The sequence below is a fragment of the Enterobacter cloacae complex sp. I2 genome, assembly GCF_014896205.1.
Classification (GTDB): domain Bacteria; phylum Pseudomonadota; class Gammaproteobacteria; order Enterobacterales; family Enterobacteriaceae; genus Enterobacter; species Enterobacter quasihormaechei.
This window is the reverse complement of the sequence record NZ_JADBRA010000005.1, coordinates 1-56412: the sequence shown is the minus strand read 5'-3', so window position 1 is coordinate 56412 and position 56412 is coordinate 1. Positions and strand designations below refer to the sequence as shown.

General features: G+C 56.6%; 56 protein-coding genes and 1 pseudogene (1 of these 57 only partly in view). 26 read left to right on the top strand and 31 right to left on the bottom strand.

The features are described from left to right. Positions 1-69 carry the 5' end (the start) of a YdiY family protein gene (locus IM300_RS05635; protein ID WP_063448980.1) on the bottom strand. Its footprint begins 690 nt before the window's first position, so the window shows 69 of its 759 coding nt (coding positions 1-69); the start codon lies at positions 67-69; the stop codon falls past the left edge of the window. 296 nt (positions 70-365) lie between these two features. On the opposite strand from IM300_RS05635, the gene pfkB reads away from it, so the two are divergent. From pfkB to IM300_RS05620, 3 genes are all read left to right on the top strand, one after another. Continuing rightward, positions 366-1298, top strand: a complete 933-nt coding sequence (pfkB, locus tag IM300_RS05630; RefSeq protein ID WP_063866465.1) for a 6-phosphofructokinase II — start codon at positions 366-368, stop codon at positions 1296-1298. A gap of 90 nt (positions 1299-1388) precedes the next feature. Continuing rightward, positions 1389-1679, top strand: coding sequence for a type V toxin-antitoxin system endoribonuclease antitoxin GhoS (gene ghoS, locus IM300_RS05625; protein WP_003857822.1), 291 nt, complete (start codon positions 1389-1391; stop codon positions 1677-1679). A 105-nt stretch (positions 1680-1784) separates the two neighbouring features. After that, complete coding sequence (locus IM300_RS05620; RefSeq protein ID WP_063448983.1) at positions 1785-2645, top strand: fructosamine kinase family protein; 861 nt, start codon at positions 1785-1787, stop codon at positions 2643-2645. Positions 2646-2679: 34 nt separating this feature from the next. On the opposite strand, the gene IM300_RS05615 is transcribed toward IM300_RS05620, so the two are convergent. Continuing rightward, complete coding sequence (locus tag IM300_RS05615; RefSeq protein ID WP_063866463.1) at positions 2680-3216, bottom strand: YniB family protein; 537 nt, start codon at positions 3214-3216, stop codon at positions 2680-2682. A gap of 141 nt (positions 3217-3357) precedes the next feature. On the opposite strand from IM300_RS05615, the gene hxpB reads away from it, so the two are divergent. The 4 genes from hxpB to tcyP all read left to right on the top strand — a co-directional run bounded on the left by hxpB (position 3358) and on the right by tcyP (position 7125). Next, on the top strand, positions 3358-4029 hold the full coding sequence (gene hxpB, locus IM300_RS05610; RefSeq protein ID WP_107535171.1) for a hexitol phosphatase HxpB: 672 nt from the start codon (positions 3358-3360) through the stop codon (positions 4027-4029). 129 nt (positions 4030-4158) lie between these two features. Beyond that, positions 4159-4920 (top strand): 2-dehydro-3-deoxy-D-gluconate 5-dehydrogenase KduD, encoded by a 762-nt coding sequence (gene kduD / locus IM300_RS05605; protein WP_193035647.1) that lies wholly within the window; start codon positions 4159-4161, stop codon positions 4918-4920. A 95-nt stretch (positions 4921-5015) separates the two neighbouring features. Further along, a complete protein-coding gene (locus IM300_RS05600) occupies positions 5016-5606 on the top strand; it encodes a metal-dependent hydrolase (RefSeq protein ID WP_015570742.1) in 591 nt (196 codons plus the stop codon). Positions 5607-5733: 127 nt separating this feature from the next. Then, positions 5734-7125 carry a cystine/sulfocysteine:cation symporter gene (tcyP, locus tag IM300_RS05595; protein WP_063866461.1) on the top strand — a complete coding sequence of 464 codons (1392 nt, stop codon included), beginning with the start codon at positions 5734-5736 and terminating at the stop codon, positions 7123-7125. Positions 7126-7173: 48 nt separating this feature from the next. Here the strand turns inward: tcyP and cedA are convergent, their stop codons facing one another. Continuing rightward, on the bottom strand, positions 7174-7413 hold the full coding sequence (gene cedA, locus IM300_RS05590; protein ID WP_063448988.1) for a cell division activator CedA: 240 nt from the start codon (positions 7411-7413) through the stop codon (positions 7174-7176). 201 nt (positions 7414-7614) lie between these two features. On the opposite strand from cedA, the gene katE reads away from it, so the two are divergent. Then, complete coding sequence (gene katE, locus IM300_RS05585; RefSeq protein WP_063866458.1) at positions 7615-9864, top strand: catalase HPII; 2250 nt, start codon at positions 7615-7617, stop codon at positions 9862-9864. An 89-nt stretch (positions 9865-9953) separates the two neighbouring features. Here the strand turns inward: katE and chbG are convergent, their stop codons facing one another. The 7 genes and pseudogenes from chbG to osmE form a co-directional block, all read right to left on the bottom strand. Continuing rightward, entirely contained in the window at positions 9954-10694 is a 741-nt protein-coding gene (gene chbG, locus IM300_RS05580; protein ID WP_193035645.1) for a chitin disaccharide deacetylase, read from the bottom strand. An 11-nt stretch (positions 10695-10705) separates the two neighbouring features. Further along, positions 10706-12061 (bottom strand): 6-phospho-beta-glucosidase, encoded by a 1356-nt coding sequence (locus tag IM300_RS05575; RefSeq protein ID WP_193035643.1) that lies wholly within the window; start codon positions 12059-12061, stop codon positions 10706-10708. 109 nt (positions 12062-12170) lie between these two features. Next, positions 12171-13007: pseudogene (gene chbR / locus IM300_RS05570) on the bottom strand (transcriptional regulator ChbR); the annotation flags it as partial. An 11-nt stretch (positions 13008-13018) separates the two neighbouring features. Next, a complete protein-coding gene (gene chbA, locus IM300_RS05565) occupies positions 13019-13366 on the bottom strand; it encodes a PTS N,N'-diacetylchitobiose transporter subunit IIA (RefSeq protein ID WP_193035641.1) in 348 nt (115 codons plus the stop codon). A 46-nt stretch (positions 13367-13412) separates the two neighbouring features. Further along, complete coding sequence (gene chbC / locus IM300_RS05560) at positions 13413-14771, bottom strand: PTS N,N'-diacetylchitobiose transporter subunit IIC (RefSeq protein WP_017384664.1); 1359 nt, start codon at positions 14769-14771, stop codon at positions 13413-13415. Positions 14772-14851: 80 nt separating this feature from the next. Further along, complete coding sequence (gene chbB, locus IM300_RS05555) at positions 14852-15175, bottom strand: PTS N,N'-diacetylchitobiose transporter subunit IIB (protein ID WP_258004020.1); 324 nt, start codon at positions 15173-15175, stop codon at positions 14852-14854. A gap of 274 nt (positions 15176-15449) precedes the next feature. Continuing rightward, positions 15450-15794 carry an osmotically-inducible lipoprotein OsmE gene (gene osmE / locus IM300_RS05550; RefSeq protein ID WP_003857836.1) on the bottom strand — a complete coding sequence of 115 codons (345 nt, stop codon included), beginning with the start codon at positions 15792-15794 and terminating at the stop codon, positions 15450-15452. Between the two features lie 231 nt (positions 15795-16025). Here osmE and nadE point away from each other — a divergent pair, with 231 nt between their 5' ends. Together nadE and cho are read left to right on the top strand one after the other, a co-directional pair. Further along, on the top strand, positions 16026-16853 hold the full coding sequence (nadE, locus tag IM300_RS05545) for an ammonia-dependent NAD(+) synthetase (RefSeq protein ID WP_063448995.1): 828 nt from the start codon (positions 16026-16028) through the stop codon (positions 16851-16853). Positions 16854-17000: 147 nt separating this feature from the next. Then, positions 17001-17879: an excinuclease Cho gene (gene cho / locus IM300_RS05540; RefSeq protein ID WP_063866455.1), complete on the top strand. Its 879-nt coding sequence runs from the start codon at positions 17001-17003 to the stop codon at positions 17877-17879. Here cho and ves read toward each other — a convergent pair. The 7 genes from ves to IM300_RS05505 form a co-directional block, all read right to left on the bottom strand. Next, on the bottom strand, positions 17857-18414 hold the full coding sequence (gene ves / locus IM300_RS05535; protein ID WP_063866454.1) for an environmental stress-induced protein Ves: 558 nt from the start codon (positions 18412-18414) through the stop codon (positions 17857-17859). The two genes, cho and ves, sit on opposite strands and share 23 nt — an antisense overlap. Before the next feature lie 166 nt (positions 18415-18580). Then, the gene (gene spy / locus IM300_RS05530; RefSeq protein WP_022647814.1) at positions 18581-19075 is read right to left on the bottom strand and encodes an ATP-independent periplasmic protein-refolding chaperone Spy; all 495 of its coding nucleotides are present in this window, start codon (positions 19073-19075) and stop codon (positions 18581-18583) included. A 337-nt stretch (positions 19076-19412) separates the two neighbouring features. Continuing rightward, complete coding sequence (gene astE / locus IM300_RS05525) at positions 19413-20378, bottom strand: succinylglutamate desuccinylase (RefSeq protein ID WP_193035637.1); 966 nt, start codon at positions 20376-20378, stop codon at positions 19413-19415. Positions 20379-20387: 9 nt separating this feature from the next. Further along, on the bottom strand, positions 20388-21713 hold the full coding sequence (gene astB / locus IM300_RS05520; protein WP_193035635.1) for an N-succinylarginine dihydrolase: 1326 nt from the start codon (positions 21711-21713) through the stop codon (positions 20388-20390). Further along, positions 21700-23187: a succinylglutamate-semialdehyde dehydrogenase gene (astD, locus tag IM300_RS05515; RefSeq protein ID WP_193035633.1), complete on the bottom strand. Its 1488-nt coding sequence runs from the start codon at positions 23185-23187 to the stop codon at positions 21700-21702. Before astD ends, astB begins: the two co-directional genes overlap by 14 nt. Further along, positions 23184-24218, bottom strand: coding sequence for an arginine N-succinyltransferase (astA, locus tag IM300_RS05510; protein WP_063866449.1), 1035 nt, complete (start codon positions 24216-24218; stop codon positions 23184-23186). The genes astD and astA overlap by 4 nt, the downstream gene beginning before the upstream one ends. Next, a complete protein-coding gene (locus IM300_RS05505) occupies positions 24215-25435 on the bottom strand; it encodes an aspartate aminotransferase family protein (RefSeq protein WP_193035630.1) in 1221 nt (406 codons plus the stop codon). Before IM300_RS05505 ends, astA begins: the two co-directional genes overlap by 4 nt. 433 nt (positions 25436-25868) lie before the next feature. Here IM300_RS05505 and xthA point away from each other — a divergent pair, with 433 nt between their 5' ends. The 6 genes from xthA (at position 25869) to IM300_RS05475 (ending at position 32044) form a co-directional block, all read left to right on the top strand. Continuing rightward, entirely contained in the window at positions 25869-26675 is an 807-nt protein-coding gene (gene xthA / locus IM300_RS05500) for an exodeoxyribonuclease III (protein WP_193035628.1), read from the top strand. A gap of 6 nt (positions 26676-26681) precedes the next feature. Continuing rightward, positions 26682-27365, top strand: coding sequence for a TVP38/TMEM64 family protein (locus tag IM300_RS05495; protein WP_193035626.1), 684 nt, complete (start codon positions 26682-26684; stop codon positions 27363-27365). Positions 27366-27380: 15 nt separating this feature from the next. Further along, the gene (locus tag IM300_RS05490; protein ID WP_193035784.1) at positions 27381-28541 is read left to right on the top strand and encodes an ABC transporter substrate-binding protein; all 1161 of its coding nucleotides are present in this window, start codon (positions 27381-27383) and stop codon (positions 28539-28541) included. Continuing rightward, positions 28514-30043, top strand: a complete 1530-nt coding sequence (locus IM300_RS05485) for an ABC transporter permease subunit (RefSeq protein WP_193035624.1) — start codon at positions 28514-28516, stop codon at positions 30041-30043. The genes IM300_RS05490 and IM300_RS05485 overlap by 28 nt, the downstream gene beginning before the upstream one ends. Further along, complete coding sequence (locus IM300_RS05480) at positions 30043-30663, top strand: ATP-binding cassette domain-containing protein (protein ID WP_063866444.1); 621 nt, start codon at positions 30043-30045, stop codon at positions 30661-30663. The genes IM300_RS05485 and IM300_RS05480 overlap by 1 nt, the downstream gene beginning before the upstream one ends. A gap of 73 nt (positions 30664-30736) precedes the next feature. After that, positions 30737-32044, top strand: coding sequence for a rhodanese-like domain-containing protein (locus IM300_RS05475; protein ID WP_107535672.1), 1308 nt, complete (start codon positions 30737-30739; stop codon positions 32042-32044). Here IM300_RS05475 and IM300_RS05470 read toward each other — a convergent pair. Beyond that, entirely contained in the window at positions 32041-32658 is a 618-nt protein-coding gene (locus IM300_RS05470; protein WP_063866443.1) for a CDP-alcohol phosphatidyltransferase family protein, read from the bottom strand. The genes IM300_RS05475 and IM300_RS05470 overlap by 4 nt on opposite strands. Continuing rightward, positions 32648-33220, bottom strand: coding sequence for a carboxymuconolactone decarboxylase family protein (locus IM300_RS05465; protein ID WP_063866442.1), 573 nt, complete (start codon positions 33218-33220; stop codon positions 32648-32650). Before IM300_RS05465 ends, IM300_RS05470 begins: the two co-directional genes overlap by 11 nt. A gap of 75 nt (positions 33221-33295) precedes the next feature. Here IM300_RS05465 and IM300_RS05460 point away from each other — a divergent pair, with 75 nt between their 5' ends. Then, positions 33296-33712, top strand: coding sequence for a pyrimidine (deoxy)nucleoside triphosphate diphosphatase (locus tag IM300_RS05460; RefSeq protein ID WP_305047248.1), 417 nt, complete (start codon positions 33296-33298; stop codon positions 33710-33712). Here IM300_RS05460 and IM300_RS05455 read toward each other — a convergent pair. Continuing rightward, complete coding sequence (locus tag IM300_RS05455) at positions 33672-33944, bottom strand: YnjH family protein (protein WP_193035622.1); 273 nt, start codon at positions 33942-33944, stop codon at positions 33672-33674. The two genes, IM300_RS05460 and IM300_RS05455, sit on opposite strands and share 41 nt — an antisense overlap. A gap of 225 nt (positions 33945-34169) precedes the next feature. On the opposite strand from IM300_RS05455, the gene gdhA reads away from it, so the two are divergent. Next, on the top strand, positions 34170-35513 hold the full coding sequence (gene gdhA / locus IM300_RS05450; RefSeq protein WP_131636835.1) for an NADP-specific glutamate dehydrogenase: 1344 nt from the start codon (positions 34170-34172) through the stop codon (positions 35511-35513). Positions 35514-35629: 116 nt separating this feature from the next. Here gdhA and IM300_RS05445 read toward each other — a convergent pair whose 3' ends face one another. The 3 genes from IM300_RS05445 to IM300_RS05435 all read right to left on the bottom strand — a co-directional run bounded on the left by IM300_RS05445 (position 35630) and on the right by IM300_RS05435 (position 39268). Next, a complete protein-coding gene (locus IM300_RS05445) occupies positions 35630-37552 on the bottom strand; it encodes a DNA topoisomerase III (protein ID WP_193035620.1) in 1923 nt (640 codons plus the stop codon). A gap of 4 nt (positions 37553-37556) precedes the next feature. Further along, on the bottom strand, positions 37557-38600 hold the full coding sequence (selD, locus tag IM300_RS05440) for a selenide, water dikinase SelD (RefSeq protein WP_063866437.1): 1044 nt from the start codon (positions 38598-38600) through the stop codon (positions 37557-37559). A 116-nt stretch (positions 38601-38716) separates the two neighbouring features. Continuing rightward, on the bottom strand, positions 38717-39268 hold the full coding sequence (locus IM300_RS05435) for an NAD(P)H nitroreductase (protein ID WP_193035618.1): 552 nt from the start codon (positions 39266-39268) through the stop codon (positions 38717-38719). Positions 39269-39435: 167 nt separating this feature from the next. Between IM300_RS05435 and sppA the strand changes: the two genes are divergently transcribed. From sppA to IM300_RS05415, 4 genes are all read left to right on the top strand, one after another. Further along, entirely contained in the window at positions 39436-41292 is a 1857-nt protein-coding gene (gene sppA, locus IM300_RS05430) for a signal peptide peptidase SppA (protein WP_063866435.1), read from the top strand. 62 nt (positions 41293-41354) lie between these two features. Beyond that, positions 41355-42371, top strand: coding sequence for an asparaginase (gene ansA / locus IM300_RS05425; protein WP_193035616.1), 1017 nt, complete (start codon positions 41355-41357; stop codon positions 42369-42371). 9 nt (positions 42372-42380) lie between these two features. Then, complete coding sequence (pncA, locus tag IM300_RS05420; protein ID WP_107535154.1) at positions 42381-43022, top strand: bifunctional nicotinamidase/pyrazinamidase; 642 nt, start codon at positions 42381-42383, stop codon at positions 43020-43022. A 216-nt stretch (positions 43023-43238) separates the two neighbouring features. Next, on the top strand, positions 43239-44495 hold the full coding sequence (locus IM300_RS05415; RefSeq protein ID WP_112792863.1) for a glycoside hydrolase family 18 protein: 1257 nt from the start codon (positions 43239-43241) through the stop codon (positions 44493-44495). 48 nt (positions 44496-44543) lie between these two features. Here the strand turns inward: IM300_RS05415 and IM300_RS05410 are convergent, their stop codons facing one another. Together IM300_RS05410 and msrB are read right to left on the bottom strand one after the other, a co-directional pair. Continuing rightward, on the bottom strand, positions 44544-44807 hold the full coding sequence (locus IM300_RS05410) for a YeaC family protein (RefSeq protein ID WP_226842097.1): 264 nt from the start codon (positions 44805-44807) through the stop codon (positions 44544-44546). Positions 44808-44863: 56 nt separating this feature from the next. Next, complete coding sequence (gene msrB / locus IM300_RS05405) at positions 44864-45277, bottom strand: peptide-methionine (R)-S-oxide reductase MsrB (RefSeq protein WP_022647790.1); 414 nt, start codon at positions 45275-45277, stop codon at positions 44864-44866. 341 nt (positions 45278-45618) lie between these two features. Here msrB and gapA point away from each other — a divergent pair, with 341 nt between their 5' ends. Next, positions 45619-46614, top strand: a complete 996-nt coding sequence (gene gapA, locus IM300_RS05400) for a glyceraldehyde-3-phosphate dehydrogenase (RefSeq protein WP_006809136.1) — start codon at positions 45619-45621, stop codon at positions 46612-46614. Between the two features lie 75 nt (positions 46615-46689). After that, the gene (locus IM300_RS05395) at positions 46690-47580 is read left to right on the top strand and encodes a D-hexose-6-phosphate mutarotase (protein ID WP_107535151.1); all 891 of its coding nucleotides are present in this window, start codon (positions 46690-46692) and stop codon (positions 47578-47580) included. Positions 47581-47629: 49 nt separating this feature from the next. Here the strand turns inward: IM300_RS05395 and IM300_RS05390 are convergent, their stop codons facing one another. Then, positions 47630-48376, bottom strand: a complete 747-nt coding sequence (locus tag IM300_RS05390) for a MipA/OmpV family protein (RefSeq protein WP_063866429.1) — start codon at positions 48374-48376, stop codon at positions 47630-47632. A 432-nt stretch (positions 48377-48808) separates the two neighbouring features. On the opposite strand from IM300_RS05390, the gene yeaG reads away from it, so the two are divergent. Further along, positions 48809-50743, top strand: coding sequence for a protein kinase YeaG (yeaG, locus tag IM300_RS05385; protein ID WP_063449019.1), 1935 nt, complete (start codon positions 48809-48811; stop codon positions 50741-50743). Positions 50744-50811: 68 nt separating this feature from the next. Next, positions 50812-52095 (top strand): YeaH/YhbH family protein, encoded by a 1284-nt coding sequence (locus IM300_RS05380; protein WP_193035614.1) that lies wholly within the window; start codon positions 50812-50814, stop codon positions 52093-52095. Positions 52096-52353: 258 nt separating this feature from the next. Here IM300_RS05380 and IM300_RS05375 read toward each other — a convergent pair whose 3' ends face one another. The 5 genes from IM300_RS05375 to IM300_RS05355 all read right to left on the bottom strand — a co-directional run. Next, the gene (locus tag IM300_RS05375; RefSeq protein WP_023303504.1) at positions 52354-52674 is read right to left on the bottom strand and encodes a hypothetical protein; all 321 of its coding nucleotides are present in this window, start codon (positions 52672-52674) and stop codon (positions 52354-52356) included. Further along, positions 52674-52913, bottom strand: a complete 240-nt coding sequence (locus IM300_RS05370; protein ID WP_047737181.1) for a hypothetical protein — start codon at positions 52911-52913, stop codon at positions 52674-52676. Before IM300_RS05370 ends, IM300_RS05375 begins: the two co-directional genes overlap by 1 nt. Before the next feature lie 82 nt (positions 52914-52995). After that, complete coding sequence (locus IM300_RS05365; protein WP_193035612.1) at positions 52996-54351, bottom strand: phage tail protein; 1356 nt, start codon at positions 54349-54351, stop codon at positions 52996-52998. 59 nt (positions 54352-54410) lie between these two features. Continuing rightward, positions 54411-55376 carry a DUF6453 family protein gene (locus IM300_RS05360; protein ID WP_040117545.1) on the bottom strand — a complete coding sequence of 322 codons (966 nt, stop codon included), beginning with the start codon at positions 55374-55376 and terminating at the stop codon, positions 54411-54413. Between the two features lies 1 nt (position 55377). Beyond that, a partial coding sequence (locus IM300_RS05355; protein ID WP_193035610.1) for a DUF1983 domain-containing protein occupies positions 55378-56412 on the bottom strand: 1035 nt, incomplete at its 5' end.

The following is a 56412-nucleotide window of genomic DNA, read 5'->3' as shown; positions in this document are numbered from 1 at the left end:
TGCGTTCAGTGACGCAAATACGCCACCCGCCAGCATCAGTGCTGCGGGTACTGTCTTCAAAAGCTTCATTATATTTAAGGAGTCCGTACAACATAAAAAGAGACCGTCACGGTCTCGGAAACTTTCTTGCGGATCAATGACAAGGCGACCATAGAAAGGTAACAAATTATAAAAAGCCGCAAATAACATAGCAATAATTTCTTCTTTCATTTTTTGAATAAGAACGATCCCAAAACGCGTTTTATTTTATATGTCCTGCGAAGGTTATTTGTCAGCATTCATTTTTAAAATCATACTGTTATTTACGTTGCCTTCCTGCCAAACGGTGCCAGGCTTAAAAGAACCCATGCTAAAAGGAGGTCATGATGGCTTCGATTTACACGCTGACGCTCTCCCCTTCCCTCGACTCCGCGACCATGACGCCGCAAATTTACCCGGAAGGTAAGCTACGCTGTAGCGCGCCGGTGTTTGAACCCGGCGGCGGTGGTATTAACGTGGCGCGCGCCATTACCCACCTCGGCGGAAAAGCAACCGCCATCTTCCCTGCTGGCGGCGCCACGGGCGAACATCTGGTTGCGTTGCTGGCAGATGAACAGGTTGCGGTAGACACGGTAGACGCCAGAGACTGGACCCGGCAGAACCTGCACGTTCATGTTGAATCGAGCGGCGAACAGTATCGTTTTGTGATGCCGGGGGCAAAGCTGAGCGATGATGAGTTTCGTCAACTGGAAGAGAAAGTGCTGACCATTGAAAGCGGCTCATTGCTGGTCATCAGCGGTAGCCTGCCGCCGGGCATTGAAACAGAAAAGCTGACGGCGCTGGTTCAGGCGGTGCTCCAGCGCGGCATCCGCTGCATTGTTGATAGCTCAGGCGAAGCCCTGAAGGCAGCGTTAGAACCCGGGCAACTTGAACTCGTGAAACCTAACCAGAAAGAGCTGAGTGCGCTTGTCAATCGCGAGCTCAACCAGCCCGATGACGTGCGTACTGCCGCAGAAGAGCTGGTACGTACGGGCAAAGCGCATCGCGTGGTGGTCTCTCTCGGTCCTCAGGGTGCGCTGGCCGTCGACAAGACGGGCTGTGTGCAGGTCGTTCCACCACCGATGAAGAGCCAGAGCACCGTAGGTGCAGGTGACAGTATGGTTGGCGCGATGGTGCTGAAGCTGGCGCAGGGCGCTTCGCTTCTGGAGATGGCACGTTATGGCGTCGCGGCAGGGAGTGCGGCCACCATCAATCAGGGAACGCGGCTATGCTCGCTTGCGGATACCCAAAAAATTGTCGATTACCTGGCGAAAAGCTGAACGACTTCCCCCTCCTGTGGAGGGGGAAGTCGCTAAATGGCGCTTATCGACTATGCTAAGAAAACTTTCAGGATAACAACGAGGTGCATTATGAGCAGTGGTGATATCACCCGCTACGTCGTAACCGTCAATATTCATGAGGCGTCGCTGACCGAGCTGAATGAACTTAACAACGCTTTCACGCGGGCAAATTTTCTGCTCACGCTGACCGACGACGAAGGCAATATCCACGACCTCGGCTCGCTGGCTTTTGGCCTGATTAGCCCGCTAAGTCAGGAAGAGGTCAAGGCGCTGGCCAGCAGCCTGGTGGAAAGCGTGACTGACAAAGCGACAGAAATTGACGTGGATAGCTGGGAAAACTGGCACAAAAAAGAGCAATAAGTGCCCTGTATAAAATTAAACCGCTCAGTTGTGCGTTAGTTCCTGTTTTTTTATTGCCGTTTTGCGCTAACTTTATGATCTGGCAGACAACATGGGAGAGACATCATGTGGCAGGCTATCAGTCATCTTTTAAGTGAGCAGCTGGGTGAAGGTGAAATTGAACTGCGTAACGAACTGCCAGGCGGAGAGATCCATGCCGCATGGCATTTACGCTACGCCGGGCGCGATCTTTTCGTGAAATGTGATGAACGCGAATTGCTGCCCATTTTTACTGCCGAAGCCGATCAGCTTGAACTGTTATCGCGCAGTAAAACCGTCACCGTTCCGCAGGTTTTAGCCGTCGGCAGCGATCGCGACTACAGCTTTCTGGTGATGAACTATCTCCCCGCGCGCCCTCTGGATGCCCACAACGCCTTTATCCTTGGTCAACAGATTGCCCGCCTGCATCAGTGGAGCGATCAGCCTCAGTTCGGGCTCGATTTTGACAACGACCTCTCCACCACGCCGCAGCCAAACGCGTGGCAGCGTCGCTGGTCGACATTTTTCGCCGAGCAGCGAATCGGCTGGCAGCTGGAGCTGGCCGCTGAAAAGGGGCTGGCGTTCGGCAACATCGATGCGATTGTTGAACACGTCCAGCAGCGCCTGGCCTCGCATCAGCCTCAGGCTTCACTGTTGCACGGGGATTTATGGTCGGATAACTGTGCGCTTGGGCCTGATGGCCCTTATATATTTGATCCGGCCTGCTACTGGGGCGACAGAGAGTGCGACCTCGCGATGCTGCCGCTGCACCCTGAACAGCCGCCACAAATTTATGATGGCTACCAGTCGGTCTCGCCTCTGCCACCTGACTTTCTCGAACGCCAGCCGGTGTATCAGCTATACACCCTGCTCAACCGGGCCATCCTGTTTGGCGGAAACCATCTGGTTAATGCCCAGCGTGCGCTGGACCGCATTCTGGCGGCATAACGCAAGGGGGGGCGCAACACGCCCCCTTCAGCATTTACAGGAAGCCGAGCAGCGTAAAGAAGAAATACCCGGCCACAATGATAATGACCGGCAGAACGTAGAGCGGGAAAAACTGCACAAAGATGGTATGGCGCGGAACGACAATGCGCGATTCGATCTGCTCGCGGGTCATTCCCTCAGGACCTTTGGCCTTCTCAAGGATCATCTGGTCTTCAACCCCTTCACGTAAAAAGCGGGTCTGGCGACTCATGCGTGCGCCGGAGGCCTGCAACGCCATTGCGATAAAGATCAGCGCATAGATTATCCAGAAGCCAACGTTAAGCTGGTGGTGAAAATCCGGCGTGGGCGAGTTAAACCAGAACACGTTCAGGAACGGGGTATTAAACCGCATCATCTCAATCATTACGTGGGCAAAATCAAGCATGACGGCATTGATGCCCGGCTGTTTTTCGCTGTGATCGTACATAAATTTGAGTACGGAAATCAGCGTTGAAATCAGGGCGGGAATGAAAATAACCCAACCAGCAATACGTTTTAAGATCGCAATGCGTCCAGCTTGTTGATACGTCATCAGTTCCTCTTAATAAAGACGCGTTATTTGTGCCTAAGTCTACCTGCTGTCGGTCATTTTCGCCCGATCTTTGGATGCGATATGCTAAATTGCTTGTGCTTAGCACCGTTCGTCTTACCTCTAAGATAAGGAGAAGTTGTAATGTCGACACCGCGCCAGATACTTGCCGCTATTTTTGACATGGATGGATTGCTGATTGATTCCGAACCCCTGTGGGATCGGGCTGAACTGGACGTGATGGCCAGCCTCGGCGTCGATATCAGTCGTCGTAACGAACTCCCCGATACCCTGGGGCTGCGTATCGATATGGTGGTCGATCTTTGGTATGCCCACCAGCCATGGGTTGGACCGGATCGTGACGAAGTCACGGCGCGCATTATCAACCGCGCTATCTCCCTGGTTGAAGAATATAAGCCACTGTTACCGGGCGTCCATGACGCTATCGCCCTGTGCAAGGCGCAAGGACTGAAAGTGGGGCTGGCTTCCGCCTCACCTCTGCATATGCTGGAAAAAGTGCTGACGATGTTTGGGCTGCGCGACAGCTTCGACGCGCTGGCCTCGGCCGAAAAGCTGCCTTACAGCAAGCCGCACCCGCAGGTGTATATGGACTGCGCCGCGAAACTGGGGCTGGATCCGCTCACCTGCGTGGCGCTGGAAGATTCCGTTAACGGCATGATAGCGTCCAAAGCCGCGCGTATGCGCTCCATCGTTGTGCCTGCTGAAGAAGGCCGACACGATCCTCGTTTTGCCCTCGCGGATGTCAGGCTGACGTCTCTTGAAGAACTGACTGTCCGCCATCTGCGCGGAGAGTGACCCTCTTTTCAGGCAGCTTCGGCTGCCTGCATCACAAAATTAAAACATCGTTTTACTTTATTTGCTTTTCTCATTCCAGGCTCCTATCCTTACGTGCAGAATGACAATAACCTGACTTCTGAGGCGCGTATGATACTGGATGCTTTTACTCTGGCAGGAAAAGTGGCGATGGTGACCGGGTGCGATACCGGCCTGGGTCAGGGCATGGCCATTGCCCTCGCCGAGGCAGGTTGCGATATCGTGGGTGTTAACCGCAAGGTTCCTGACGAAACGGCAGCGCGCGTTACGGCGCTGGGACGACGCTTTATCGCAATCCGCGCCGATCTCGGCAAGCATGAGAACATTCAGAGCGTCGTGGATACCGCTGTTAAAGAGATGGAACGCATCGATATTCTGGTCAACAATGCCGGCACCATTCGTCGGTGCGATGCGCTGGAATTCAGCGAAAAAGACTGGGACGAAGTCATCGACCTGAACCTGAAATCGGTCTTTTTCCTCTCGCAGGCGGTGGCCAAACGGTTTATCGGTCAGGGTCAGGGCGGGAAGATCATTAACATTGCCTCCATGCTCTCCTTTCAGGGCGGCATTCGGGTGCCCTCCTATACGGCCTCGAAAAGCGGTGTCCTCGGGCTCACCCGCCTGCTGGCAAACGAATGGGCGCCGCTGGGCATTAACGTGAACGCTATCGCGCCGGGTTATATGGCGACAAATAACACCCAACAGCTACGCGATGATGAGCAACGCAGCCAGGCGATCCTCGAGCGTATTCCGGCGGGACGCTGGGGACTGCCGGAGGATTTACAGGGGCCGGTGGTGTTTCTGGCCTCAGGAGCCTCTGATTACGTCAACGGCCATACCCTCGCCGTAGACGGCGGCTGGCTGGCGCGCTAATCGCGCGTTTGTGACAAAGAGTTACACCGTCACCTCTTTCGCACACTGTATAAAAACCCTATACTGTATGAATTGACAGTTTACCGGGTTTTATCATGACGGCGGAAGGCCACCTGCTTTTTTCACTTGCCTGTGCAGTGTTTGCTAAAAACGCTGAACTGACCCCTGTGCTGGCACAGGGGGACTGGTGGCATATTGTCCCTTCTGCCGTACTGACCTGCCTGTTGCCGGACATCGACCATCCCAAATCCTTCCTCGGTCAACGGCTGAAGTGGATTTCAAAACCCATCGCCAGAGCCTTTGGTCATCGCGGGTTCACCCACAGCCTGCTGGCCGTGTTTGGCCTGTTAACCCTCTTTTATCTGAAGGTTCCTGAGAGCTGGATAGTCCCGGCGGATGCCATTCAGGGCATGGTGCTCGGTTACTTGAGCCATATCCTGGCGGATATGCTGACGCCTGCGGGCGTTCCGCTGCTCTGGCCCTGCCGCTGGCGTTTCCGCCTGCCGATCCTCGTGCCGCAAAAGGGCAACCAGCTGGAGCGCGTGCTGTGCATGGCGCTGTTTGCGTATGCCGTCTGGATGCCGCAGACGTTGCCCGAAAATGGTGCAGTGCGCTGGTCGTCGCAGATGATCAACTCGCTGCAATTTCAGTTCAATCGTTTTATTAATCACCAGATTGAACATTAAACCGACAATATAATCACTTTTGTCATAAACCATTCCATATGGATATAAGCGCCACATCACACTTCTGATAACCTTGCGCCAACAGGTTCGGTAAAAACCGACCGAATAATAAATCAGGAGAACGGGGATGAATTTTCCACTCATCGCGAACATTGTCGTGTTCGTCGTATTGCTATTGCTTCTCGCCCAGGCTCGCCACAAACAGTGGAGCCTGGCCAAAAAGGTGCTGGTCGGTCTGGTGATGGGCGTGGTGTTTGGCCTGGCCTTACACGCTATTTACGGCTCCGACAGCCCGGTACTGAAAGATTCTATTCAGTGGTTCAACATTGTCGGTAACGGCTATGTACAGTTGCTGCAAATGATCGTCATGCCGCTGGTATTCGCTTCTATCCTGAGCGCCGTGGCCCGTCTGCATAATGCGTCTCAGCTGGGTAAAATCAGTTTCCTGACCATTGGTACCCTGCTCTTCACCACGCTGATTGCGGCGCTGGTGGGTGTGCTGGTGACCAATCTGTTTGGCCTGACCGCTGAAGGTCTGGTGCAGGGCAGCGCTGAAACCGCGCGTCTGACGGCTATTCAGACCAACTACGTGGGTAAAGTGGCCGATCTGACCGTTCCGCAGATGGTGCTCTCCTTCATTCCGAAGAACCCGTTTGCTGACCTGACCGGTGCAAGCCCAACCTCCATTATCAGCGTGGTGATCTTCGCGGCGTTCCTGGGCGTGGCGGCGCTGAAGCTACTGAAGGACGATGCGCCGAAAGGCGAGCGCGTGCTGACTGCCATTGATACCCTGCAAAGCTGGGTGATGAAGCTGGTGCGTCTGGTCATGCAGCTGACGCCGTACGGTGTCCTGGCGCTGATGACCAAAGTCGTTGCAGGATCAAACCTGCAAGACATCATCAAGCTTGGCAGCTTTGTGATTGCCTCGTACCTCGGTCTGGGCATCATGTTTGTTGTGCACGGCATTCTGCTGGCGGTGAACGGCGTTGGCCCGCTGAAATACTTCCGTAAAGTCTGGCCGGTACTGACCTTCGCCTTTACCAGCCGTTCCAGCGCGGCATCTATTCCGCTGAACGTCGAAGCGCAGACCCGTCGTCTGGGCGTACCGGAGTCAATCGCCAGCTTCTCGGCCTCTTTTGGCGCCACCATCGGCCAGAACGGCTGTGCGGGCCTCTACCCGGCGATGCTGGCCGTGATGGTTGCCCCAACCGTCGGCATTAACCCGCTGGATCCGGTCTGGATTGCGACGCTGGTCGGTATCGTGACCATTAGCTCCGCCGGTGTTGCAGGCGTGGGCGGCGGCGCGACTTTCGCTGCGCTGATTGTTCTGCCTGCGCTGGGCCTGCCGGTGACGCTGGTCGCCCTGCTGATCTCTGTTGAACCGCTGATCGACATGGGTCGTACCGCGCTGAACGTGAGTGGCTCAATGACCGCTGGTACCCTGACCAGCCAGTGGCTGAAGCAGACCGACAAAACCATTCTCGACAGTGAAGAAGATGCCGAACTGGCCCATCGTTAATCACTGCCGAAATAAAAAAACCGCCTGAGGGCGGTTTTTTTATGGCTGTTATTCTTCAACCTCTTCATCCTGGCGCATCTGCATCGCCCATCGCTGCGCCGATTCCGGCACCGTAAACGCAGGGGAGCGACGGAAGTGCTCGCCAATCAGCACGAAGGCAACGTATTTACCCCGCAGCATCCAGACATCGCGAAAACCATCCACCTTCAGGGCATGGTCAGGCGGCGCGGGCTCAACGCGGGGTACATAGCTAATAACCTGGCGGTTTTGTTGACGAAGAGGTTTCATAAGCGACGGATTCACTAAAGCAAATTCTTAAAGCAGGAAATTTCTATCATAGCCGATTCTCCCCCCGCCCGTCGCGCCTGACGTAAGGCAGAGGGCTCCTTTCGCTAATCAATATCTGAAAACGCTTAGTTCGCCTGCTAATTCTTAACATTGTTCTATCCTTAATAGGGTTTTTAGGAATGAACAAAGGAGAAGCGTGCAATGTCGAACAATGATAAACCACATCAGTCACCCATTCATGGCACTGAAGAATCTCAACCGGGAATGGACTCACTTGCCCCCGCCGACGGCTCACACAAACCTTCACCGGGTCCTTCCGCACCGGGTGAACAGCCTACCGCCCCGGGCAGCATGAAAGCCCCGGAAACGGAAAACGAAAAGCTGAAATCGCTCGATCCTCACCGTAAGGGCGGTGAAGGCCATGCGCTGACCACGAACCAGGGCGTTCGCATTGCCGATGACCAGAACTCCCTGCGCGCCGGAACGCGCGGCCCGACGCTGCTGGAAGATTTCATCCTGCGCGAAAAAATCACCCATTTCGACCATGAGCGTATTCCTGAACGTATCGTCCACGCTCGCGGCTCCGCGGCGCACGGCTATTTCCAGCCGTACAAGAGCCTGACGGAGATCACGAAAGCGGATTTCCTTTCCGACCCGAACAAAATCACACCGGTATTTGTGCGCTTCTCTACCGTACAGGGCGGCGCTGGCTCGGCTGACACGGTGCGTGATATCCGCGGCTTCGCCACTAAATTCTATACCGAAGAGGGTATTTTCGACCTGGTCGGTAACAACACCCCGGTGTTCTTCATTCAGGATGCGCATAAGTTTCCTGACTTTGTCCATGCGGTAAAACCGGAGCCACACTGGGCCATACCGCAGGGACAAAGTGCGCACGATACCTTCTGGGACTACGTCTCCCTGCAACCGGAAACGCTGCACAACGTGATGTGGGCGATGTCTGACCGGGGGATCCCGCGCAGCTATCGCACCATGGAAGGGTTTGGTATTCACACCTTCCGTCTTATTAACGCCGAAGGCAAAGCAACGTTTGTGCGCTTCCACTGGAAACCGGTCGCGGGGAAAGCGTCGCTGGTGTGGGATGAAGCGCAGAAGCTCACCGGGCGCGATCCGGACTTCCACCGACGTGAACTGTGGGAATCCATTGAAGCCGGAGATTTCCCGGAATACGAGCTGGGGTTACAGCTGATCCCGGAAGAGGACGAGTTTAAATACGACTTCGACCTGCTCGACCCAACCAAGCTAATTCCTGAAGAGCTGGTGCCGGTACAGCTGGTGGGCAAAATGGTGCTTAACCGCAACCCGGATAACTTCTTCGCGGAGAATGAGCAGGCTGCGTTCCACCCGGGCCATATTGTGCCGGGGCTGGATTTCACCAACGATCCGCTGCTCCAGGGCCGTCTGTTCTCTTATACCGATACGCAGATCAGCCGTCTCGGCGGACCAAACTTCCACGAAATTCCGATCAACCGTCCTACCTGCCCTTACCATAACTTCCAGCGTGACGGGATGCATCGTCAGGATATCGACACCAACCCGGCGAACTACGAGCCGAACTCCATTAACGATAACTGGCCGCGCGAAACGCCGCCGGGACCAAAACGTGGCGGATTCGAGTCGTACCAGGAGCGTGTGGACGGAACAAAAATTCGCGAACGCAGCCCGTCCTTCGGCGAGTATTACGCCCACCCTCGCCTGTTCTGGAACAGCCAGACCCCGATCGAACAGCAGCACATTATCGGCGGCTTCAGCTTTGAGCTGAGTAAAGTGGTGCGCACCTACATTCGCGAGCGCGTTGTCGACCATCTGGCACATATCGATATCCAGCTTGCGCAGGGCGTGGCGAATAACCTCGGCATTACGCTCACCGACGAGCAATGCCATGCCGCGCCGCCAAAAGACGTGAACGGGCTGAAGAAAGATCCGTCCCTGAGCCTGTACGCAGTACCTGGCGGATCGATTAAAGGCCGCGTGGTGGCTATCCTGCTGAACGATAAACCGCGCGCCAGCGACGTGCTGGGGATCATGCGGGCGCTCAAAACCCAGGGCGTACATGCCAAACTGCTTTACTCGCGCATGGGTGAAGTGACGGCCGACGATGGCTCCGTCCTGCCGATTGCCGCGACCTTCGCCGGGGCACCGTCGCTGACGGTTGACGCGGTGATTATGCCGTGCGGCGACGTTGAGAGTCTGCTCGGCAACGGTGATGCCGCCTATTATCTGCTGGAAGCCTATAAGCACCTGAAGCCAATCGCCCTGGCAGGCGATGCGCGGAAGTTTAAATCTCTGCTGAAGGTACCGGATCAAGGGGAAGAAGGCATTGTCGAAGGTGATAACGTTGACGATGCGTTTATGACCCGGCTGTTTGACCTGCTCGCCGCGCACCGCGTGTGGTCGCGCAGCAGCAAGACCGACCAGATACCGGCGTAAAAAAAAGCCGGGTGGCGCTGCGCTTACCCGGCCTACATTTCGATTGCTTTTGTAGGCCCGGTAAGGCGAAGCCGCCACCGGGCTTTACCTCAAAGATCCCTGAACGTCCCCAGACGATATCCGCGCTCGGCAATCGCGTACTTCAGCGACGCCGACGTCAGCACGTCCAGCTCCGCCAGACGCGGCCAGCAGTAGGCGCTCTTACGCACGGTGTTATCGATAAAGGCAGGATGCGCCATGATCTCCAGCGACCGCACGGCGGAATCATCCAACACCTTAAGGAACAGCGCTTCGCTGATCTCGTCGCCGTAAAATGCGCTGCTGAACCCCTCAGTTGACGTCACCGCGACGTCCGGTAATCCGCGCACCTCCCGATCCAGGCGCATCGCCACGCCTTTACGTTGGGCGAACTCTGCCACAAGCGGGAAAATCGCCGGGATCATATGCACATGATGGTGACTATCAATATGGGTGGGTTCACGACCAAACACATCCACAAAGCGGTTAAACTGGCAATCCAGCTCGCGGGCAATCTCATCGAGCGGCAGAGCGCCCTGCTCCGCCATTTCCCAAATCCATTTACCCAGCTGCCCGTCGCGCGTCAGCCCCGGCATCGGTGAAAGGGGCTGCCCAAGCGTCAGCACAAAGTGCATGCCGACGCCCAGTTCGGGCACCTCACGGCTTAGCTGCGCCGCATGTTCCACCGCCTCACCGTTGATGAGCGCAGTAGTAGAGGTCACGACGCCCCGGCGACAGGCTTCGATAATGCCGTAGTTCTGCCCTTTTGACAGGCCAAAATCATCGGCATTGACGATCAGCAGGTTTTCCATCGCACCTCCTCTTAACGATGTGTGAGCTTCAGTTTCTCAACCGTTGCAGCAAAGTTTGGCAGCCATTTTTCATGCGCCAGGATCATCTCGCTCGCGAGTTTTTCAGCATCACGGTCAGAGTGCACCAGCGCGCTGAGGTTCAGCGCCAGCAGCACGTCATTCAGCTCGCCGCTCAGGGCCGCATTGCTCGCCGCGACTTCAAAGCCCTTGATGGTGTGAATAAGGCCCATCACTTTATCGTCGAAATGGGTAATGCGGGGATGCGGTTTTGCGCCGTCGCGTCCAAGGATGCAGGTCATCTCAACGGCCCAGTCTGCCGGGATGTTGTCGATGTGCCCATGATGCGGAACGTTCACATAGTGCTCGGCCTGCTTGTCATTGTAAATGGCGTTGATCACTTCACACGCGGCATCCGAATAGTATGCCCCGCCGCGCTGCTCCAGCTCTTTCGGCTTCACGTTCAGGTTCGGATCTTTGTACAAATCAAACAGCTGCTTCTCTACTTTCTGCACTACCTGGGCGCGCGCGCCGCCTTTGTAGTATTCGCCCATTTCAATCGCCAGCATCTCTTTCTGCTTGAAGTAGTAAAGCAGATACGAGCACGGCAGCAGGTTCAGGGAGCGGATCAGCCCTTCGCTGAACGGCAGGTCGAAGATGTTTTTCACCGAGGCCGCGGTCAGGCGGCCAGAGGCGACGCCATCGAGCAGTTCTGCAAAGCGCGATTGCCCGTTCACGATCACATCTTTGATAAAGACCATGTGGTTCAGGCCGAACAGGTCAATGGACAGTTCGTCGTTATCGTTCAGTGCCAGCACATCGCGGATGAACATTTTCATGCCAATCGGAATATTGCAGACGCCGATAAAGCGTTTGAAACCGGTGTGGCGATAAACCGCCTCGGTGACCATTCCAGCCGGGTTGGTAAAGTTAATCACCCACGCGTTCGGGCAGATCTCCTCCACGTCTTTGATGATGTCAAAAATAACCGGAATGGTACGCAGACCTTTAAACAAGCCGCCTGCCCCGTTAGTTTCCTGCCCCAGATAACCGTGGCTCAGCGGAATGCGCTCGTCCAGCTCACGCGCTTTCAGCTGGCCGACGCGCAGCTGCGTGGTTACGAAGTCAGCATCTTTCAGCGCCAGGCGGCGATCCAGCGTTTTGTGCACGGTTAAGGGCACGCCTGCCTTTTCAACCATGCGTTGGCACAGCTCAAAAATAATATTCAGCTTTTCCTGACCTTCTTCAACATCCACCAGCCATAATTCGCTGACCGGTAATTCATGATAACGTTTCAGGAAACCTTCAAGTAATTCCGGGGTATAGCTGCTGCCGCCACCAATGGTTACGACTTTTAATTTCTTTTGCATAATTTCTCCCTTAGCGTATCAGGTTAATCGCCTGCAAGGTATAGCGTACTCTTCCCGCTATTTGGGCAAGCCATTACGTCAATATTCCTGGCGGATAAACCGCCGAAAGTTAATTAATTACCGTTAAATTTTTGCGGTAACTGTTCGGGGTAAATGAAGTCAGTTTCTTAAAGGTTTTAATAAACAGGCTGGGGCTGCTGTAACCGGATTCGTAAGCGATATCGGTGACAGAGTAGTTCGTTATTTCCAGCTGCTTTTTGGCAAAATTAATGCGGATTTCATTAATAATTTGCACAGGCGTTTTACGGTAATAGCGCTGCGTGGCACGCGTTAAATATTCCTGCGATTTACCCGAAAGTGCCACCATGTTTTCCAGCGCGTTATCGCTGAACTGCCCTTTGTCGTGCATCAGCTCTACGGTACTGCGCAGCCACTGGGGAATATCATCCACCACCTGCTGTTCTTCACGGTGATGGCGAAGGCGATTCATCACGTAGAACGTCACGGTTTCAATAAATTCATCAAATTCATTGTCGCGGAAATTCAGCGAGGCAATAACCGTTTCAATCCAGGTCATAAACTCATTTTTGACGCGATACACCTGTGACGCCACAAAGCAGAACGGGACCAGCGGCAGATAGTGCTTCTCGAAGAAACGCCTGCTCACCCCTACGTTCAGAATGCGCGTCGCACCAAACTCATAAAAGCTCTGGTGATAGGATCCCATCGGCAAAAAGACGAAATCACCGCGCTCAAGCAGGACGCGCTTACCGTTGATCTCCTGATAATAGCGCCCGGTCAGAACAATCGTGAACTCGTAGTAGTCGTGCTGGTGCAGACCGCTGGCGCTCTCCGTCTTGTTGTATATCACCACGTGAAAATTCTTGCCGTTAAACAGCTGCTGCTCATGTGCGGTTTTGATTTCCATCGTTTTGACCTCCTGCTGCCTGAACTGACTTACTGCATCTTCTCGTGAAGCTCAATGAGCTCCGCTACCAGCTCGCGCGCCAGCATGGAGGTCATCAGGTGATCCTGCGCATGTACCAGCACCAGGCTCACCTTCATCTTCCCTTCACCCTGGTCGCTTTCGATGAGCTTTGTCTGCACCAGATGCGCTTCGTTTAACGCCGTGCGGGACTGCTCCATCATGGTTTTCGCGGCAACGAAATCGCCCTGCTTAGCCTGCTTAAGCGCCGCATACGCCAGGCTGCGCGCCTGCCCGGAGTTGATGATGAGACCCATCACCACCTCTTCCAGATCGTTCTCTGCGGTTTCATCTGCGACGATACTGTCTAAATCTAACATCTTCAGCTCCTTTACGCTGGCGCGGGTTGCCCCGCGCCGTGCAATTTTAGAATTTCAGTGCGAGGGCGATATCCTCTTCGCTCTCTTCTTCATCGATCACCGTTGCGGCTTTGTTCGCAATCGCCACGAACGGCATGTAGAGCAGGGTTGCAATCCCGAGGTTGAATATCGCCAGCAGGAAGGCGGCCACGCTACCGTTGGTGTTGAAGAACGCGCCCAGACCGGCCGGCATCGTCCACGGTGCAATGTTGGTCACCGGCGGGATAATGCCCAGGTAGTACGCCGTCAGCGTAATCGCGGCCAGCAGCGGCTGAACCAGGATGAAGGGAATGAACATCACCGGGTTCATGATAATCGGCAGACCAAACAGGATCGGCTCGTTAATCTGGAAGATGCCTGACGGCAGGGCCAGCTTCGCAACCTGACGATGGTCAGCGCGGCGAGAGACAATAAAGACCGCGATGATCAGACCCAGCGTCGCCCCGGTACCGCCCAGGAAGATATAGGAGTCCAGCATCGGCTTCGCCCACACATGGAATGTTTTACCGGCCGCCAGCGCCGCATCGACGGAGCCGTACTGCTGGTAAAGCGCGACGTTTTCCAGTGCCCACGGGGTCATAATACCGCTGTCCAGCGCCGCCAGTGCCAGTGAACCATGCACGCCGAAGAACCACAGCAGGGAGGTAAAGATGACGTACGCCCAACCGACCACGCTACCCATCGACGCCAGCGGCGTTGAGATAGAGTCCATAATGATCTGGTGGAAGTTAGTCCCCCAGTGAGAGAGCGCCCAGGCAATAATCCCCATGATGGAGAGAATAATAAAGCCCGGAATCAACGCGGAAAATGAACGAGAAACGGAGGCCGGAACGCTATCCGGCAAGCGGATAACCCAGTTGCGGCGAATAATAAAGGTGAACATTTCGGCCACCACCAGCCCGATAATAATACCGGAAATGATGTTTGCCCCACCCAGCCAGTTGGCGCCTACGGCGTAAGCGTCGCCCACGCTGTACGGCGTGACGGTCATAAACGCGGCTATAGACAGTAAGCCCGCCGCCAGCGGATCCACTTTACGCTCTTCCGCCAGCGCCATACCGATAAAGAAAGGCGCCATTAGCGACATAATACCCAACGTACCGTTGTATACGTTGCCGCCAATGGCTTTTAAACCATTAAGGGTTTCAATAGTGGAAGCATCTAACCTAATTCCTAATGAATAAAAAAAGGAACCTTCACCAAAGCTCAGAAAAACGTTGTTAATTAAAACGAACATTGCCCCGGCTAACGTCAACGGCATTAATTTAATAAAGCCGTTTTTAATGGCATTAACGTGAGGCTGCTTTCCTATTTTAACAGCAAAAGGAAGGAGTACCTTTTCAAGTGAAGCGATGACTTTACTCATAGGAAAATACCCTTAAATGCCGCAACAACCGTTACGGCGTATTGTGTGTGAAATAACTCTTTGACGGGAAAAATAAAAAATTAATTAGCAGCTTTTTTAATCGCTGCAACAGCAGCTTTTAATACACCTAAACCATCAATCTTGCCGTACAGACCGGAGTCGATCACTTCGACCGGCTTATTAGGAAGTAGACGTTGAATTTCGGGCAACATATAAGCGATTTGCGGCCCCAGTAAAATAACGTCTGCCGCCTGGCCCTTTTCGCCCGCCAGCGTTTCCGGAAACGCTTCAATCACCACAGGGACTTCATATTTTTCGGCCTGCGCGCGCATTTTGGAAACCAGCAGCGAAGTTGACATGCCCGCAGAGCAGAACAGGTAGATATGTTTCTTTTCCATGATAATTTCCCTCTTATTGGTCTGTCCGCCGTCGCGCTATCACTCGACTCGCTATCCTGGCTGACGGGCAGTGTGCTGAACATTGTTTGTTGTTGAAGTGAGTATACGCAATGGTACAGGGAGGGGATAATTCTGGACAGACTAAAATTGTCTCTCATTGACCTGGCTTGTTGACTACCTTCACATTTCAGGCAAATAATTCGCGACAAGAAATAAGATTTACGTATGCATAAAAAAACCGGCCTTCAGGCCGGTTTCAATCGCTCGCGGGCAAGTACGCTTACTGTGCCTTAGGTGCCTGCGGGTCGGTGTCGTATTCAGCACAGGTCTGGTAACCAGAATTGATCACGTGACCCGTATCATCCAGGGCGACAAAGTAGGTCTCTGCCTTACCATCGCGTTGACCCAGAATATAGGTCTGGCAGGTACCACGCGCGTGGATCATGGTGACCTCAGAAGAAGGTTTACCGGCAATGGCCGCAACCTGGGAACGCGTCATCCCTTTTTTGACGTCTTTAACCACTGGCTGTGTGAACTGATCTTTAGTGCGATCGTAAGCTGTACACCCTGCCAGCATAGTCAGTACCGCCGCTGCGCTTAAAATTCCTGCTACGTTCTTGTTCATATTCCGTCCTCTTGTTTATCAGCGTGTTAACTAAGCATGGGATAAAAATTACTATTGTTCAACTTTGCGAGTTACGCCAGACGAATTTCGGAAAATTCTAATAAAACAACGATAAGCTGCGAAATCGCTGTAAAACAGTACACTCAAAACTGTGATCCTTGTCGTTTTCCCGACAAAGGGTTAGTTTTAACAGATCGTACATTCTGTTTGGTTCTGCATAGGGAGGGCGTAATGGCTCTGCAACAAGAAATTATCCAGGCGCTGGGCGCGAAACCTGCGATTGATGCCAATGAAGAGATCCGTCGTAGCGTTGATTTTTTGAAAGCTTACCTGTCTGCACACCCTTTCCTGAAGACGCTGGTGCTGGGTATCAGCGGCGGTCAGGATTCTACGCTGGCCGGTAAGCTGAGCCAGATGGCCATCTCCGAGCTGCGTGACGAGACCGGTGACGCCGCGCTGCAATTTATTGCCGTACGTCTGCCGTATGGCGTGCAGGCCGACGAGCAGGATTGTCAGGATGCTATCGCCTTTATCCAGCCGGACCGCGTGCTTACCGTGAACATCAAAGGATCGGTGCTGGCAAGCGAGCAGGCCCTGCGTGAAGCCGGCATTGAACTGAGCGATTTTGTTCGCGGCAACGAGAAAGCCCGCGAGCGCATGAAGGCCCAGTACAGTATCGCAGGCATGACCAAAGGGGTGGTCGTCGGCACGGACCATGCCGCGGAAGCCATTACCGGCTTCTTCACCAAATACGGCGATGGCGGCACGGACATCAACCCGCTCTTCCGCCTGAATAAGCGTCAGGGCAAGCAGCTGCTGGCGGCGCTGGGCTGCCCGGAACACCTTTATAAGAAGGCACCAACGGCAGACCTCGAGGACGATCGTCCTTCCCTGCCGGATGAAGCGGCGCTGGGGGTGAGTTATGACAACATCGATGATTATCTCGAAGGCAAAACGCTCGACGAAGGGACTGCAAAAATTATCGAAGGCTGGTATCTGAAAACCGAGCACAAGCGCCGTCCACCAATCACGGTGTTTGACGACTTCTGGAAGAAATAGCCAACATATTTGCTCAGCGGCGCTTCGCTTGCTGGGCCTACGGTTCCGCGCTGTTGCAGGCCGGGTGAGGCGTAGCCGCCACCCGGCTCTTTTTTAACCACCAAACACCTGCTACACTGTATACCTGAACAGTATATGGAGCAGTATGTGAGCAGGCGTCAATCCGCCCCGCGTCTTGAGTTTGAAGCGGCGGCTATCTACGAATATCCCGAGCATCTTCGCCCCTGGCTTGAGGCATTGCCTAAACAGCCTGGCGTCTATTTCTTTCACGGCGACAGCGACACCATGCCGCTCTATATCGGCAAAAGCGTGAATATCCGCAGCCGGGTGATGTCGCACCTGCGTACGCCAGACGAGGCGTCGATGCTCAGGCAGTCCCGGCGGATCACCTGGATCGAGACGGCAGGCGAACTGGGCGCCCTTCTGCTCGAAGCCAGGCTCATCAAGGAACAGCAGCCGCTGTTTAACAAACGCCTGCGCCGCAACCGCCAGCTGTGTTCCTTGCAGGTCAACGCGGGAAAACCGCAGGTGGTGTATGCCCGTGAAGTGGATTTTTCACATGAACCGAATCTTTACGGCCTGTTTGCCAACAAACGTGCCGCACTGCAAACCCTGCAATCCCTGGCTGATGATTTACAGCTTTGCTACGGCCTGCTGGGGCTGGAAGCCACCACCCGCGGTCGCGCCTGTTTCCGTTCCGCGCTGAAACGCTGCGCCGGGGCGTGCTGTGGAAGAGAGAGCGTTGAAGACCATCACGCCCGGTTTATGGCGGGCCTGGCCTCGATCAGCGTCAACTGCTGGCCGTGGGAAGGCGCGGTGGCGTTGAAAGAAACCCGCGAGGATATGACGCATTATCACATCATTCGCAACTGGCTCTGGCTTGGCGCCGTCGATAGCCTGGATGACGCCACCGCTCTGCTACGCACCCCCGCCGGGTTCGATCAGGACGGTTACAAAATTCTCTGCAAGCCGCTGTTAACCGGAAAATATGAGATCATCGCGCTCACTGACCCGGCAGCCAGGTAATTTCACTGAACAGCAGCGACCCTTTCGTTTCCAGTAATCGGAGGGTATGGGTGCCCGCTTCCCAGCTGGCGCCCTGATCGGCGGTCAGTAATTTGTCGCCCAGTTGCCAGGCCCCGCTTAACACGAACGCCACCCCACCGCGTGACGCAAAGGTGGTGAACGTTCGGGTAGCAACGCGCACCTTTGCCTGGCAGTGCTCCCGTCGGGTCATGATGTTGAAATCCATCGACATCTGCCCTTCCGTGAGCACCGCTTTTACCGTCAGATCGCCCGCAAAGCCGTAAGGCTGATGGTGCTTCAGCGTATGGCAAAACGCCCTGCCCGCATCCAGCGTCACCTCGCCGCCTTCCAGCAGCGTTATCACCCGGTCAACGCCCGGAAAAGCGGAAAATTCGCCGTTACTGGCGATGGAGGCGATGCTGGCCCGCCAGGAAAAATCCCGCGTCGCGGGAGGGAAACAGCAAATCTCACGCGTCTCACCCGCGCCGTTACGCCAGAGACTGACGGGCATTTTACGGATATCAAAGAATTCCATTACCACTCCTGAAGGACGCACCGTGCGCCAGGGCATTTCACAGACGTATTATCGGCAGCGGTAAGGCCAGACCTTAGGCATGGGGCAAAAGAAAAACCGCCGGTCCTGTCCACAGCGTTTTCGCTTTTGTAGACAGGAGCCCGGCGGTCTTAAGAGAGTGAGCCGATTATTCGGCTGGTGCAGGCATTTTACCTTCCGGCGCTGCACGTTCTGTCAGACGCTTCTCAAAATTGGCATTAAACTGCTTTTTCTGTTCCGGCGTCAGAATGTTGTAAATCTTGTTCTGGGTTTCCATGTGGGCCAGCATGCGCGCTTTATGCTGCTCGGCCATTTTATCGATCTGCGCTTCTGCTTTTGCTTTATCGAAGCTGTCGCTGGCAATGATGTCATGCATCGCGCGGCGCTCTTCCAGCGGAGGACGCTTCATCTGGTCACGCTGGCTTTTTCTGATGTCGCGGATCTGCTGCTTCTGCGCGTCGGTCAGGTTCAGGTCTTTAAACATCATCATCTCATGATGCATACCCGGCTTGCCTTTATGATGCATCATCATTTTGCCTTCAGCCGGCGCGGCGGTAGTGGTCGCGGTATCTGCGGCGAACGCCATGCTGGTAGCGCCCAGAGCCAGGGTAGAGGCAACAAACAGTGCAGTTAATTTACGCATAATGTCTTTCCTTACTTTCAGTTATTCTTCGGCGCTATGCCGTGTTGACGAGATTAACTTTACGGGGTTTATCGTCAATTAGTCAGAGCAACGGTAAAACAATGAAAGTATAAAAAACACGTTTTCGCCAATTATGGAGAAATTAAGGAAAAAGCGTGGAGAGATGAAACAGAAATATTCAACAGGATGATTTTAAAGAGATTATGGAGAAGTATAACGAAGTGCCGTTTAATAATAAAGCAATACTCCAGGAAAATTCCGCAAACTATACAAGAGCGCTTTTATCGCTAAGAAATTTATTCTTCACGTCCCCTCCGGTCTACGCGAGGGGAAACGATCAGGACATTTTTTCCAGCATCAAGCCGGCCCGCAAACCAAATGCGACCGACGGATTAGGGAATAAAACATATTCCGTGGCGTGCTGTACCGCATAGCGGGTCTCACCATCTTCCGCGAGCAGGACTCCCTGTCGAAACGGCGTAAAGTTCAGCGTATGGGGCGCCATATGAAGATGGAAAGCCTCGCTGCGGCGCGTGATCTGCTGCACGACCCGATAGCGCACGACGGGTTCACGGGCGTGTTCCGGCGCAACCCCTGCGAGCAACGCCCGCAGCGCCTGATGCGTAGGAGCAAAACGGGTCAGGTCGTTTTGCCCGAACGGCAGCGCTTTTCCCAGCTCCAGGGTGCAGGAAAGCGCGCCAAAACGCTCGCAGGTGAAATGGGTAAACGTGCCGCCCGGCGTCTGGTGGAAAACCAGCGCCTCCAGCCCGGCATCGCCAAGCCAGTCCAGAAACGCTTCATCCCAGGGCTGGTTTCGCTGCGGTAAAACGCCAAAACGCACGTGATACGAGGCGCGAATGGCCGTATGCAGATCGAGGTGCCAGCGCGTTGCCCCCGCCCCGGCAAAAAACGTCGTCACCACCTCCTCCAGCCATTGCGCGCGGGTCGTTTCATCGCTCTCTGGAAATTGCGTCCAGCGTCCCCCAAACATGCGATTGAGGTCGCTCACGAGGTACCGTTTGTTTTGCGCCAGCGCAGGCGGATTTCCCAGCACCACCAGCAGACGGCAGTGCAGCGTGATCTCCTTGCGACAGAGCGCGCGCAGCAACAGATCGACAATCTCCACGGGCGCGGTTTCGTTTCCGTGAATGCCGGTGGAGAGCAGCAGCGACAGGTCATATTCCTCCAACGGCGTCAGCTCAAGCACGCCCGGTCCCAGCCATCGCCAGTGGAATGAGGGGCTTTCCCCCTCGTGCCGCTCCGGTGTCTTTCCAGCCAGCGTCAGCGCCAGTAAGTTTTCCATATCGTCTCCTTAGCGCTGGAACGGATAAACCGATCCCAGTTGCAGGATAGTCGACAGGGCATCCAGCGCCTCGCGGCCTTCGCGAAGCAGCTGCGGATCAACCAGATCGGCCTGAACCAGACGGTCGCGATAGTAGCGATCCACCCAGTCGTTGAGGGTATTGAACAGGGTGTCGTTCATCATCACCGCCGGATTCACCGCCTGCATCTCCTCCGGCGTGAGTACCACGCGAAGGCGCAGGCACGCCGGTCCCCCGCCGTTGGCCATACTTTCCCGCAGATCGAATACCCGGAGTTCATCAATCGGGTTATCCGCCTGCACCAGCTCGCTGAGATAGCGCCAGACGCCCTGATGATTGCGGGACTCCTGGGGCAGCACCAGCATCATGCTGCCGTCTTCCCGGCTCAACAGCTGGCTGTTGAAGAGGTAGGTTTCGACGGCATCCTGAACGCTTACCGCCTGCGTAGGCACCTGAATCGGCATAAATCCCGGCACGCGTTCACGCAGCGTGGTCAGCAGCTTTTCCTGATGGGCAAACGCCTGTTCGTGGCAAAACAGCACCTGGCGGTTCGAAACGGCAATCACGTCGTTATGAAACACGCCCTGGTCGATCACCTGCGGATTTTGCTGGGCGAAAATCACCTGAGAAGGATTGACCTGGTTCAGCCGCGCCACCGCCTGGCTCGCGGCCAAGGTTTGTCTCGCGGGATAACGAACCGGTGCGGCATGGCCGCCCTCTTCTCGTCCGTAGATAAACAGCTGCAAGCCCGGATCGCCATAGTCGCCGCCCAGACGGTTGTGGTTTGCCGCCCCTTCGTCGCCAAACATCGCAACCTGCGGCAGCGCCTGATGCACCTCGAAATGCGCCTCATGATTAAAAATGGCGCGCAGCACGCGTCCGGTGGTCTCCGCTTCGCTGGCGCGGTGGAATTTATTGTTCAGGTTAGCAACGGTCAGATGCACTTTGCCGTCCAGCGTATCCGCCGACGGCGCGACGGTGGCAGCATTCGCCACCCACATCGAAGAGGCTGAACTGGCCGCAGAAAGCAGATGTGGCGTTTGCGTACCGGCTTTTTCCACGACCTGCTCATCCGTGCCGCTGAAGCCCAGCTGGCGCAGCACGGCCACGTTTGGGCGCTCCTGCGGCGGGATCACCGCCTGCGGGAAACCGGCATCGGACAGCGCCTTCATTTTCAGCAGCCCCTGCTTCGCCGCCAGTTTCGGGTTCGAGACCTGGAAGCGGTGCTTCGTCGAGGCTTCATTGCCGAACGACAGCCCGGCATAGTGGTGCGTCAGCCCCACCAGCCCGTCAAAGTTAACCTCACGCGCTTTCATGGGTATCACCCTCTGTAAAATCCAGCCCAGGATTCAGCGACTCCGGCAGCGTCAGCACCGGGGTTTCCAGGCTTGCCATCGGCCATGCGCAGTAATCGGCGGCATACCAGGCGCTGGCGCGATGGTTGCCCGACGCCCCTACGCCACCGAACGGCGCGGTGCTCGCCGCGCCGGTCAGCGGTTTGTTCCAGTTCACGATCCCGGCGCGCGCTTCCAGCAGCAGCTGGTCGAATTTTTCGCGATGCGGCGATATCAGGCCGCTCGACAGGCCGTAGCGGGTGTTGTTGGCCATCGCGATCGCCGCATCAAAATCGTCATAGTGCCAGACGCACAGCAGCGGGCCAAAGACCTCTTCATCCGGCACAGGGTCAACACCGCTCATCTCAATAATGCCCGGCGTCAGTAACGAGGTGCCCGGCGCGACCTGTTTCGGCTCCAGCAGGGTTTTCGCCCCGCGCGTCACATGCTCCTGCCAGGCTTTCAGCACATTCTGCGCGGCCTGCTCGGAAATCAGCCCGCCGATAAACGGCTGCGGCTCGGCATCCCACTGCGCGGGGGTCAGACGCGCGCTCACGTCCACCAGGCGCTTCAGGAACGCGTCGCCCTGCGGGCCGCGTTTCACCAGCAGACGACGGGCGCAGGTGCAGCGCTGCCCGGCGGTAATGAATGCCGACTGAATGGTCAGGTGGACCGCGGCGTCAATATCATCCGGATCTTCCACAATCAGCGGGTTATTGCCGCCCATCTCCAGCGCCAGAATTTTTTCCGGCTGCCCCGCCAGCTGGCGATGCAGCTGATAGCCCGTTCCGGCACTGCCGGTGAACAGCAGGCCGTCAATGTCGCTCAGCGCGCTCAGCGCCTGACCGGTTTCACGCCCGCCCTGCACCAGATTCAGCACGCCCGGCGGCAGCCCGGCCTGCTCCCACAGCTTCACCACCGCCTCGCCGGTTAACGGCGTGAGCTCGCTCGGCTTGAAGATGACGGTATTCCCCGCCAGCAGCGCGGGTACGATATGCCCGTTCGGCAGATGACCGGGGAAGTTATACGGGCCGAACACCGCCAGCACGCCGTGCGGACGGTGGCGCAGCGTGGCGGCGCCGTCCGGCATATCGGTATGCTGCTCGCCGGTGCGGGCGTGGTACGCCTTCACCGATATACCGATTTTGTTGATCATCGCCGTGACTTCGGTTGCCGCCTCCCAGCGCGGTTTGCTGGTTTCGGACGCGATGATGCGCGTCAGTTCGGCCTTGTTCGCCTCCAGCAATCCGGCAAATTTCTCAACCAGCGCCTGACGCTCGGAGAATGGCCGTTTCGCCCACCCCGGAAACGCGCGGCGAGCAGCCTGGCAGGCCTGTTCAACTTGCCCGGGGCTGGCGTCGTTCCCCTTCCAGAGCACTTCCTGGCCCACCGGATTGGTTTTGATCCGCGCCTCACCTTCGCCCGTTACCCAGTCACCGTTAATCCATAGAGTCATGCTGTTTTCTCCTCAGGGCAGAGTCGCACCAGGCGAACCGTATCGCCGGCGTTACATTTCAGGGCATCCAGCTGCGCTGGCGTCAGCACCAGACGCTCGCATGCCGGGTTGGTTCGCACCAGCATGGCGCGGAAGCTGGTGTAATTCTCGTTCGAGACCAGGCAGGCCGGCCATTCGCCCGGCGCAGGCTGGCCTTCCGAAACCTCGACCAGACGGCTTTTACGGATGGCGCGCACGCGGTCAATGTCGCACTCCAGCGTCGGGCCGCCGTCGAAGATGTCGACGTAGTTACGGTAGCGAAATCCCTCTTTCTCCAGTACCGCGCGGGCCGGGGCGGTTTGCGGATGGACTTCACCAATTACCGCCTGCGCTTCCGGCGTTAAGAAATGGGTATAGATAGGATGCTTCGGCATCAGCTCGGCGATAAACGCCTTCTGACCGGTGCCGCACAGGTAATCCGCCCGGCTGAACTCCATGGAGAAGAAGCGTTCGCCCAGGCTCTCCCAGAACGGCGAGTAGCCCGTCTCATCAATCACGCCGCGCATCTCGGCGACCACTTTTTCGTTGAAGCGGTCGCGAAAGGCGGCCATAAACATAAAGCGCGATTTGGAGAGCAGATAGCCGTTGCCCTCCTTGCGCCAGTCCGGATCGAGGAAAAGCGTGCAGAGCTCGCTGGCGCCGGTATGGTCATTACAGAGAAAGAGCGTCGGCAACGCGTTGTAAACATTCAGCTCTTTCGAGGCGTGGACCATCGTGCCGACGCGGTAGTTGTACCAGGGATCGTTAAGCCCGACGGCCACTTCGATGGCGCAGATCCCCGCCACGGTTCCCGTGTCGGTCTCTTCCAGCACGAACACATAGCCCTGTTCGCTCTTTGGCAACGTCCCCTGCCAGGTTTGCAGGGCGCGCTCAATGCGCGCCGACAGCGTTTTTTCATCGGCAGGCAGCGAGGTCAGCCCGCCCCCTGTCTTACCGGCAAGCTGCATAAGCCCGGCGAGATCGCCGTGCGCAACGGGACGGATGACCATCATGATGACACCCCGGATTTCACCTGTTCGCAGGCCAGCGCAAAACGATCTAACCCGGTTCTGACCTCTTCCTCGCTGACGATCAGCGCAGGGGCAAACCGCACCACGTTGGCACCGGCAATCAGCACCATCACGCCCTGTTTTGCCGCTTCCTGTGAAATCAGCTTCGCTTTTCCGGCAAACTCAGGGGCAAGCTCACAGCCAATTAACAGCCCCAGACCGCGGATCTCTTTGAACAGCCCGGTCTGGTTATTGATGGCGGTCAGACGCTCAACAAACCACTGGTGACGCTGCTTCACGCCGTTAAGCACCTCAGGGGTATTGATGATATCCAGCACCTGCCCGGCAACAGCGGCTGCCAGCGGGTTACCGCCGTATGTGGTGCCATGGGTGCCCACGGTCATCACGCTGGCAAATGTATCGGTGGTCAGTATCGCCCCCACCGGGAAACCGCCGCCGAGCGCTTTGGCCGTCGACAGCACATCCGGCGTCACGCCATAGTGCATGTAGGCGTATAGCTCGCCCGTACGGCCCACGCCGGTCTGTACTTCGTCAAAAATAAGCACCGCGTTGTGACGATCGCACAGCTCGCGCAGCCCTTGCAGGAACGCTTTCTGAGCGGGCATGACGCCGCCTTCACCCTGCATAGGCTCCACGATCACCGCACAGGTGTTATCGTCAATCAGCTCGCTGGCAGCGTGTAAATCGTTAAACGCCGCGTGACGGATATCCGGCGGCAGCGGCGCAAAATCCTGAGAATACGAGGGCTGACCGCCCGCACTGACGGTAAACAGCGTGCGGCCATGGAAGGCATTTTTGAAGGCGACGATGCCGCTCTTGTGCGCGCCGAATTTATCGTGCGCATATTTTCGAGCCAGCTTCAGCGCCGCTTCGTTCGCTTCCGCGCCGGAGTTACAGAAAAAGACTTTTTCTGCGAAAGTGGCGTCGATCAGCTTCTTCGCCAGGCGCAGCGCCGGTTCGTTGGTGTACCCGTTGCCGGTATGCCAGAATTTCGCCGCCTGGTCGTTCAGCGCCTGCCGCAGCGCCGGGTTTGCGTGGCCCAGCGCATTCACCGCAATCCCGCCCGCAAAGTCGATGTACTCTTTGCCCTGCTGATCCCACAGGCGAGAGCCTTCCCCACGTACCGGAATAAAAGCCGCCGGAGCGTATACCGGCATCATCCATTCATCGAAATTTTCACGCGTAACTGACAGAGACATAGCGACCTCATCCGGTAAATAAAAGGTTGTTTAAATGTTAAATAATTGAGTGTTTGCACTGTGAATGTAGATTGCAGCGTTCGTGCCAGCCAGCGATAAAAATGCATAAACGGGATGAGCTAACAGAATATCAACGAGTTACAATATGGAATTATTCACTGTTGTTGCATAAATAGTGAATATTTTTACAGCAAGCGGCGCTTTGCCGCATGAAAACAAGAAAGAGTATGCAGAGACCAAATATAATTCTGGAATTGTGATCGCTCGCGAAATTTATCGGTTCTTTACGCCCTGTTTGAGGGCAACACGCGTCGAAATGGTGCAAAAATTGCACCGTTGGCATTATCTGTCGCAGTAATTGGGCGAAGCGGATAACAGACGACGTAAATTCTGCTACCATCCATGCACTATTCACCTTGCATTGGCAGCGACTATGAAATTTGTCTCTTTTAATATCAACGGCCTGCGTGCCCGCCCTCACCAGCTTGAAGCAATTGTTGAGCAACATCAGCCAGATGTGATCGGCTTGCAGGAGACAAAAGTTCACGACGATATGTTCCCGCTCGAAGACGTAGCGAAGCTGGGCTACAACGTCTTTTACCACGGTCAGAAAGGCCACTACGGCGTTGCGCTGCTGACCAAAGATACGCCGGTCTCGGTACGTCGTGGCTTCCCGGGGGACGATGAAGAGGCGCAACGCCGCATCATCATGGCGGAAATCCCTTCCGCAATCGGCAACGTTACCGTCATCAACGGCTATTTCCCGCAGGGTGAAAGCCACGATCATGAAACCAAATTCCCGGCTAAAGCGAAGTTTTATCAGGATCTGCAAAACTACCTGGCAACCGAACTCAAAAAAGAAAATCCGGTGCTGATCATGGGCGACATGAACATCAGCCCGACGGATCTGGATATCGGCATCGGCGAAGAGAACCGCAAGCGCTGGCTGCGCACCGGCAAATGCTCTTTCCTGCCGGAGGAGCGCGAGTGGATGGAGCGCCTGCTTGGCTGGGGGCTGGTGGATACCTTCCGTCATGCCAACCCACAGACGCAGGACCGCTTCTCGTGGTTTGACTACCGCTCGAAAGGCTTCGATGACAACCGTGGCCTGCGAATCGATCTGCTGCTGGCAAGCGCCCCGCTGGCCGAGCGCTGCATTGAAACCGGTATCGACTATGATATCCGCAGCATGGAAAAGCCGTCCGACCATGCGCCGGTATGGGCAACATTCAAGCTGTAAACCTCAGTGAACAGTAAAAAAATCATTCTCCTGTGCGCCCTTCTGGGCGCATTTGTTTTGATCGTTGTTTTGCTTCCTCCGGGCGTCCTCTCCCTCGACGCGTTAAAAATGCACCAGCAAACGTTGCTCAATCGTGTGGAGCAGGCGCCCCTTCAGAGCGCGCTGCTCTATTTTGCGGTTTACGTTCTGGTCTCCGCGCTGTCGATACCCGGGGCCGCGCTTCTGACGCTGCTCGGCGGGGCGCTTTTCAGCCTGTGGGAGGCGACGCTTTTGGTCTCATTTGCCTCGACGTTCGGCGCCACGCTTGCCATGCTCGTCAGCCGTTATCTGCTGCGGGACTGGGTGCAACGGCGCTTTGCTGCACAAATGAACACGATCGATGCGGGAATGGATCGCGACGGCGCGCGCTACCTTTTTGCCCTGCGCCTGATGCCGTTGTTTCCGTTCTTTCTGGTCAATCTGCTGATGGGCCTTACCCGACTTAAGGTGCGTCACTACTGGTGGGTGAGCCAGCTTGCCATGCTGCCTGCCACCGTCATCTACCTGAACGCCGGGCGCGAACTGGGGAAACTCACCTCGCTGCACGATATTCTGTCGCCGGGATTGCTGTTCGCCTTTACACTACTGGGGTTATTACCGCTGGCTACGCGCCGGCTGTTTTCCCGATACATCCCTTCGATTAAAAAGTGAGGCATTATGCGCCGGGTGCGTTTTTGCGCGTTTCTGACGGGTCTGCTGCTGGCAACGCCCGTCTTTGCAGCCCAGAGCTGGCAATCCATTCAACAGCAGGCCAGCGGGCAGACCGTCTGGTTTAACGCCTGGGGCGGCGATGAGGCCGTTAACCGCTACCTCAACTGGGTGAGCGGCGAAGTGAAAACGCACTACGCCATCAACCTGAAGATCGTTCACCTGGCCGATGCCGCCGACGCGGTGAAGCGGATCCAGACGGAACAGGCCGCAGGACGCAGCCGTAACGGGTCGGTGGATCTGCTCTGGGTAAACGGTGAAAACTTCCGCACGCTGAAAGAGGCGAACCTGCTGCTCACCGGCTGGGCGCAAACCCTGCCCAACTGGCGTTATGTCGATACCCGCAAGCCGGTGACGGAAGATTTTGCCCTTCCTACCGAGGGCGCAGAATCCCCCTGGGGCGGCGCGCAGCTAACCTTTATTGCCCGGAAATCGAGCATGCCGACGCCGCCGGCAGATCCCCGCGCGCTGCTGGTTTACGCTCAGCAACATCCCGGTAAGGTGAGCTATCCGCGCCCTCCTGATTTCACCGGCACCGCGTTTCTTGAGCAGCTACTACTGGCGTTGACCGCCCATCCGGAGGCGTTGAAAAAGGCGCCGGATAATACCTTTGTGCAGGTTACCGCGCCGCTGTGGCGCTATCTTGATACGCTGCATCCCCTGCTGTGGCGTGAAGGGAACGATTTTCCTCCGTCGCCTGCGCGCATGGATACGCTGCTGGCCAGCGGTAGCCTGAACCTGTCGCTGACGTTTAATCCGGCCCACGCGCAGCAAAAGGTGGCGAGCGGTGAACTGCCTGCCGACAGCTACAGCTTCGGCTTTAGCCGGGGCATGATTGGTAACGTGCATTTTGTCGCTATCCCGGCAAATGCGAGCGCGAGCGCGGGCGCAAAAGTGGTGGCGAATTTCCTGCTGTCACCCCAGGCGCAGATCCGCAAAGCCGATCCTGCCGTCTGGGGTGACCCGAGCGTGCTGGACGGCGAAAAACTGCCTGCGACAGCGGCAAAACAGCTTCGCGCCTTTACCCCTTCGGACACCCCAGATGTGCTTCCCGAACCGCACGCCGCCTGGGTGAACGCCCTGGAGCAGGAATGGCTTCGCCGCTACGGAACCCGCTAAGCGGGCTGGTGTGGGTAGCTATGGCGGTGATCTATCTGCCGCTGCTTCCCGCCAGCGGCATGCTGCTGGCTCCGGCGTTCTCTTTCGCCAACTGGGCGGCGCTGTTCGCCGACCCACAGCTGCCGCAGGCGCTGGCCGCCACGCTGGTGTCAGCGCTGATCGCGACGCTGGGTTCGCTGATTATCGCCCTGAGCCTCCTTGCGCTTCTCTGGCCCGGTGAAGGCTGGCAACGCCTGAGCGCTCGCCTGCCGTGGCTGTTAGCCGTGCCGCACGTCGCCTTCGCCACCAGTGCGCTGCTGCTGTTTGCCGAAGGCGGTCAGTTTTACCGGCTCTGTACATTCTGCTCGCCGCAGCTGGACCGCTACGGTATCGGGCTTGGCCTGACGCTGGCGGTCAAAGAGAGTGCGTTCGTTCTGTGGGCGATCTACGCCGCGCTGCCTGAAAAGCGCCTCGCCCAGCAGAAAATCGTGCTGCATACCTTCGGCTACGGGCGGATGCAGGCGCTCGGCTGGCTCATCCTTCCGGCCATCGCCCCGGCGCTGGGCGCCGTGATGCTGGCGGTGCTGGCCTGGTCGCTTTCCGCGGTGGATGTGGCCATTGTGCTCGGGCCGGGCAACCCGCCGACGCTGGCGGTACTGGCCTGGCAGTGGCTCACCCAGGGCGATGCGCAGCAGCACACCAAGGGAACGCTGCTGTGTCTGGTGTTACTCCTGCTGCTGGCCACGCTGGCGGCCGCAGGTTACGGTCTCTGGACGGCATGGCGGCGCGCCGGGCCGGACACCTCCGGGATCCGTCGTCCTTCTCATTTCGTGCTGCCCGCACGTACGCTGGGCGCGCTACTGCCGCTGTGCGGCGTGCTCTGCGCGCTTGTCCTGCTGTTGCTGGCACGCCGGGACGACGTCGGCCCCGTCAGCGACAGCCTTTCGCTGGGACTGCTGTCGAGCCTGATAGCGCTGGCAATCATCCTGCTCTGGCTTGAGTGGGGGCCGCCGCGCGGCGCGGTGTGGATCTGGCTGCCCCTTGCCCTCCCGGCGCTGCCGCTCGTGTCCGGGCAGTATGCCGTTGCGCTGTGGCTGGGCATTGACGGCGAGTACGCTGCGGTGCTCTGGAGCCATATGCTCTGGGTCATCCCGTGGATGCTTCTGGTCCTGCAACCGGCCTGGCGCAGGATCGATCCCCGTCTGATCCTGACCGCCAGAACGCTGGGCTGGCGACGGGCGAAAATTTTCTGGCGCGTAAAATGCCCATTGATGGTTCGCCCGGCGCTGCTGGCCTTTGCAGCCGGCTTTTCCGTGAGCATGGCCCAGTACATGCCTACCCTCTGGCTGGGGGCGGGCCGTCTCACCACCCTGACGACGGAGGCCGTCGCCCTCAGCAGCGGCGGCAGCGTGCCCGTCCTGGCTAACCGGGCACTGGGCCTGCTGCTGTTGACCAGCAGCGTCTTTGCCCTTGCCGCGCTGCTCTCCCGCCTCGTAGGCCGTTACAGACAAGGATTACGTTGATGCTGAACGTGAAAAATCTCACCATTTCGCCGCTCTTTCATGAGGTTAACTTCCGCGTCCCGGCGGGCGAAATCGTCACGCTAATGGGGCCATCCGGGAGCGGGAAATCGACCCTTTTCGCCTGGATGGTGGGCGCGTTATCCGCTGATTTTAAGGCGCACGGCGAGCTGTGGCTGAACGATCGTCGCTGCGATCTGCTTCCCGTGGAAACGCGCGGGATCGGCATTCTCTTTCAGGATGCCCTGCTGTTTGACGCCTTCAGCGTGGGGCAAAACCTGATGCTGGCGCTGCCGGCACACGTTGCCGGGCGCGCCCGGCGCGAGGCGGTCGAGCAGGCCCTGGACACTGCCGGGCTGGCAAACCACTACGCCAGCGATCCGGCTACCCTTTCCGGCGGCGAGCGCGCCCGGGTGAGCCTGTTGCGCGCCCTCCTCGCCCAGCCGCAGGCATTGCTGCTCGACGAGCCGTTCAGTCGTCTGGATAAAGCGCTGCGCGCCTCATTCCGCGCATGGGTATTTGAGATCGCTCGTCAGCGCAGGATCCCGGTGGTGCTGGTCACCCACGATGAGGAAGATATTCCGCCCGGCGGGGAGGTGATTGAGATTTCTCGCTGGCAATAATGTGCTAACGCAATGTTTTTGGCCTCAGGAGCGACGACAATGCCATCCTCTTTTAATGACGTCAGGTTTTTCGATGAAACGTGTTTCTCAACTGACCGCGCTGGCCCTGATCTGCGGCCTCGCTTCACTTTCCTCCACGGCGGCTGATATGCCCCACTCCCTCACCCTGGCCCAGCTACAGGCTAAGAACGGCGCGGTAATCGATACGCGTATCAGTGCGTTCTATAACGGCTGGCCGCAGACCCTGAGCGGAACGTCCGGGCACGAGCCCGCCGCGCTTAATCTCTCTGCCCGCTGGCTTGGGGCAATGAGCGATGAACAGCTCAGCGGCTGGGCAAAACAGCACCGGCTGACGCCAGACGTGCCGGTGGCGCTCTATGGCAACGATGACGACAACCAGACCGTCAAAACGCGGCTGGAAAAAGCAGGCTTTACCCGCGTTTCCATCCTGAGCGACGCCCTGCAACAGGCTGACCGGCTGCAACGGCTGGCGCATTTCGAACAGCTGGTTTATCCGCAGTGGATCCACCGGTTGCAGCAGGATAAACCGGTTACCGCCGCGCCGGCGGGCGACTGGCAGGTGATTGAGGCTGGCTGGGGTGCGCCGAAGCTTTATCTCCTGAGCCACATTCCCGGCGCGGGCTACATTGACACCAACGAAGTGGAAAGCGAGCCGCTGTGGAATAAGGTCTCTGACGAGAAGCTGAAAGCGATGCTGGCGAAGCACGGGATCCGTCACGATACCACCGTCATTCTGTACGGTCGCGACGTGTATGCCGCCGCGCGCGTGGCGCAGATCATGCTCTACGCGGGCGTGAAGGATGTGCGTATTCTGGACGGCGGCTGGAAGGCATGGTCAGACGCCAGCCTGCCCGTTGAGCGCGGAACGCCTGAGAACGTGAAGCCAGCCCCTGATTTTGGCGCGCCGATACCGGGTCAACCCCAGCTGATGGTGGATATGGAACAGGCCCGGGGAATGCTGCACCGTCAGGATGCATCCCTGGTAAGCATTCGTTCCTGGCCGGAGTTTATCGGTGAAACCAGCGGCTACAGCTATATCAAGCCAAAAGGTGACATTGCCGGCGCGCGCTGGGGCCATGCGGGCAGCGACGCGACCCACATGGAAGATTTCCACAATCCGGACGGCACCATGCGCAGCGCCGATGATATCGCCGCCATGTGGAAGACGTGGAATATCCTGCCGGAGCAGCACGTCGCGTTTTACTGCGGCACCGGCTGGCGCGCGTCTGAAGCCTTCATGTACGCCCGCGCCATGGGCTGGAAGCACGTGGCCGTCTACGACGGCGGGTGGTACGAATGGAGCAGTCATCCGCAGAACCCGGTCTCCACCGGCGCGCGCGGCCCGGAGCGTACACGCTAGCGGGGCAGTGACTTCAGCGTCACGTAACCGCTCCAGATGCGCGTTGTGGTGGTCAGCCAGCACAACGCGCCAAACGCCCAGGCAAACAGCGTGAAGTGTGCGGGAAACAGGCAGCACAGCACAAACAGCGCGATGGTCTCCGTTCCTTCCGTTAACCCTCCGAGGTAATAAAACGACTTGTGCGCGTAGCCGGGGTTATCGATATCATGTTTCCCCGCCAGCGCGGCAAAGGCCAGAAAGCTGCTGCCCGTACCGATAAACGCGAACAGCAGCCAGGCGGCGGCAATCGCATTTTCAGCCGGTGCGGCCAGCGCGAAGCCAAACGGCACCAGGGCGTAAAACAGGAAGTCGAGGGCGATATCAAGAAACCCTCCCGCATCCGTCAGGCCACGGCGACGCGCCAGCGCGCCGTCCAGCCCGTCCAGCAGCCGGTTCAGCACAATGGCGACCAGCGCCGCCGGATACCAGCCCAGCGCCAGAAACGGTAACGCCAGCACGCCGATGGCAAACCCGGCGAGCGTTAACCCGTCAGGCGTGATAAACGGTTTATCCAGCGCGGCAGCAAGCTGATTCAGCCCGGGCTTCAGCCGGGGGTGCAGATGTTTATCCAGCATGCGGTTTACCTTTAAACGTGGCGCACAGCCCCTGCGCCGGAATATCCAGTGCGGCATTAAAGCGGGCGGAAAGGTTCTGAAAAGCAATCAGGGCCGTCATTTCGGTGATGGTCTCTTCCGTAAAGTGGCGCTTTAGCTGGCTTTTGATATTTTCATCCACCCGAGGCGGCGTGGCGGTGACCGCCTCCGCAAAGGCCAGCGCCGCGCGCTCCTCTTCGCTGAACAGGGTGGAATGGTGCCAGTCGCTGACGGCCTGCACTTTATCCAGCGCCCCGCTCCGCTCGGCCAGACGCAGGCTGTTAGCATCGATACAAAAAGCGCAGTGGCAGATCTGCGAAACCCGCGTCATCAGCAGCGAACGTAGCACCGGCGTCAAACGCGCCCGGCGCCGCTCCAGATAGCCAACAAACAGCGCCACCAGCCAGAAAAGACGCGGCATGCGCCCCCACCAGCGGGTAGGGTTAAGCACCGCACCGAAGTGTTTTTTCTGCATCGCGGCAATAGGCTTGAGGCTGACGGGAAGGGATTCAATGGGGGCAACCCAGGCGGATGTCTCTTTCACCTGTTTCTCCTGATGACTGGACTCTTTGAAAGGGCACGATAATATGTCGTTTTTCGCTATTAATTATTGACGAACATGCTGAAAACACTCGATGTTGTTGCGGCCATCCTTGAAAAAGAGGGCAAGATTTTACTGGCACAGCGCCCTGCCCATGCGGATCAGCCAGGAATGTGGGAATTTGCGGGCGGCAAGGTTGAAGCCGGTGAGACCCAGCCCCAAGCGCTGATCCGCGAACTGCGTGAAGAGCTCGGCATTGAGGCCGTGCCCGCGCAGTATGTGGCAAGCCACCGGCGGGAAGTGTCGCAGCGGCTGATCCACCTCCACGCCTGGCACGTGCCGGAATATAGCGGCGAGCTAAAGGCGCACTACCACTCGGCGCTGGTGTGGTGCACGCCAGAAGACGCTTTCAGCTATGAGTTAGCGCCGGCGGATATTCCGCTGCTGGAAGCGTTTATTCTTTTACGCGACGCCAGACCAGCGGGTTCGTACTGAGGGTACGTTCATCGCGCTGACACTGCAACAGTACGCCATCCGCCCTGACCACCGCCCCTTCTGAATAGTTTTGATCCTGATAAATACAGCAATGACTGCACGGCTGCGCGCGCTGGCCGCTGGCGCTAAAGACCTCTGGCGGCACGTTCACCTCAACATCCGGTCGTAGGCGGTCAGCCTGCGCCCCGGCGGAAAACATCAAGCACAACGCGGCCATTGCGTAACGGTTCATAGACTTTCTTTCCTTTGCATCGTTTATATCTATAACGGTAGATCGCGACGGGATCTTTAATTTATCTCGTCATCGCTTTTGGTTATGACGCGCGCCTCGTCATTAATTTCCCTTTCGGCCTAAATTTCTGCTTGCCTCTCAAAGCGGTGCGGGTGGTATAGTCAAAAAAACAACACATAACATCTACGCCACGCGCATAAATTATTATAAGAGGTTCTTATATCTATGGATCAGACACGCTCTCTGGAAAGCTTCCTTGCCCACGTTCAGCAGCGCGACCCGCACCAAAGCGAGTTCGCCCAGGCTGTTCGTGAAGTGATGACCACCCTGTGGCCCTTCCTTGAAGAAAACCCGCGCTACCGCCAGATGGCGCTGCTTGAACGTCTGGTGGAGCCGGAGCGCGTGATCCAGTTCCGCGTGGCATGGGTGGACGATCGCAATCAGGTGCAGGTCAACCGCGCGTGGCGCGTGCAGTTTAACTCCGCCATTGGGCCGTTTAAGGGCGGGATGCGCTTCCATCCGTCGGTGAACCTGTCGATTCTGAAATTCCTCGGCTTCGAGCAGACCTTCAAAAATGCGCTCACTACCCTGCCGATGGGTGGCGGCAAAGGCGGGAGTGATTTTGATCCAAAAGGCAAAAGCGAAGGCGAAGTGATGCGCTTCTGTCAGGCGCTGGTCACTGAGCTCTATCGTCACCTTGGGCCAGATACCGACGTCCCTGCCGGTGATATTGGCGTGGGCGGACGTGAAGTGGGCTTTATGGCCGGGATGATGAAAAAACTCTCCAACAACAGCGCCTGCGTCTTTACCGGCAAAGGGCTGTCGTTTGGCGGCAGCCTGATTCGCCCCGAAGCGACGGGTTACGGTCTGGTCTATTTCACCGAAGCGATGCTTAAGCGTCACGGCCTGAGCTTCGAGGGGATGCGCGTGGCGGTCTCCGGCTCCGGCAACGTGGCGCAGTACGCTATCGAGAAAGCGATGGCGTTTGGCGCGCGCGTGGTGACCGCATCCGACTCCAGCGGTACGGTGGTGGATGAAGCCGGCTTTACGGCAGAAAAACTGGCGCGCCTGTGCGAAATCAAAGCCAGCCGCGACGGGCGCGTGGCGGACTATGCCCGCGAGTTTGACCTGACCTACCTGGAAGGCAAGCAGCCGTGGGGCGTGCCGGTGGATATCGCCCTGCCGTGCGCAACGCAAAACGAGCTGGACGTGGACGCCGCCCGTACGCTGATTAGCAACGGCGTGAAGGCGGTAGCGGAAGGGGCAAACATGCCCACCACCATTGAAGCGACCGATCTGTTCCTCGAAGCAGGCGTGCTGTTTGCTCCGGGCAAGGCGGCGAACGCGGGCGGCGTGGCAACGTCCGGCCTGGAAATGGCGCAAAACGCCGCGAGAATGGGCTGGAAGGCAGAGAAAGTGGATGCCCGTCTGCACCACATTATGCTGGATATTCACCATGCCTGCGTGGAGTACGGCGGCGAGGCGTCACAGACCAACTACGTGCGCGGCGCCAACATCGCCGGGTTCGTGAAGGTGGCAGATGCGATGATCGGGCAGGGTGTGATTTAACATTTCGCTGCGATCTCGCCCTGTAGGCCCGGTACGCGTCAGCGCCACCGGGCTTTTTTCAGGGCCGCAGAGCCGCTTTTCGCCGGGTGACGGCTGCGCCTTACCCGGCCTACGGTTTAAGCAGCTGTATCTTTGGCCGCGCTTTTTTTCTTTTTGAAGGGTTTCTTCGCACCAGCGCCGGGTGCAACCATCCCTCTGAAGCGCTTCACCGGCGTGCTGCGCGCCTGGTCAATCAGCTGATAAAGCGTGCCCACCAGCGGCTGCATAAAGTCCTGGTAACGACACTGCTTTTCGCTGATTTGCGTCAGCACCGACTCCCAGTGCGCCGTCATATCCGGCCTTGCGGCCAGCTCCGGCAGGGAGTGGATGAGCGCCCGGCCCGGCTCCGTTGAGTGAATATAGCGCCCTTTTTTCTCCAGAAAACCGCGCTTGAACAACAATTCGATGATCCCCGCTCGGGTTGCCTCCGTGCCCAGACCGTCGGTAGCGCGGAGAATCTTCTTCAGATCTTTATCCTGCACAAAACGGGCGATCCCGGTCATCGCCGAAAGCAGCGTGGCGTCGGTGAAGTGGCGCGGCGGCTGGGTCTGACGTTCAACCACTTCGCCCTTCTCGCACAGCAGTTCGTCACCTTTCGCCACCACCGGCAGCGGCGTGCCGTCATTCTCCTCGTCGCGCTCTTTGTTGCCGAGCAGCGTGCGCCAGCCCGCTTCCGCGAGGAAACGCGCTTTCGCAATAAATTTGCCTTTGGCAATCTCCAGCTCGATCGTGCACTTGCGGAACACCGCGTCCGGGCAGAACTGCATCAGGTACTGACGCGCGATCAGGTTATAGACCTTTGCTTCGTTGTCGCTAAGGTTGACGCTGCTGGCGCGCGCCGTCGGGATAATCGCGTGGTGGGCATCGACTTTTTTATCGTCCCAGCAGCGGTTATGGGTATCCGGGTTAACCGCTGGCTGAGGCAGCAGATCCGGCGCATGGACGCCAATGGCGTTCATCACCGAATGGCGGCCAGCGAAGTGCTCTTCCGGCAGATAGCGGCTGTCCGAACGCGGATAGGTGATCAGCTTGTGGGTCTCGTAAAGCTTCTGGCAGATATCGAGCACGTTCTGCGCGCTCAGGCCAAACTTTTTCGCGGCCTCAATCTGCAATGCCGACAGGGAAAACGGCAGCGGTGCAGGCTCTGATTCCCGTTTATCGTTATAGCTGGTGACGATTGCGGGCTGGCCGGTAATGCGGTTGACCACGTGCTCCGCCAGCGGACGATGCAGCAGCCGCCCCTCTTCGTCCTGATATGACTCACAGGCGTCGCTCGGCTGCCAGACGGCGGTAAAGCGCTCGTCTTTCGGCGTGACGATATGCGCTTTGACTTCAAAGAAATCCTTGGCGACGAAATTTTCGATCTCTTCGTCACGACGCACCACCAGCCCCAGTACCGGGGTTTGCACGCGGCCCACGGAGAGCACGCCCTGATAGCCCGCATTGCGTCCGAGGATGGTGTAGGCGCGGGTCATGTTGATCCCGTACAGCCAGTCCGCGCGGGCACGGGCCAGCGCGGAGACGCACAGGGGGATAAATTCGCTGTTGGCGCGCAGGCGCGAAATCGCGCGCTCCACCGCCTGCGGGTTGAGGTCGTTGATCAGGCAGCGCTGCACCTGCTGACGCTTCTCCGGCGCCAGCTCCAGGTAGTCCAGCACTTCGTCTACCAGCAACTGCCCTTCCCTGTCCGGGTCACCCGCATGCACCACCTCCGTCGCCTCATGCAGGAAGCGCTTGATGACGTTAAGCTGTTTAGTGACGGACGGACGAGGTTGCAGACGCCACTTTTCCGGCACGATCGGCAGATCGTTGAGATTCCAGCGGGCATAGCGGCTGTCGTAGACATCCGGCTGCGCCTGTTCAAGCAGGTGACCGATACACCAGGTGACCACCTGCCCGTTACCGCATTCGATAAAGCCGTCGCCTTTGCGATGCGGCTTAGGCAGCACGTCGGCGATGGCACGGGCCAGGCTCGGCTTTTCGGCAATAAACAACCGCATCGAATTAACGGATCTCAATCATCGGGCGGCCACCGCGGGCGGTCACCAGCTCGCCAATGGCCGTCAGGGTGATGCCAAACTCGGCGGCCGTCGCCTGAACGTCAGCTTCCGCTTCCGGCGTCACCGCCAGCAGCAGGCCGCCGGAGGTTTGCGGATCGCACAGCAGATTGCGCCACGCTTCCGGCATTTCGCCCATCAAATGGCCGTAGCTGGCGAAGTTGCGCTGCGTCCCGCCCGGAACGGCGCCCTGAGCAATGTACTCTTCCACGCCCGGCAGCTTCGGCACGTCCTGATACCAGACCTGCGCCTGCACGCCCGCCCCCTGACACACTTCTGAGAGGTGCCCCAGCAGACCAAAACCGGTCACGTCGGTCATTGCCTTCACGCCATCAATACTGGCGAAAGCCGCACCCGCGAGGTTCATCTGGCACATGACCTCCGTCGCAAGCCCGACGTGTTCAGGCTTAAGCAGCGATTTTTTCTCTGCGGTCGTCAGTACGCCAATGCCCAGCGGCTTGGTGAGGAACAGCTTGCAGCCCGCCTGCGCGGTGCTGTTGCGCTTCACGCGTTCGGTCGGCACCACGCCGGTGACGGCCAGGCCGAAGATCGGCTCCGGCGCATCAATGGAGTGGCCGCCAGCCAGCGCAATTCCCGCCTGCTGGCAGGCGAAGCGCCCGCCTTCGATCACGTCACGGGCAATCTCTGGCGCAAGGGTGTTGACGGGCCAGCCCAGAATGGCGATCGCCATAATCGGCTTGCCGCCCATCGCAAAGATATCGCTGATGGCGTTGGTGGCCGCAATGCGCCCGAAGTCGAACGGGTTGTCGACGATCGGCATAAAGAAATCAGTGGTGCTGATAATGCTGGTGCCGTTACCTAAGTCATAAACCGCCGCATCGTCACGCGTTTCGTTACCGACAAGCAGGTTCGGGTCGACAAACTTCGCCTGTTCACTGTGCAGAATGGTCTCCAGCACTTTCGGGGAAATTTTACAACCGCAACCGGCTCCGTGGCTGTACTGCGTTAAACGAATGGTTTGCTCGCTCATGGACGTCTCCTGTCATCTCAATCGCGCTATGGTAGCGCTCATTCCATAAAGAGGTAAGTATGACTGTCTGAATTCTGCGGCGGATGCTCAGAATCCAGACAGTTTAGCGCGTGTGGTTAAAAACGGCTGACGAAAGGCGTGGTGTCCGGCACGCTAATGGTGCTGGAGGCTTTAAGCTGAGGAGTGCCGAGGTAGAGGAAGCCGACAATCTTGTCGTGTTCACCGCAGGAGAAGCCTTCCCGCACGGGGGCGCTCCCGGTCAGCGGGCCGGTACGCCAGATGCCGTTAAAGCCCTGAGCGAGGGCGGCCATCTGCATTGCCATTACCGCGCAACCGGCGGACATCTCCTGCTCCCAGACCGGCACCTTATGGTCAGGCTGGCATTTTGCCACGACGGCAATAATCATCGGGGCGCGGAACGGCGCGGTGCGGGCTTTATCAATCCCCTTCTCATCCTGGCCTGCGGCAATAGCCCCCTGCTCCAGCAGCTGGCTGAAGCGGTCACGCCCTTCGCCTTCAATAATAAAGAAGTGCCACGGCTGCAATGTGCCGTGGTCCGGCGCACGCATTCCGGCACGCAGAATGTTTTCCAGCTGCTCGCCGACGGGTGCCGGTTCGGCCAGGCGGGAAGCGCTACGACGGTTAACAAGCAGTTCAAGTGCGTCCATTGGTTAACTCCTTTCGTGAAATTTACTCACAAAATTAACACGACAGCAGAATTTGTTACAGCGCGGCAGGCGATTCCTGCTGACAAGTGGCGGTTGGGTCATTACGATAACCGCACATTACCGTCCCGTGGCGACGGAAACAGTCCTTTTCTGGTTAGGGAGAATACATGCGAACCCTTTGGCGAATCTTTGCCGGTTTCTTTAAATGGACGTGGCGACTGCTCAACTTCGTCCGCAACCTGGTGATGAATATCTTCTTCATCTTCCTGGTCCTGGTCTGCGTGGGCATCTGGATGCATATCAGCAGCACCAGCCAGGCGCAGAATTCAACGCGCGGCGCGCTGCTGCTCGACATCACCGGGGTGATTGTCGATAAGCCGTCTACCAGCAACCGTCTGGGCGTGATTGGCCGCCAGCTTTTTGGCGCAACGTCAGACCGTCTTCAGGAAAACTCCCTGTTTGATATCGTTGACATCATCCGTCAGGCTAAAGACGACCGTAACATTACGGGTATCGTGCTGGACCTGAAAGATTTTGCCGGGGCCGATCAGCCGTCAATGCAATACATCGGTAAAGCGCTGCGCGAATTCCGCGACAGCGGGAAGCCGGTCATTGCCGTTGGCGACAGCTACACCCAGGGGCAATATTATCTGGCGAGCTTTGCCAATAAAATCTGGCTTTCGCCGCAGGGCACGGTCGATCTTCATGGCTTCGCCACTAACGGTCTGTACTATAAAACGCTGCTCGACAAGCTGAAGGTCACCACCCACGTCTTCCGCGTCGGGACCTATAAATCCGCCGTGGAGCCGTTTATCCGCGATGATATGTCCCCTGCGGCCCGTGAAGCGGACAGCCGCTGGATTGGCGAGCTGTGGCAGAACTACCTCGGCACCATTGCCGCTAACCGTCAAATGACCGCTGAGCAGGTCTTCCCGGGCGCGCGCGGTGTACTGGACGGACTGCGCAAGGTGGACGGCGATACGGCGAAATACGCGCTTGATAACAAACTGGTCGATCGGCTGGGCTCCAGCGCTGAAATTGAAAAAGCGCTGACCAAACAGTTCGGCTGGAGTAAAGAGGACAAAAACTACAGCGCCATCAGCATGTATGACTACGCCGCGAAAAAACCGGACGACAGCGGCGACAGCGTTGCCGTGGTGTTTGCCAACGGCGCCATTATGGACGGTGAGGAAACCCCGGGTAACGTCGGCGGTGATACCACCGCGTCGCAGATCCGCGATGCTCGCCTGGATCCGAAAGTGAAAGCCATTGTACTGCGCGTCAACAGCCCAGGCGGCAGCGTCAGCGCCTCCGAGGTGATCCGCGCTGAGCTGGCCGCCGCGCGCGCCGCAGGCAAGCCGGTCGTCGTATCCATGGGCGGCATGGCGGCTTCCGGGGGTTACTGGATTTCCACGCCGGCTAACTACATCGTGGCGAACCCAAGCACGCTGACGGGTTCAATCGGTATCTTCGGGGTGATCAACACCGTAGAGAACAGCTTGGATTATCTCGGCGTTCATACCGACGGCGTTTCCACCTCGCCGCTGGCGGATGTGTCCGTGACGAAATCTCTGCCGCCTGAGGTGTCTGAGATGATGCAGCTCAGCATTGAGAGTGGCTATAAGCGCTTCATCACGCTGGTGGCGGATTCCCGTAAAAAGACGCCAGACCAGATTGACCAGATCGCGCAGGGCCACGTCTGGACCGGACAGGATGCGAAGAGCAACGGTCTGGTAGACAGCCTGGGTGACTTCGATGACGCCGTGAAGAAAGCGGCGGAACTGGCGAAGCTGAAGCAGTGGCACGTGGACTATTATCAGGACGAACCGACGTTCTTCGATATGGTTATGGACAGCATGTCCGGCTCCGTCCGCGCCATGCTGCCGGAAGCGCTTCAGGCGTATCTGCCGGCGCCGGTGGCGACTGCGGCTAAAGCCATGAAAGCGGAGAGCGATAAGCTCGCGGCCTTCAACGATCCGCAAAGCCGTTACGCGTTTTGCCTGACGTGTGCGAACGTGCGTTAAAAACCGTCCCCTCTTCCCGTGAAGAGGGGATTTTTTCTTTTGAAGAACAAGAACTCACTACCATGCAGAAGAAATCAATTTATGTCGCCTATACCGGCGGTACCATCGGTATGCAGCGCTCGGAAAATGGCTATATCCCGGTTTCCGGTCACTTGCAGCGCCAGCTGGCGCTGATGCCCGAATTCCACCGTCCGGAAATGCCGGGCTTCACCATCCACGAGTATGAGCCGCTGATGGACTCCTCCGACATGACGCCGGAAGACTGGCAGCATATCGCGGACGATATTAAAGCCCATTACGACCAGTATGACGGCTTCGTGATCCTGCACGGCACCGACACCATGGCGTTCACCGCCTCGGCGCTCTCCTTCATGCTTGAGAACCTGAGCAAGCCCGTCATCGTGACCGGCTCGCAGATCCCGCTGGCGGAACTGCGTTCGGACGGGCAGATCAACCTGCTTAACTCCCTGTACGTGGCCGCTAATTACCCGATCAACGAAGTGTCGCTGTTCTTCAACAACCGGCTGTACCGCGGGAACCGTACCACTAAAGCGCACGCCGATGGTTTTGACGCGTTTGCCTCGCCTAACCTGCAACCGCTGCTGGAAGCGGGGATCCATATCCGCCGTCTGGGCACGCCGCCTGCGCCAAACACCGCTGGCGAGCTGATTGTTCACCCAATCACCCCGCAGCCGATTGGCGTGGTGACGATTTATCCTGGCATCTCCGCCGACGTGGTGCGCAACTTCCTGCGCCAGCCGGTGAAGGCGCTGATCCTGCGCTCCTATGGTGTGGGTAACGCCCCGCAGAACGGTGAGTTCCTGAAAGAGCTTCAGGAGGCGAGCGATCGCGGGATTGTGGTGGTCAACCTCACCCAGTGCATGTCCGGCAAGGTCAACATGGGCGGCTACGCCACCGGTAATGCCCTGGCGCACGCGGGCGTGATCAGCGGATTCGATATGACCGTTGAGGCAACGCTGACTAAACTTCACTATTTACTGAGTCAGGATCTGGATATTGATTCCATTCGCCGCGCCATGATGCAAAACCTGCGCGGCGAACTGACGCCGGACGAATAAGGAGTTCCCATGAAGCAACGCGCCCTGTTACTGGTCGATTTGCAAAATGATTTCTGTGCGGGCGGCGCGCTGGCCGTCGCGGAAGGCGACAGCACCGTAGACGTCGCCAATTCGCTGATTGCGTGGTGTAAGGCTCGCGGTGAAGCGGTCGTGGCGAGTCAGGACTGGCATCCGGCAAACCACGGCAGCTTTGCCAGCCAGCACAACGTTGAGCCTTATAGCCAGGGCGAGCTGGACGGGCTGGCGCAAACCTTCTGGCCCGATCACTGCGTACAGCAGACGGAAGGCGCCGAGCTGCATCCGCTGCTGAACCAGAAGGCGATCGACGCCGTGTTTCACAAGGGCGAAAACCCGACAATCGACAGCTACAGCGCTTTTTTCGATAACGGCCACCGCCAGAAAACGGCGCTGGACGCGTGGTTACGCCATCATGAGATCACCGAGCTGATTGTGCTGGGTCTGGCAACGGACTACTGCGTGAAGTTTACGGTGCTGGACGCGCTTCAGTTGGGCTATACCGTGAATGTCATCACCGACGGGTGTCGTGGGGTGAATATTCAGCCGCAGGACAGCGCCCAGGCGTTTATGGATATGGCGGCGGAAGGCGCAACGCTGTATACGCTGGCCGACTGGCTGGAGACGCAGGCGTAAGCTTTTTTAGCCGGGTGGCGGCTTCGCCTTACCCGGCCTACTTTCTCTGGTTTTGTAGGCCGGGTAAGCGCAGCGCCACCCGGCATTTCTCCCCCAATCTCCATAAAGTGAACTCCCTCGCATCACAGGCGAAGCGGCAATGCTATCCTCTTCAGGCTGTTTTTTCGCCACGCCTTTTTCTGTGGCGTGGTTATTTTTAGTCAAAGAGGATCTTATATGAAACGTTTGCCCTTGCTGGCAGCATTACCCTTGCTTTGCGCGTCGGTTGCTTACGCCGCGCCCCTGATGTCCGTGGGCTACTTCAATGGCGGTGGCGATGTGACCGCCGGACCGGGTGGCGATATCAATAAACTCGACGTTCGCCAGATCACCCACCTGAACTACTCGTTTGGTCTGGTCTATAACAACGAGAAAGACGAAACCAACGCCGCGCTGAAAGATCCGGCGAAGCTGCATCAAATCTGGTTATCCCCGAAAGTGGCGTCCGACCTGGCGTTAATTCCTCAGCTTCGTAAACAAAACCCGAACCTGAAAGTCCTGCTGTCCGTGGGCGGCTGGGGCGCGCGCGGTTTTTCTGGCGCAGCGGCAACCCAGGAGAGCCGCGCGGTGTTTATTCGCTCCGCGCAGGAGATCGTCAATAAATACGGCCTGGACGGGATCGATCTCGACTGGGAATTCCCGGTCAACGGCGCGTGGGGGCTGGTCGAAAGTAACCCTGCCGACAGGGATAATTTTACCGCGCTGTTAAAAGAGCTGCGTGACGCGTTTGGTCAGAAGAAGCTGGTCACGATTGCGGTGGGCGCGAATGCGGAAAGCCCGAAAAGCTGGGTGGACGTGAAGGCCATTGCCCCCCTGCTCGACTACATCAACCTGATGACCTACGACATGGCGTACGGAACGCAGTACTTCAACGCCAATCTGTATGACTCCAGCGCCTGGCCAACGGTGGCCGAGGCCGATAAATACAGCGTCGATTTTGTGGTCAACAACTATCTGGCTGCCGGGCTTAAGCCGCAGCAGATGAACCTCGGGATCGGTTTTTACGGTCGCGTACCGAAGCGCGCCGTTGAACCGGGCATCGACTGGAGCAAACCGGACGCGCAAAACAATCCGGTGACCCAGCCCTACTTCGGTCCGCAGGAAATTGGCCTGTTTAAATCGCTTGGCTACGATCTGACCAAAGATACCTATGTGAAATACAACGATATCGTCAGCAAGCTGTTGAACGATCCGCAGAAACGCTTTACCGAGCACTGGGACGATCGGGCGAAGGTGCCGTGGCTGTCGGTAAAATCCGCCGACGGGAAGGCGCTGTTTGCGATCTCCTATGAGAACCCGCGTTCCGTGGCGATCAAAGCGGATTACATCAAGGAGAAAGGTCTCGCAGGCGCCATGTTCTGGGAGTATGGCGCGGACGACAACAACCAGTTAGCGAAGCAGCTGGCGGAGTCGCTCGGGATCCCGCATAAGTAGTACGACATCAAGCCCTCTCCCTGTGGGTGAGGGCATCAACCCGCACCGTTATTGCATTTTCATCGTCGCAATCGGCTTTGGCGTAATGCCAAACTCTTCTTTCAGCTCGCGCTTGCTCTTCATCACCATCTGGCCTTGCGTGTCGATGGTCATGTGCTGTGCGTCGGTATTGTTACGCGCCTGCCACAGCATCACCAGCTGCAAGCTGTTCTCTTTTTGCTCCGGGGTTAGCGCCACGCCGTCCGGCCATTTTCCCAGCTCAACGGCCGTCACCAGACGCTGATACACCTCCGGGGTCATGCCTGCAATCATGTCATCAATATTCACGATCTCTCCCTTTCAAAGGAATAATTTGCTGAATCGTTTTTTCAACCTTTGGTCTGGTCGCCGTTTTCGTCATCGGTAAAGCTCATTGACGCCGAATTGACGCAGAAACGCTCCCCTGTCGGCTGCGGGCCGTCCGGAAAAACGTGCCCGAGATGGGCGTCACAGTTTCCGCAACGAATTTCGGTACGCACCATGCCGTGCGAGGAGTCCGTCAGGTAGCGGATCGCATCGTCGCTGACAGGCTCGTAAAAGCTCGGCCAGCCGCAGCCAGAATCATACTTAGTCTGGGAGTTAAACAGCGGTGCATCACATACCAGGCAGTGGTAGACGCCTTCCCGCTTATTGTGCAGCAGACGCCCGGTAAACGGCGGTTCTGTGCCGTGATTTTGCGTCACGTAAAACTGCATCTCCGTCAGGTTTTTTTTCAGATCGTCGGGGTTATGTTGGTTCGACATATGCTTACATCTCGCTGTTGAAACAGACATCTTTTAACCCAGATTCTAACAAAACATTAACACCCGCGCGTGCACTTTTGTTCTAAACTTATGTGTCGCGAAAAGGCGGTCAGGCAATTGTGATCAATTTCACATTTTAATCCTGTGAGGCCTTTAAAATTCCGGGCGCAGCCCCCATGTGGTTGCTAGCTCAAAGGGAAAGTGAGGCGAGTCAGTCGCACAAACGTTAGTCACAGGATTGATTTGTCGCAATGATTGACACGATTCCGCTTGACGCTGCGTAAGGTTTTTGTAATTTTACAGGCAACCTTTTATTCACTAACAAATAGCTGGTGGAATATATGACTATCAAAGTAGGTATCAACGGTTTTGGCCGTATCGGCCGTATTGTTTTCCGTGCTGCTCAGAAACGTTCTGACATCGAAATCGTTGGTATCAACGATCTCCTGGACGCTGAATACATGGCGTACATGCTGAAGTACGACTCAACTCACGGTCGTTTCGACGGCACCGTTGAAGTGAAAGACGGCCACCTGGTTGTTAACGGCAAAACCATCCGCGTTACTGCTGAGAAAGACCCAGCTAACCTGAAATGGAACGAAATCGGTGTTGACGTTGTAGCTGAAGCGACCGGTATCTTCCTGACCGACGAAACTGCACGTAAACACATCACTGCGGGCGCGAAAAAAGTTGTTCTGACTGGTCCATCCAAAGACAACACCCCAATGTTCGTTCGTGGTGCAAACTTCGAAACTTACGCTGGCCAGGACATCGTTTCCAACGCATCCTGCACCACCAACTGCCTGGCACCGCTGGCTAAAGTTATCAACGACAACTTCGGCATCATCGAAGGTCTGATGACTACCGTTCACGCTACCACCGCTACTCAGAAAACCGTTGATGGCCCGTCCCACAAAGACTGGCGCGGCGGCCGTGGCGCGGCTCAGAACATCATCCCATCTTCTACCGGTGCTGCTAAAGCAGTAGGTAAAGTACTGCCAGAACTGAATGGCAAACTGACTGGTATGGCGTTCCGCGTTCCAACTCCTAACGTATCCGTTGTTGACCTGACCGTTCGTCTGGAAAAAGCTGCTTCTTACGAAGAAATTAAGAAAGCAATCAAAGCTGCTTCCGAAGGCCCAATGAAAGGCGTTCTGGGTTACACCGAAGACGACGTTGTATCTACCGATTTCAACGGCGAAGTGTGCACTTCTGTGTTCGATGCTAAAGCAGGTATCGCACTGAACGACAACTTCGTGAAACTGGTTTCCTGGTACGACAACGAAACTGGCTACTCTAACAAAGTACTGGACCTGATCGCTCACATCTCCAAATAAGTTGAGATGAGTGCTTGATCTTAAAAGGCGACTTCGGTCGCCTTTTTTATTGTTTTTTAGACAGAGGATTGCTTAATGATTAATAAAATTTTTGCACTTCCGGTAGTCGAACAACTTACCCCTGTGCTCTCCCGCCGTCAGATTGACGGTGCCGATCTCATCGTCGTCGATCATCCGCGCGTTAAAGCCTCCGTAGCGCTCAATGGCGCCCACCTGCTCTCCTGGAAACCAGAAGGCGAAGAAGAAGGCCTGTGGCTGAGCGATGCCACCTCGTTCAAAAAAGGGGCGGCGATCCGTGGCGGCGTACCGATCTGCTGGCCATGGTTTGGCCCGTCAGCGCAACAGGGTTTACCGTCTCACGGTTTCGCCCGTAACCAGCAGTGGACGCTGAAGGCGCATAACGAAGATGATAACGGCGCGGTGTTGACCTTTGAGCTCCAGGCGAACGATGAAACACGCGCTCTGTGGCCACACGAGTTCACTCTCTATGCCCGCTTCAAGCTGGGTAAAACCTGCGAAATTGAGCTGGAAGCGCACGGCGAATTCGAAACCACTTCCGCGCTGCACACCTATTTCAACGTAGGCGACATCCAGGCCGTTAAGGTGAGCGGACTGGGCGATACCTTCATCGACAAAGTGGATAACGCGAAAGAAGGCAAGCTGGACGATGGCGTGCAGAGCTTCCCGGATCGTACCGACCGCGTTTACCTGCACCCGGAAGCCTGTAGCGTGATCCACGACAGCGCGCTGAACCGCGGTATTGAAGTGGTTCATCATCACCACAGCAACGTGGTCGGCTGGAACCCGGGCCCGGCCCTTTCCGTCAGCATGGCGGATATCCCGGACGACGGTTACAAAACCTTCGTGTGTGTGGAAACCGCGTGTGTGACTGCGCCGCAGAAAACCAGCGAAGAAAAACCGTCCCGCTTAGGCCAGACGATCAAGATTGTGAAACGTCAGGCATAACAAAAACAAACGGGGCGCAAGCGCCCCGTTTTAATAGGTAACGTCCAAATCAGAACTTGTAGGTCACACCCACGGAGAAGATGCCGGACCAGGACTTGTCGACCATCGGGCTGTCCTTCACTTCGTCGCTCAGACGGATATAACGGCCAGTACCGTACACGTTCCAGTCGCCGAGGAAGTTATAGGAGGCGGTGAGTTCCAGGTACGGATCCCAGCCATCATCAGCGCTGTAGCTATTCAGACCACTGCGGCGAGACTCAGCCTTAGACACGCCATAGTAGTAGTCATTGTAATTCTCGCTGCTGTACTGCACACCGATACCCGGCGTCAGGGTCACCGCGCCGTTGGTATAGCGATAAAGCCACGCCAGATCCCAGATGAAGCCGTTGCTGTTGTCCAGGGTATCGCCCGCCAGCGCCGTGCGCAGGAAGCCATACTGGGTGTTATGCACGTATGAAAGCCCCGCCATCAGCGAGCTTCTGCGCTTGTCCAGCTGACGAAGCGCATTGCTGTCGCTGTCGCCTGGTTTAAAGTGCGTTGGATCGTAATAGGCCATGATGGAGAGCTTATCGGCCGTATCGTTCCACAGATAGTAGCCGCCGCCCAATCCACGGAACCAGAAGTTATCGCCTTCATAGGTGACAACGGGGACAGGATAAACGTCGCGGTCATACTGCTTGTACGGGCTGTTGATCACGCCAGCACCCGCGCCAACAGTCCACTGGCTCTCAGCCTGTACGGTGCTCGCTGCGGTCGCGGCAAGGATGCCCAATGCCAGAAGTTTGAGTTTGGTCACAATCCATTCTTTCCTGTAGTCAAATAATCAGCGGGTGAAGTGTAACCGCCATTCCCGTACATCCCAAAATTTTTTGCGCGCTAATCCGTTTGATTAACCCGTTATTTTTCATTTTTCAGATGACAACCCGCTTTCATTTATGTGAACGCTAAATGAAAAACCCCCTTTTCGCTTATAACCACAGTGGAAATTTTTGGATGAGTTATTGATATGTCATTGAAAGTAGATTTTATGCGTATGCAAGTTTTGCAATTGCCATCTACGCTTTAATTTAAGAAGAGGTTTTGCTGAACACCCTGCGGTTCATAGCCTTCGACCTGACACACAGGTTGCTGCTCTGGAGGTGAGGTGCGAAAAATTCTCTTCCGGGAGCCTCCACTACTCATACGAACGGCTCTTATCCTGTGCTAAAAAACGAAAGGACGGCATGCCATGAATATATTCGATCACTATCGCCAGCGCTACGAAGCTGCCAAGGACGAAGAGTTCACACTGCAGGAGTTTCTTACCATTTGTCGGCAAGATCGCAGTGCCTATGCCAATGCGGCAGAACGGCTATTGATGGCTATCGGTGAGCCAAACATGGTCGATACTGCCCTGGAGCCACGGCTTTCCCGTCTATTTTCGAATCGGGTGGTCGCCCGATACCCGGCGTTTGAAGAGTTCTACGGCATGGAAGACGCCATCGAGCAGATCGTCTCCTACCTGAAGCATGCCGCTCAGGGGCTGGAAGAGAAGAAGCAAATCCTTTATCTGCTGGGTCCTGTCGGCGGGGGTAAATCCTCCCTGGCTGAACGGCTGAAGGCGCTGATGCAGCGCGTGCCGATCTACGTCCTGAGCGCCAACGGCGAGCGCAGCCCGGTGAATGACCATCCGCTGTGCCTGTTTAACCCGCAGGAGGATGCGCAGATTCTGGATAAAGAGTTTGGCATTCCGCACCGCTATCTCGGCACCATCATGTCGCCGTGGGCGGCAAAACGTCTGCATGAGTTTGGTGGGGATATCACCAAATTCCGCGTCGTGAAGGTCTGGCCATCCATTCTTGAGCAGATCGCCATCGCCAAAACCGAGCCCGGTGACGAGAACAACCAGGATATCTCGGCGCTGGTGGGCAAAGTTGATATCCGTAAGCTGGAGCATCACGCGCAAAACGATCCGGATGCCTACGGTTATTCCGGTGCGCTGTGCCGCGCCAACCAGGGGATTATGGAATTTGTCGAGATGTTTAAAGCACCGATTAAAGTGCTGCATCCGCTGCTGACCGCCACGCAGGAAGGCAACTACAACGGGACGGAAGGTATCTCCGCCCTGCCGTTTAACGGGATTATCCTCGCTCACTCGAACGAATCTGAGTGGGTAACCTTCCGAAACAACAAAAACAATGAGGCGTTCCTTGACCGAGTCTATATCGTCAAAGTGCCTTATTGCCTGCGGATCTCCGAAGAGATCAAGATTTACGAAAAACTGCTCAACCACAGTGAGCTAATGCATGCCCCTTGCGCGCCGGGAACCCTGGAAACGCTGTCGCGCTTCTCTATCCTGTCGCGCCTGAAAGAGCCGGAAAACTCCAGCATCTACTCGAAAATGCGCGTATATGATGGGGAAAGCCTGAAGGATACCGACCCGAAAGCGAAATCGTACCAGGAATACCGCGATTACGCCGGGGTTGACGAAGGGATGAACGGCCTGTCGACGCGTTTTGCGTTTAAGATCCTCTCCCGGGTCTTCAACTTCGACCACGCGGAAGTGGCCGCTAACCCGGTCCACCTGTTCTACGTGCTGGAACAGCAGATTGAACGCGAGCAGTTCCCGCAGGAGCAGGCTGAACGCTACCTGGAGTTTCTGAAAGGCTACCTGATCCCGAAATACGCCGAGTTCATTGGCAAAGAGATCCAGACCGCCTACCTGGAATCCTATTCCGAATACGGCCAGAACATCTTTGACCGCTACGTCACTTACGCTGACTTCTGGATCCAGGATCAGGAGTACCGCGACCCGGACACCGGCCAGCTGTTTGACCGTGAGTCCCTGAACGCGGAGCTGGAAAAAATCGAGAAGCCGGCCGGGATCAGCAACCCGAAAGACTTCCGAAACGAGATTGTGAACTTCGTGCTGCGCGCCAGAGCGCATAACAATGGCCGCAATCCAAACTGGACCAGCTACGAAAAACTGCGCACGGTTATCGAGAAGAAAATGTTCTCCAACACGGAAGAGCTGTTGCCGGTCATCTCGTTTAACGCCAAAACCTCCACCGACGAGCAGAAAAAGCACGACGATTTTGTCGACCGTATGATGGAGAAAGGCTATACCCGCAAACAGGTCCGCCTGCTCTGCGAATGGTATCTGCGCGTGCGCAAATCGTCTTAACACAAGTGCCCGGCAGCGCCTTTGCTGACCGGGCCGCTGAAAGTTGGCAAATGCAGTACGGGGGATATATGACCTGGTTTATTGACCGGCGTCTTAACGGCAAAAACAAGAGCACGGTGAATCGCCAGCGCTTCTTGCGCCGTTATAAATCGCAAATTAAACAGTCGATCTCCGAGGCCATCAACAAACGCTCGGTGACCGACGTCGACAGCGGCGAATCCGTCTCCATCCCCAACGATGACATCAGCGAACCGATGTTTCATCAGGGGCGTGGCGGCCTTCGCCATCGCGTGCACCCAGGAAATGACCACTTCGTCCAGAATGACAGAATCGAGCGGCCACAAGGCGGAGGCGGCGGTTCTGGTAGCGGTCAGGGACAGGCCAGCCAGGACGGTGAAGGCCAGGATGAGTTTGTCTTCCAGATATCTAAAGACGAGTATCTCGACCTGCTGTTTGAAGATCTGGCTCTGCCGAATCTGAAAAAGAATCAGCACCGCCAGCTCAATGAATACAAAACCCATCGCGCGGGCTATACCGCAAACGGCGTGCCTGCCAATATCAGCGTCGTGCGTTCGCTGCAAAACTCGCTGGCGCGACGTACGGCGATGACGGCGGGTAAACGGCGCGAACTGCGCGAGCTGGAAACCAGCCTGAAGGTGGTGGAAAACACGGAACCGGCGCAGCTGCTGGAAGAGGAGCGCCTGCGTAAAGAGATTGCCGAACTGCGGGCGAAGATCGACCGGGTACCGTTTATCGACACCTTCGACCTGCGCTACAAGAACTACGAAAAACGTCCGGAGCCGTCCAGCCAGGCGGTGATGTTCTGCCTGATGGACGTATCAGGCTCGATGGATCAGGCGACGAAGGATATGGCTAAGCGTTTTTATATTCTGCTCTATCTGTTCCTGAGCAGAACCTATAAGAACGTGGAGGTGGTCTATATTCGCCATCATACTCAGGCAAAAGAGGTGGATGAACATGAGTTCTTCTACTCGCAGGAGACCGGTGGCACCATCGTGTCGAGCGCCCTGAAGCTGATGGATGAGGTGGTGAAGGAGCGCTACGATCCGGCGCAGTGGAACATCTATGCCGCGCAGGCATCGGATGGTGATAACTGGGCGGATGACTCGCCGCTGTGTCATGAAATTCTGGCGAAGAAGATCCTGCCGGTGGTGCGTTACTATAGCTACATTGAAATTACCCGTCGCGCCCACCAGACGCTGTGGCGTGAATATGAGCATCTGCAAGCGATGTTCGATAACTTCGCGATGCAGCACATTCGTGACCAGGATGACATCTATCCGGTCTTCCGGGAACTGTTCCAGAAGCAGAGCTCTACAACCTCCAATTAAATGTTATTAATCAGCCAGTTAACCATGTTTTTCTGGCTGATTTCATTGCATTTTCATCCTTAATTTTCACTATATTTTTCATTCGCTTAGCTTTTATTTTGGGGAAAGCGATTTTGAAGAAGTGATTATGCAAAACTTCCTTTGAGCTTTAGGATGACCATCATGCGATGAAGGCAAAATCCTATCGTGCCGACCAAACAACACAAAAAACCAGCCGCTTATGGCTGGTTTTTTTCAGTGACGCATGGGGAAATTTATCTATATTGCAGGGCAATCATCATCTAATGCACGATTGATGAAGAACGTCACCCTACCCAGCACTTCCACTTCTTCAAGCGCTGATCCCTCAATCGCTTCACCATCATCCGTAATGAGCGCCTTGCCCATGAGTTTTGCAAATTGTGTGTGGCCGTCGCACAAAATTAACAACACATCTCCAGGCGTCTTTTTCGTTGCTGGCTCTATCACCGCAAACCCCATATCAGTTTCGAGCAACCTACTATCCGCCCCGATGTTGCACAGGATTGCTGGGGAAAGTTGACGCTCAACATAATCAGCAGCTGGTGATGCGAATCCCATCAGTGCACCCTCCCCATGTTACGCAGGATCCAGTAACGGTTGTCGCTACCGTCTGTCGTTTTATCAGCGAAACCCGGTTGATTGCGCTCTATCCACTTGTTTGCATCGTCACGGGTAAAGTGCCAGTTAAAACCACGCAACTTTTGTATGAAGCGGTCTGTTCTCAGGTAGCGGTAGCCCTTTGGGTTAAGCTCTATGGCCGCAATAAAGGCGGCCTGAATATCTGAATTTCGGGGCATAATCTGCACTCCCTTTATTGCTGTGTTTATATACAGTAGTTTTAAATGGAATGCAGATCAATTTGGGTTCGCCTATTAATTTTTAAGGCTGAATGACTGCTGGCTGCTCTGTCAGTTCCAGAGAAGCTTCAGAAGATCCTGTATTCCAAATGCTATCATCAGGCATGTCGAGGCGTACGTCGATCCAGCTGTTGGCCGGAACATCCATAGGAGCCCCTTTTGTTTTGACGATCTCCCCTTCATCGCTCAGCATGTATTTCCGCTTAAAAAGCCGAATCGTCAGCCCACCGCTTTCTGTCTGCTCTGCTTCAACAACACCCAGTTCACCCATTCCACCCGGGTCCATTGGCGGCAACAATTGCCAGCCTTCTGATGCCAGGCCTGCCGAGCCGATAAGAACATACACCCCAACATCCAGCCGCGAGATTTTGATCCCTTCAGCCTCGGCGTTCGCCGTACCGCAGCCGCACCAGGTGAAGCCTACTTCGTCAACATCGGTACGCTGGTTCTCTTCCTGAGATTTAACGATTCTGGCGATCGGTGATGCAGCTTTAAGCGTTCCGTCGCTGGCTTTCGTGGTGTTCTGCGTCGAATAAAGGGTATGCGTCGTGGAGAACCCGACGTTAGCATTGCCCTGAATTGTTCCATTGCCCTGACGATACTTGAGCCCCTGAGAGGTTGAGGCAAGCTGCCACGACACATAGCCACCACCTGACGGATCATGCCACCCACGTAGCGTTAGCATGCCCGTATATGTATCTACTCCACTACCTCCTCCCCACGCATTGCCACCGGACTGAATCCCGAAAGACATACCGAGAGGATATTGGGCTATAGCGTCGTAAGAGGCGAGACTGCGATAATCGCGATGACATTGCGCCATTACAGCTGCTCCGCCCAGATACGCCCACCCCGGAGAGAACTGGTCATCAACGTTTCTTGTAGCGCTGTTTCCCAAACCGAGGTTTGTGCGAGCGTCAGCGGCATTCGTTGCCCCGGTCCCGCCGTCCGAAACTCCAACCGCCCCATTGCTCCCTTTCTGGACCAGTTTGCCGATCGCCGGAATGGTTACACGAGCGCCGTTGATGGTCACAGTGATGCTCTGGTTTGCTGAGGTGGTGGCGAACGTCTCCCACGCGCCGATGTTCTCGTCGTACTCGTTGATGAGCTGAGACATGCTCTGCGCCAGGCCGTCTACAGAGAGACTATCGGTGACAAGAATGCCGTATTTCTGGCCGCTCAGCGCCGGAGACGCGGCAGGCGTAACCGTCAGTGACGTCGCACTGTTGATGGCGGTGATCTGAAACATTTGTACCGGGTTAGAAAGAACAAACAACGTCTGGCCAACCCGAATCTGGCTGGCAGGTGCCGTCCAGTTCGTGCCGGTGCCGGTTGCAGTGTTTCCGTTAATGGCGATGGTGCCAGTGTTATAAAGCATATTTTCTCCAGGCAATAAAAAACCCCGCCGGAGCGAGGTTGATTAAAAAGTCAGTTTATTCAGACGTACATATCGGGAAGAACGGGAAGGTTCAGTGGAGTTACCGTGTCATTACCAAAAATTGCATACCGCTCGCGCCCCAGATATTTCCCACCCTGAACTGAAGCACTGCCGTTCTGTATTTTTATTCCGAACATTCGATACACGTACATGCCATTAACTTCGTGAGCCATCAGCCCGAATCTGCCCAGCGGAACATACCCGCTGCCGATGCTCACGGCATTTTTTGAAGGCGTCCAGAGCTGGTTGAGGTAAACGAAAGGCCGCTTTGTCGTCGAAAACGTGCAAGCCCCGGCTGCATTGAAGATGTTGAGGCCGGTGCCCGGCTGAGGAGCCACGCCACTGGCAAAGATGACAATATCTATCGTGCCGGTCGTCGGAGCGTCATCGTTGGTGGATGGAGGGCTGAAGAACCTGACCGTGTTGCCATCGAAATCGACTGTGTTACCGCTATTGCAGCGCCCAAAGACAATATATTTGGACTTGTCGTACCCCGCTATCGTGGGAACTGCCCAGCCGCCTGTGGGGACATTGACGGTCCCCTTCCAGATACACTGCCCTGACTGCGTGGCATTGGTTATTGAGGTGAAGTCAGTGCTGTTGCTGATTAGCAGCCCCACCCCACTACGCTGGCCTGACGGAAATATCTGCCAGAGGCTTCCGGGGAACGTGTACGTACTTTCACGCTCACTGATGCTTACATCCTTCATCGTGGAGTTCTGCGTCACGCGTCCACCGGATATGGTGACCGAGTTCATTTTATGAAGCAGCCCTGAATCAAGGTAAGCCGTCGCGTGAGGGATAAACAGCACCTGCGCCCCAGAAACATAACCGGCAACATCAGCGTACTTGGCTTTCTGGTAGCCACTGTCAAAGTTGGCCCCAAACGACGGGCATCGCAGGCCCGCAGTTATCTCCATGCGCTTTCCGCCGTCATTTAGTTCTATCAGTAGTCCTGTCGGCATTTTATGTCCACGTCCCCAGTACGATGCGGCCGCCACCCGGAATATTAATGGTTACGCCATTACCATTAATCACCGTTGTGTTGCCGGAACCATTGAAAGAAAAATTACCGTTTGTGGCGTAAATCGAGCCGCGAACGGTCACGTTGTTAAACGTCGCGTAGCCAGATTTGTTGATGTGCCAGCCAACGTTCCCGGTGCCGTCCCAGGTTGAAGATTGGATATAGCTGCCGATCTTGGCGTTTCCAATCGTCCCGTCTCCAATGACCGTGTCCCGAATTATGGTCTGCCCATTCTGGATAACGAAAGGAAGCGTAACGGTCGCTCCGGCCTGGTGCGTTACGGCGAAGCGGTCAGCCAGGAAGATAACCTGCGACTGCATGCCGGACGGCGTATTCTCCACGCCGATCCCCATCCCTGCGGCATAGTACTGACCATTGCTGGATAACCCGACCTTGATGCTGTACATCGCCTTCAGGTCCCCGTTGACGTTCGCAATGGCCTGCGCGTTGGTGGTGATCGCTGAAGTGTGCCCGTTGACGGTTGCCGTGATGCTGTTTACCTGCGTGGCCATAGCCTGCTGGTAATCCGAGAACGTCTGGTTAAGGCTGTTGATGGATGCCTTGTTGCCGTTCACGTCAGTCTGCAAACTCAGCAGCGAACGCGCCGTTGCCTCCTTCTCGTTGACGATCACCTCATCAATGCGGTCCAGCTGCGCGCTGTTACCGGCGACCGACGCAGACAGTGTTTTGCGCGCCGCCACCTGCGCCAGGTTGCCCTGAATAATCGCGATGGCGGAGTTCTTCACTCCTCCCGTCATACCGTCCACAGACACGCTTATGCTGTCGATACGCTGGCCCAGTGCGGTATCAGCCGTTGCCACTGTCTGCTCAAGCTCGCTCAAAGAAGAAGACACATCTCCGATCTTGCTCGACAGGTTTGTAACGCTGGTCTGAACTTTCCCGATATCCTGGGCGTTTTTGGCGATCTCCTGCGCCTGTTGCGCCAGTTCGTCGTTGGCCTGTTTGATATCGTCAGC

What these genes read in the sequence shown, in the direction of transcription:
- pncA (WP_107535154.1), top strand. Translation starts at nt 42,381, where the DNA reads ATGAAGCAACGCGCCCTGTTACTGGTCGATTTGCAAAATGATTTCTGT.
- cedA (WP_063448988.1), bottom strand. Translation starts at nt 7,413, where the DNA reads ATGAAACCTCTTCGTCAACAAAACCGCCAGGTTATTAGCTATGTACCC.
- IM300_RS05375 (WP_023303504.1), bottom strand. Translation starts at nt 52,674, where the DNA reads ATGGGATTCGCATCACCAGCTGCTGATTATGTTGAGCGTCAACTTTCC.
- IM300_RS05370 (WP_047737181.1), bottom strand. Translation starts at nt 52,913, where the DNA reads ATGCCCCGAAATTCAGATATTCAGGCCGCCTTTATTGCGGCCATAGAG.
- chbG (WP_193035645.1), bottom strand. Translation starts at nt 10,694, where the DNA reads ATGGAAAACCTGCTGATCGTCAATGCCGATGATTTTGGCCTGTCAAAA.
- IM300_RS05485 (WP_193035624.1), top strand. Translation starts at nt 28,514, where the DNA reads ATGGCTTCGCCGCTACGGAACCCGCTAAGCGGGCTGGTGTGGGTAGCT.
- astE (WP_193035637.1), bottom strand. Translation starts at nt 20,378, where the DNA reads ATGGAAAACTTACTGGCGCTGACGCTGGCTGGAAAGACACCGGAGCGG.
- astA (WP_063866449.1), bottom strand. Translation starts at nt 24,218, where the DNA reads ATGATGGTCATCCGTCCCGTTGCGCACGGCGATCTCGCCGGGCTTATG.
- tcyP (WP_063866461.1), top strand. Translation starts at nt 5,734, where the DNA reads ATGAATTTTCCACTCATCGCGAACATTGTCGTGTTCGTCGTATTGCTA.
- selD (WP_063866437.1), bottom strand. Translation starts at nt 38,600, where the DNA reads ATGAGCGAGCAAACCATTCGTTTAACGCAGTACAGCCACGGAGCCGGT.
- sppA (WP_063866435.1), top strand. Translation starts at nt 39,436, where the DNA reads ATGCGAACCCTTTGGCGAATCTTTGCCGGTTTCTTTAAATGGACGTGG.
- ves (WP_063866454.1), bottom strand. Translation starts at nt 18,414, where the DNA reads ATGGAATTCTTTGATATCCGTAAAATGCCCGTCAGTCTCTGGCGTAAC.
- gdhA (WP_131636835.1), top strand. Translation starts at nt 34,170, where the DNA reads ATGGATCAGACACGCTCTCTGGAAAGCTTCCTTGCCCACGTTCAGCAG.
- astB (WP_193035635.1), bottom strand. Translation starts at nt 21,713, where the DNA reads ATGAAAGCGCGTGAGGTTAACTTTGACGGGCTGGTGGGGCTGACGCAC.
- IM300_RS05575 (WP_193035643.1), bottom strand. Translation starts at nt 12,061, where the DNA reads ATGCAAAAGAAATTAAAAGTCGTAACCATTGGTGGCGGCAGCAGCTAT.
- IM300_RS05415 (WP_112792863.1), top strand. Translation starts at nt 43,239, where the DNA reads ATGAAACGTTTGCCCTTGCTGGCAGCATTACCCTTGCTTTGCGCGTCG.
- xthA (WP_193035628.1), top strand. Translation starts at nt 25,869, where the DNA reads ATGAAATTTGTCTCTTTTAATATCAACGGCCTGCGTGCCCGCCCTCAC.
- ansA (WP_193035616.1), top strand. Translation starts at nt 41,355, where the DNA reads ATGCAGAAGAAATCAATTTATGTCGCCTATACCGGCGGTACCATCGGT.
- osmE (WP_003857836.1), bottom strand. Translation starts at nt 15,794, where the DNA reads ATGAACAAGAACGTAGCAGGAATTTTAAGCGCAGCGGCGGTACTGACT.
- IM300_RS05455 (WP_193035622.1), bottom strand. Translation starts at nt 33,944, where the DNA reads ATGAACCGTTACGCAATGGCCGCGTTGTGCTTGATGTTTTCCGCCGGG.
- IM300_RS05460 (WP_305047248.1), top strand. Translation starts at nt 33,296, where the DNA reads ATGCTGAAAACACTCGATGTTGTTGCGGCCATCCTTGAAAAAGAGGGC.
- msrB (WP_022647790.1), bottom strand. Translation starts at nt 45,277, where the DNA reads ATGTCGAACCAACATAACCCCGACGATCTGAAAAAAAACCTGACGGAG.
- IM300_RS05620 (WP_063448983.1), top strand. Translation starts at nt 1,785, where the DNA reads ATGTGGCAGGCTATCAGTCATCTTTTAAGTGAGCAGCTGGGTGAAGGT.
- gapA (WP_006809136.1), top strand. Translation starts at nt 45,619, where the DNA reads ATGACTATCAAAGTAGGTATCAACGGTTTTGGCCGTATCGGCCGTATT.
- chbA (WP_193035641.1), bottom strand. Translation starts at nt 13,366, where the DNA reads ATGTTAGATTTAGACAGTATCGTCGCAGATGAAACCGCAGAGAACGAT.
- IM300_RS05615 (WP_063866463.1), bottom strand. Translation starts at nt 3,216, where the DNA reads ATGACGTATCAACAAGCTGGACGCATTGCGATCTTAAAACGTATTGCT.
- IM300_RS05470 (WP_063866443.1), bottom strand. Translation starts at nt 32,658, where the DNA reads ATGCTGGATAAACATCTGCACCCCCGGCTGAAGCCCGGGCTGAATCAG.
- IM300_RS05475 (WP_107535672.1), top strand. Translation starts at nt 30,737, where the DNA reads ATGAAACGTGTTTCTCAACTGACCGCGCTGGCCCTGATCTGCGGCCTC.
- IM300_RS05435 (WP_193035618.1), bottom strand. Translation starts at nt 39,268, where the DNA reads ATGGACGCACTTGAACTGCTTGTTAACCGTCGTAGCGCTTCCCGCCTG.
- kduD (WP_193035647.1), top strand. Translation starts at nt 4,159, where the DNA reads ATGATACTGGATGCTTTTACTCTGGCAGGAAAAGTGGCGATGGTGACC.
- chbC (WP_017384664.1), bottom strand. Translation starts at nt 14,771, where the DNA reads ATGAGTAAAGTCATCGCTTCACTTGAAAAGGTACTCCTTCCTTTTGCT.
- IM300_RS05410 (WP_226842097.1), bottom strand. Translation starts at nt 44,807, where the DNA reads ATGATTGCAGGCATGACCCCGGAGGTGTATCAGCGTCTGGTGACGGCC.
- IM300_RS05480 (WP_063866444.1), top strand. Translation starts at nt 30,043, where the DNA reads ATGCTGAACGTGAAAAATCTCACCATTTCGCCGCTCTTTCATGAGGTT.
- IM300_RS05395 (WP_107535151.1), top strand. Translation starts at nt 46,690, where the DNA reads ATGATTAATAAAATTTTTGCACTTCCGGTAGTCGAACAACTTACCCCT.
- yeaG (WP_063449019.1), top strand. Translation starts at nt 48,809, where the DNA reads ATGAATATATTCGATCACTATCGCCAGCGCTACGAAGCTGCCAAGGAC.
- IM300_RS05380 (WP_193035614.1), top strand. Translation starts at nt 50,812, where the DNA reads ATGACCTGGTTTATTGACCGGCGTCTTAACGGCAAAAACAAGAGCACG.
- pfkB (WP_063866465.1), top strand. Translation starts at nt 366, where the DNA reads ATGGCTTCGATTTACACGCTGACGCTCTCCCCTTCCCTCGACTCCGCG.
- IM300_RS05445 (WP_193035620.1), bottom strand. Translation starts at nt 37,552, where the DNA reads ATGCGGTTGTTTATTGCCGAAAAGCCGAGCCTGGCCCGTGCCATCGCC.
- IM300_RS05360 (WP_040117545.1), bottom strand. Translation starts at nt 55,376, where the DNA reads ATGCCGACAGGACTACTGATAGAACTAAATGACGGCGGAAAGCGCATG.
- IM300_RS05600 (WP_015570742.1), top strand. Translation starts at nt 5,016, where the DNA reads ATGACGGCGGAAGGCCACCTGCTTTTTTCACTTGCCTGTGCAGTGTTT.
- astD (WP_193035633.1), bottom strand. Translation starts at nt 23,187, where the DNA reads ATGACTCTATGGATTAACGGTGACTGGGTAACGGGCGAAGGTGAGGCG.
- ghoS (WP_003857822.1), top strand. Translation starts at nt 1,389, where the DNA reads ATGAGCAGTGGTGATATCACCCGCTACGTCGTAACCGTCAATATTCAT.
- nadE (WP_063448995.1), top strand. Translation starts at nt 16,026, where the DNA reads ATGGCTCTGCAACAAGAAATTATCCAGGCGCTGGGCGCGAAACCTGCG.
- IM300_RS05365 (WP_193035612.1), bottom strand. Translation starts at nt 54,351, where the DNA reads ATGCTTTATAACACTGGCACCATCGCCATTAACGGAAACACTGCAACC.
- hxpB (WP_107535171.1), top strand. Translation starts at nt 3,358, where the DNA reads ATGTCGACACCGCGCCAGATACTTGCCGCTATTTTTGACATGGATGGA.
- katE (WP_063866458.1), top strand. Translation starts at nt 7,615, where the DNA reads ATGTCGAACAATGATAAACCACATCAGTCACCCATTCATGGCACTGAA.
- IM300_RS05505 (WP_193035630.1), bottom strand. Translation starts at nt 25,435, where the DNA reads ATGTCTCTGTCAGTTACGCGTGAAAATTTCGATGAATGGATGATGCCG.
- spy (WP_022647814.1), bottom strand. Translation starts at nt 19,075, where the DNA reads ATGCGTAAATTAACTGCACTGTTTGTTGCCTCTACCCTGGCTCTGGGC.